The sequence below is a fragment of the Ornithinimicrobium panacihumi genome (assembly GCF_052073805.1).
GTDB classification, from domain to species: Bacteria; Actinomycetota; Actinomycetes; order Actinomycetales; family Dermatophilaceae; genus Ornithinicoccus; species Ornithinicoccus panacihumi.
Genome location: NZ_JBQGWG010000026.1, coordinates 1 through 47,339 on the forward strand (window position 1 = coordinate 1; position 47,339 = coordinate 47,339).

At 68.2% G+C, this 47,339-nt stretch carries 46 protein-coding genes, 1 tRNA gene, 1 pseudogene and 1 other annotated feature; of the genes and pseudogenes, 23 read left to right on the plus strand and 25 right to left on the minus strand.

Annotated features, from left to right (window positions below):
- Positions 1 to 54: 54 nt before the first annotated feature.
- A protein-coding gene (locus ACTMMA_RS16135) for an IS3 family transposase (protein ID WP_441189664.1) occupies positions 55 to 1,337 on the plus strand; the annotation gives its coding sequence in 2 pieces (ribosomal slippage) (positions 55 to 328 and positions 328 to 1,337; 1,284 coding nt in all).
- Positions 324 to 458, plus strand: a sequence feature (AL1L pseudoknot). (Overlaps the previous gene by 135 nt.)
- On the opposite strand, the gene ACTMMA_RS16140 is transcribed toward ACTMMA_RS16135, so the two are convergent.
- The 4 genes from ACTMMA_RS16140 to ACTMMA_RS16155 form a co-directional block, all read right to left on the minus strand.
- Entirely contained in the window at positions 1,312 to 5,727 is a 4,416-nt protein-coding gene (locus ACTMMA_RS16140) for a helicase-like domain-containing protein (RefSeq protein WP_441191139.1), read from the minus strand. The two genes, ACTMMA_RS16135 and ACTMMA_RS16140, sit on opposite strands and share 26 nt — an antisense overlap.
- A 50-nt stretch (positions 5,728 to 5,777) precedes the next feature.
- On the minus strand, positions 5,778 to 6,326 hold the full coding sequence (locus ACTMMA_RS16145; RefSeq protein ID WP_441191140.1) for a hypothetical protein: 549 nt from the start codon (positions 6,324 to 6,326) through the stop codon (positions 5,778 to 5,780).
- A gap of 188 nt (positions 6,327 to 6,514) precedes the next feature.
- Positions 6,515 to 8,305 carry a type IV secretory system conjugative DNA transfer family protein gene (locus ACTMMA_RS16150; RefSeq protein WP_441191141.1) on the minus strand — a complete coding sequence of 597 codons (1,791 nt, stop codon included), beginning with the start codon at positions 8,303 to 8,305 and terminating at the stop codon, positions 6,515 to 6,517.
- The gene (locus tag ACTMMA_RS16155; RefSeq protein ID WP_441191142.1) at positions 8,302 to 8,769 is read right to left on the minus strand and encodes a hypothetical protein; all 468 of its coding nucleotides are present in this window, start codon (positions 8,767 to 8,769) and stop codon (positions 8,302 to 8,304) included. Before ACTMMA_RS16155 ends, ACTMMA_RS16150 begins: the two co-directional genes overlap by 4 nt.
- A gap of 391 nt (positions 8,770 to 9,160) precedes the next feature.
- Here ACTMMA_RS16155 and trxB point away from each other — a divergent pair, with 391 nt between their 5' ends.
- The 7 genes from trxB to ACTMMA_RS16190 are packed head-to-tail and all read left to right on the plus strand — an operon-like array spanning position 9,161 to position 14,076.
- Positions 9,161 to 10,129, plus strand: a complete 969-nt coding sequence (gene trxB / locus ACTMMA_RS16160; protein WP_441191143.1) for a thioredoxin-disulfide reductase — start codon at positions 9,161 to 9,163, stop codon at positions 10,127 to 10,129.
- Complete coding sequence (gene trxA, locus ACTMMA_RS16165) at positions 10,126 to 10,452, plus strand: thioredoxin (RefSeq protein ID WP_441191144.1); 327 nt, start codon at positions 10,126 to 10,128, stop codon at positions 10,450 to 10,452. The genes trxB and trxA overlap by 4 nt, the downstream gene beginning before the upstream one ends.
- Positions 10,449 to 11,537 carry an ACR3 family arsenite efflux transporter gene (arsB, locus tag ACTMMA_RS16170; protein WP_441191145.1) on the plus strand — a complete coding sequence of 363 codons (1,089 nt, stop codon included), beginning with the start codon at positions 10,449 to 10,451 and terminating at the stop codon, positions 11,535 to 11,537. The genes trxA and arsB overlap by 4 nt, the downstream gene beginning before the upstream one ends.
- A complete protein-coding gene (locus ACTMMA_RS16175) occupies positions 11,534 to 12,541 on the plus strand; it encodes a metalloregulator ArsR/SmtB family transcription factor (RefSeq protein ID WP_441191146.1) in 1,008 nt (335 codons plus the stop codon). The genes arsB and ACTMMA_RS16175 overlap by 4 nt, the downstream gene beginning before the upstream one ends.
- A gap of 15 nt (positions 12,542 to 12,556) precedes the next feature.
- Positions 12,557 to 12,982, plus strand: coding sequence for an arsenate reductase ArsC (locus ACTMMA_RS16180; RefSeq protein WP_441191147.1), 426 nt, complete (start codon positions 12,557 to 12,559; stop codon positions 12,980 to 12,982).
- Positions 12,979 to 13,629: an FAD-dependent oxidoreductase gene (locus tag ACTMMA_RS16185; RefSeq protein ID WP_441191148.1), complete on the plus strand. Its 651-nt coding sequence runs from the start codon at positions 12,979 to 12,981 to the stop codon at positions 13,627 to 13,629. Before ACTMMA_RS16180 ends, ACTMMA_RS16185 begins: the two co-directional genes overlap by 4 nt.
- 24 nt (positions 13,630 to 13,653) lie before the next feature.
- Positions 13,654 to 14,076: a hypothetical protein gene (locus ACTMMA_RS16190; protein WP_441191149.1), complete on the plus strand. Its 423-nt coding sequence runs from the start codon at positions 13,654 to 13,656 to the stop codon at positions 14,074 to 14,076.
- Between the two features lie 14 nt (positions 14,077 to 14,090).
- Here the strand turns inward: ACTMMA_RS16190 and ACTMMA_RS16195 are convergent, their stop codons facing one another.
- Both ACTMMA_RS16195 and ACTMMA_RS16200 read right to left on the minus strand, forming a co-directional pair.
- A complete protein-coding gene (locus ACTMMA_RS16195) occupies positions 14,091 to 15,158 on the minus strand; it encodes a flavin-containing monooxygenase (protein WP_441191150.1) in 1,068 nt (355 codons plus the stop codon).
- Positions 15,155 to 16,465, minus strand: coding sequence for an NAD(P)-binding domain-containing protein (locus ACTMMA_RS16200; protein ID WP_441191151.1), 1,311 nt, complete (start codon positions 16,463 to 16,465; stop codon positions 15,155 to 15,157). Before ACTMMA_RS16200 ends, ACTMMA_RS16195 begins: the two co-directional genes overlap by 4 nt.
- A gap of 78 nt (positions 16,466 to 16,543) precedes the next feature.
- Here ACTMMA_RS16200 and ACTMMA_RS16205 point away from each other — a divergent pair, with 78 nt between their 5' ends.
- Positions 16,544 to 16,891 (plus strand): ArsR/SmtB family transcription factor, encoded by a 348-nt coding sequence (locus ACTMMA_RS16205; protein ID WP_441191152.1) that lies wholly within the window; start codon positions 16,544 to 16,546, stop codon positions 16,889 to 16,891.
- 123 nt (positions 16,892 to 17,014) lie between these two features.
- Here ACTMMA_RS16205 and ACTMMA_RS16210 read toward each other — a convergent pair whose 3' ends face one another.
- From ACTMMA_RS16210 to ACTMMA_RS16235, 6 genes are all read right to left on the minus strand, one after another.
- Positions 17,015 to 18,523, minus strand: a complete 1,509-nt coding sequence (locus ACTMMA_RS16210; RefSeq protein WP_441191153.1) for a putative type IV secretion/conjugal transfer ATPase — start codon at positions 18,521 to 18,523, stop codon at positions 17,015 to 17,017.
- A complete protein-coding gene (locus ACTMMA_RS16215) occupies positions 18,520 to 19,323 on the minus strand; it encodes a hypothetical protein (RefSeq protein ID WP_441191154.1) in 804 nt (267 codons plus the stop codon). The genes ACTMMA_RS16210 and ACTMMA_RS16215 overlap by 4 nt, the downstream gene beginning before the upstream one ends.
- 52 nt (positions 19,324 to 19,375) lie before the next feature.
- Complete coding sequence (locus ACTMMA_RS16220; RefSeq protein ID WP_441191155.1) at positions 19,376 to 20,848, minus strand: SCO6880 family protein; 1,473 nt, start codon at positions 20,846 to 20,848, stop codon at positions 19,376 to 19,378.
- Positions 20,849 to 20,854: 6 nt separating this feature from the next.
- Complete coding sequence (locus ACTMMA_RS16225) at positions 20,855 to 22,195, minus strand: conjugal transfer protein TrbL (RefSeq protein WP_441191156.1); 1,341 nt, start codon at positions 22,193 to 22,195, stop codon at positions 20,855 to 20,857.
- A 40-nt stretch (positions 22,196 to 22,235) separates the two neighbouring features.
- The gene (locus ACTMMA_RS16230) at positions 22,236 to 22,505 is read right to left on the minus strand and encodes a DUF6112 family protein (protein ID WP_441191157.1); all 270 of its coding nucleotides are present in this window, start codon (positions 22,503 to 22,505) and stop codon (positions 22,236 to 22,238) included.
- A gap of 110 nt (positions 22,506 to 22,615) precedes the next feature.
- Entirely contained in the window at positions 22,616 to 22,882 is a 267-nt protein-coding gene (locus ACTMMA_RS16235) for a DUF6112 family protein (RefSeq protein WP_441191179.1), read from the minus strand.
- 175 nt (positions 22,883 to 23,057) lie between these two features.
- Here ACTMMA_RS16235 and ACTMMA_RS16240 point away from each other — a divergent pair, with 175 nt between their 5' ends.
- Positions 23,058 to 23,408: a VOC family protein gene (locus ACTMMA_RS16240; protein ID WP_441191158.1), complete on the plus strand. Its 351-nt coding sequence runs from the start codon at positions 23,058 to 23,060 to the stop codon at positions 23,406 to 23,408.
- A 113-nt stretch (positions 23,409 to 23,521) separates the two neighbouring features.
- Here ACTMMA_RS16240 and ACTMMA_RS16245 read toward each other — a convergent pair whose 3' ends face one another.
- The 3 genes from ACTMMA_RS16245 to cmtR form a co-directional block, all read right to left on the minus strand.
- Positions 23,522 to 24,109 (minus strand): CueP family metal-binding protein, encoded by a 588-nt coding sequence (locus tag ACTMMA_RS16245; RefSeq protein WP_441191159.1) that lies wholly within the window; start codon positions 24,107 to 24,109, stop codon positions 23,522 to 23,524.
- A gap of 68 nt (positions 24,110 to 24,177) precedes the next feature.
- Positions 24,178 to 26,133 (minus strand): heavy metal translocating P-type ATPase, encoded by a 1,956-nt coding sequence (locus tag ACTMMA_RS16250; RefSeq protein ID WP_441191160.1) that lies wholly within the window; start codon positions 26,131 to 26,133, stop codon positions 24,178 to 24,180.
- On the minus strand, positions 26,130 to 26,495 hold the full coding sequence (cmtR, locus tag ACTMMA_RS16255) for a Cd(II)/Pb(II)-sensing metalloregulatory transcriptional regulator CmtR (RefSeq protein WP_441191161.1): 366 nt from the start codon (positions 26,493 to 26,495) through the stop codon (positions 26,130 to 26,132). The genes ACTMMA_RS16250 and cmtR overlap by 4 nt, the downstream gene beginning before the upstream one ends.
- Before the next feature lie 43 nt (positions 26,496 to 26,538).
- Between cmtR and ACTMMA_RS16260 the strand changes: the two genes are divergently transcribed.
- Complete coding sequence (locus ACTMMA_RS16260; protein ID WP_441191162.1) at positions 26,539 to 26,871, plus strand: thioredoxin family protein; 333 nt, start codon at positions 26,539 to 26,541, stop codon at positions 26,869 to 26,871.
- Positions 26,872 to 26,933: 62 nt separating this feature from the next.
- Here ACTMMA_RS16260 and ACTMMA_RS16265 read toward each other — a convergent pair.
- The 8 genes and pseudogenes from ACTMMA_RS16265 to ACTMMA_RS16300 form a co-directional block, all read right to left on the minus strand.
- A pseudogene (locus ACTMMA_RS16265) lies at positions 26,934 to 28,236 on the minus strand (M23 family metallopeptidase); the annotation flags it as partial.
- Between the two features lie 15 nt (positions 28,237 to 28,251).
- Positions 28,252 to 28,983, minus strand: coding sequence for a hypothetical protein (locus ACTMMA_RS16270; RefSeq protein ID WP_441191180.1), 732 nt, complete (start codon positions 28,981 to 28,983; stop codon positions 28,252 to 28,254).
- Positions 28,984 to 29,020: 37 nt separating this feature from the next.
- A complete protein-coding gene (locus tag ACTMMA_RS16275) occupies positions 29,021 to 30,001 on the minus strand; it encodes a ParB N-terminal domain-containing protein (RefSeq protein ID WP_441191163.1) in 981 nt (326 codons plus the stop codon).
- Complete coding sequence (locus tag ACTMMA_RS16280; protein ID WP_441191164.1) at positions 29,998 to 30,846, minus strand: hypothetical protein; 849 nt, start codon at positions 30,844 to 30,846, stop codon at positions 29,998 to 30,000. The genes ACTMMA_RS16275 and ACTMMA_RS16280 overlap by 4 nt, the downstream gene beginning before the upstream one ends.
- Before the next feature lie 91 nt (positions 30,847 to 30,937).
- Positions 30,938 to 31,399, minus strand: coding sequence for a hypothetical protein (locus ACTMMA_RS16285; RefSeq protein ID WP_441191165.1), 462 nt, complete (start codon positions 31,397 to 31,399; stop codon positions 30,938 to 30,940).
- Positions 31,396 to 32,073, minus strand: a complete 678-nt coding sequence (locus ACTMMA_RS16290) for a DUF2637 domain-containing protein (protein ID WP_441191166.1) — start codon at positions 32,071 to 32,073, stop codon at positions 31,396 to 31,398. The genes ACTMMA_RS16285 and ACTMMA_RS16290 overlap by 4 nt, the downstream gene beginning before the upstream one ends.
- A complete protein-coding gene (locus ACTMMA_RS16295; RefSeq protein ID WP_441191167.1) occupies positions 32,073 to 33,038 on the minus strand; it encodes a bifunctional DNA primase/polymerase in 966 nt (321 codons plus the stop codon). Before ACTMMA_RS16295 ends, ACTMMA_RS16290 begins: the two co-directional genes overlap by 1 nt.
- 232 nt (positions 33,039 to 33,270) lie before the next feature.
- Entirely contained in the window at positions 33,271 to 34,092 is an 822-nt protein-coding gene (locus tag ACTMMA_RS16300) for a helix-turn-helix transcriptional regulator (RefSeq protein WP_441191168.1), read from the minus strand.
- Between the two features lie 377 nt (positions 34,093 to 34,469).
- On the opposite strand from ACTMMA_RS16300, the gene ACTMMA_RS16305 reads away from it, so the two are divergent.
- The 12 genes from ACTMMA_RS16305 to ACTMMA_RS16360 all read left to right on the plus strand — a co-directional run bounded on the left by ACTMMA_RS16305 (position 34,470) and on the right by ACTMMA_RS16360 (position 44,979).
- Positions 34,470 to 34,679: a heavy-metal-associated domain-containing protein gene (locus ACTMMA_RS16305; protein WP_441191169.1), complete on the plus strand. Its 210-nt coding sequence runs from the start codon at positions 34,470 to 34,472 to the stop codon at positions 34,677 to 34,679.
- Entirely contained in the window at positions 34,679 to 35,623 is a 945-nt protein-coding gene (locus ACTMMA_RS16310; protein ID WP_441191170.1) for a DUF8832 domain-containing protein, read from the plus strand. The genes ACTMMA_RS16305 and ACTMMA_RS16310 overlap by 1 nt, the downstream gene beginning before the upstream one ends.
- Before the next feature lie 48 nt (positions 35,624 to 35,671).
- Complete coding sequence (locus tag ACTMMA_RS16315; RefSeq protein ID WP_441191171.1) at positions 35,672 to 37,942, plus strand: heavy metal translocating P-type ATPase; 2,271 nt, start codon at positions 35,672 to 35,674, stop codon at positions 37,940 to 37,942.
- Positions 37,943 to 37,991: 49 nt separating this feature from the next.
- Positions 37,992 to 38,264 (plus strand): YHS domain-containing protein, encoded by a 273-nt coding sequence (locus tag ACTMMA_RS16320; protein ID WP_441191172.1) that lies wholly within the window; start codon positions 37,992 to 37,994, stop codon positions 38,262 to 38,264.
- Positions 38,265 to 38,369: 105 nt separating this feature from the next.
- On the plus strand, positions 38,370 to 38,675 hold the full coding sequence (locus ACTMMA_RS16325; protein ID WP_441191181.1) for a metal-sensitive transcriptional regulator: 306 nt from the start codon (positions 38,370 to 38,372) through the stop codon (positions 38,673 to 38,675).
- A 39-nt stretch (positions 38,676 to 38,714) separates the two neighbouring features.
- Positions 38,715 to 39,863 carry an FAD-dependent oxidoreductase gene (locus ACTMMA_RS16330; protein WP_441191173.1) on the plus strand — a complete coding sequence of 383 codons (1,149 nt, stop codon included), beginning with the start codon at positions 38,715 to 38,717 and terminating at the stop codon, positions 39,861 to 39,863.
- A gap of 46 nt (positions 39,864 to 39,909) precedes the next feature.
- Entirely contained in the window at positions 39,910 to 42,132 is a 2,223-nt protein-coding gene (locus tag ACTMMA_RS16335) for a heavy metal translocating P-type ATPase (RefSeq protein ID WP_441191174.1), read from the plus strand.
- A gap of 8 nt (positions 42,133 to 42,140) precedes the next feature.
- Positions 42,141 to 42,449, plus strand: coding sequence for a metal-sensitive transcriptional regulator (locus ACTMMA_RS16340; RefSeq protein ID WP_441191175.1), 309 nt, complete (start codon positions 42,141 to 42,143; stop codon positions 42,447 to 42,449).
- 61 nt (positions 42,450 to 42,510) lie between these two features.
- A complete protein-coding gene (locus ACTMMA_RS16345) occupies positions 42,511 to 43,029 on the plus strand; it encodes a carboxymuconolactone decarboxylase family protein (protein WP_441191176.1) in 519 nt (172 codons plus the stop codon).
- A 6-nt stretch (positions 43,030 to 43,035) separates the two neighbouring features.
- A tRNA-Cys gene (locus ACTMMA_RS16350) sits at positions 43,036 to 43,109 on the plus strand.
- Positions 43,110 to 43,326: 217 nt separating this feature from the next.
- Positions 43,327 to 44,658, plus strand: coding sequence for an MFS transporter (locus tag ACTMMA_RS16355; RefSeq protein ID WP_441191177.1), 1,332 nt, complete (start codon positions 43,327 to 43,329; stop codon positions 44,656 to 44,658).
- Positions 44,659 to 44,772: 114 nt separating this feature from the next.
- On the plus strand, positions 44,773 to 44,979 hold the full coding sequence (locus ACTMMA_RS16360) for a hypothetical protein (protein ID WP_441191178.1): 207 nt from the start codon (positions 44,773 to 44,775) through the stop codon (positions 44,977 to 44,979).
- Between the two features lie 32 nt (positions 44,980 to 45,011).
- On the opposite strand, the gene istB is transcribed toward ACTMMA_RS16360, so the two are convergent.
- Both istB and ACTMMA_RS16370 read right to left on the minus strand, forming a co-directional pair.
- Positions 45,012 to 45,857, minus strand: a complete 846-nt coding sequence (gene istB, locus ACTMMA_RS16365) for an IS21-like element helper ATPase IstB (RefSeq protein WP_441188763.1) — start codon at positions 45,855 to 45,857, stop codon at positions 45,012 to 45,014.
- A complete protein-coding gene (locus ACTMMA_RS16370) occupies positions 45,854 to 47,203 on the minus strand; it encodes a Mu transposase domain-containing protein (protein ID WP_441188762.1) in 1,350 nt (449 codons plus the stop codon). The genes istB and ACTMMA_RS16370 overlap by 4 nt, the downstream gene beginning before the upstream one ends.
- Positions 47,204 to 47,339 lie beyond the last annotated feature (136 nt).

Sequence of the window (47,339 nt, forward strand, 5' to 3'; positions counted from 1 at the left end):
TGAAGCGCCCCAGGTTTGATGCCGCTTCCTTTCGAGTCCGGAAGGATGCATGTCATGCCGAAGAAGATCGATCCCGAGCTGAAGGCTCGGGCTGTGCGGTTGGTGCTGGAGCACCGCAACGAGTACCCGACGATGACCGCGGCCGTGCTGGCGGTCTCCCGGCAGGAAGGAGTGGGCAAGGAATCGTTGCGGCGGTGGGTCGCCCAGGCCGAGATCGATGCCGGCGACCGGCCAGGGACCACCACGGCCGAGCAGGCGGAGATCAAGAAGCTGAAGGCCGAGAACCGGCGGCTGCGTGAGGACGTGGCCATCCTGAAGGCGGCCACGAGTTTCTTCGTGGGGGAGCTCGACCCCCGGAACCGATGATCATGGCGTTCATCGACGCCCAGCGCGCCCAGGGGCACGCGGTCGAGTCGATCTGCCGGGTCCTGCGCGAGCAGGGCCTGCAGGTCGCCGCGCGCACCTACCGGGCCTGGAAGAACAACTCCCGCCAGCCCTCGGCCCGCACGCACACCGATGCTCTGGTGATGGACCTGGTGCGCGACCTGGCCTGGACCACCAACACCCGCACCGGCGCCCGTCAGCTAGCCCCGGAAGGGCTGTACGGGCGACGCAAGATGACCGCGCTGGTCCGCCGCAGCGGCCTGCCCGACGCCTCGGCCGGGGCGGTCGACCGGGCGATGCGCGCCCTGGGCCTGTCCGGCCTCCGCCGCGACAAGGGCATCCGGACCACGATCCCCACCAAGGACGGGCGGCGCGCTGGCGACCTGTTGGATCGCGACTTCACCGCCACCTGCCCGAACCAGACCTGGGTGATGGACTTCACCTACGTCCGGGCCTGGACCGGGTGGGTGTACGTCGCGTTCGTCCTGGACGTCTTCGCCCAGCGGATCGTGGCCTGGCACGCTGCCACGACCAAGGAGGTCGACCTGGTGATGACCCCGCTGCGGATGGCGATCTGGCAGCGTGACCACGACGGGCACCCCGTCGCACCCGGCCTGATCTGCCACGCGGACGCCGGGTCGCAGTACACCTCGCTGCGATTCACCGAGCACCTGGCCCTGGAAGGCCTGCGACCCTCCATCGGCTCGGTCGGTGATGCGTTCGACAACGCCTTGATGGAGAGCGCCATCGGCCTGTACAAGACCGAGTGCATCCGCACCACCGTCTTCTGCGACGGGCCCTACAAGACCATCGCGGACGTCGAGTACGCCACCGCTGCCTGGGTCGACTGGTACAACCAGCGACGCCTCCACGGCAGCCTTGGCATGATGTCCCCAGTGGAGTACGAGAACGCCCACTACGCGACCCTCAACCGAGAGCCGCAACCCGTATAGGAGCGGCACAGAACCTGGGGCGCTTCACGATGCGGAACTTGTCGCCGGAGGTATCGGTGACGCGCGGCAGCACCGCTTCGAGGGCTTCTATGTCGGCGGCGGCGCTTCGGGCGTGATCGCTGGCGCGGTCGCGGGCGTGGAAGAGCATCGACTCGTTGCGGTGATAGGCGCGTTCGAGGCGGCGCAGCCGTTGCACCTCGCTGTGCACGGTGGAGTGCTCCAGCAGCAGCGGGTTCCCCGACGAGATGGCCTTCGCTTCGGCGGCGGACAGCGCGGAGGAGTCGATCTCCTCGATCTCGCGCGAGTCGAGGTTGCCGCGCATGAGCTGCGCGATGAACGTGGCTTTGCGTTCGACGCCCTGCCACATGTAGGAGTCGAACGACCGCTCCGTGACGAAGCGGACGATCCCGACTTCCGCGTTCTGGTTGCCCTGCCGGAGAATCCTGCCCTCCCGCTGGGCGATGTCGCTGGGTCGCCACGGACAGTCCAAGTGATACAGGGCGACGGCGCGGGCTTGCACGTTGGTGCCGACCCCCATCTTCTGCGTGGAACCCATCAGCACCGCGACGTGCCCGGCACGCGCGGCAGCAAACAGCCTCGCTTTATCCACATCGGTGTTGGCTTCGTGCATGTACCGGATGGACTCCGGCGGCATCCCTCGCGCGACCAGCTGCGCCCGCAGTTCGTCGTAGGCGTTCCACTGGGTCGGGTTCGGGGTGCCGATGTCGGAGAACACCAATTGCAGCGCGCCCCGCACCGGCGACTCCTGCCCGGTGATCGGGTCGAGGTAGGTGTGGTCTTTCGTCTGCTCCCAGACCCGATAGATGCTGTCTGCGGCGAGATCGACCTTGGTCGGCCCGGACGGAGTGCGCGGCACGATCATGCGGATGTCGAGCGCGGCCTTGCGCCCATCGGTGGAGATGGTGAGCATGTTGTCTTCGTTCGGCGGCACCGCGCGGGCGGCGACCTTTTCGGCGCGTCTGCCGAGGGTTTCGATGAACTGCTCCAGCTCGACCGTGGGCTGGATGGCGACCGTGGCCGGTGCCCGCCGGCCGTCCTCGCGCTCGGCGATGGCGGGAGTGGGCAGCTGCAGATCCTCGGCGGTCTTCACATCGGCGAAGATCGACCAGAGTTTCAGCATCTCGGGCACGTTCTGGAACTTCGCGAACCGCGTCTTCATGCGGAACGTGTTGTTGCCGGTCGGGGCCATCTCCATCTGCGTGACCGTCTGCCCGAACGTCGCCGCCCACGCATCGAACGCGCCGATCCCGGCGGCTTCCAGCAAGTCCGGGCGCAGGTACTTCTGCATCACGAAGGCCTCGGTCACGCTGTTCGAGATCGGCGTAGCGGTCGCGCCGGTGACGACCCGTTCGCGGCCCTGGGAGCGCAAATATTCGAGCTTCATGTGCAGATCGGAGGCACGGTGCGAACCCTCGATCGCTGCGTCTTGGATGTTCGAGTCGGTGGCGAGGTTCTTGTACATGTGCATCTCGTCCACGACCACGTAGTCGATGCCGGTGTCCTCGAAGCACACCCCGACATCCCGGTCGGTGTCGATGCGGGCTTTGACCTTGTTCTCCAGCTGGAGCAGCTTGCGCTGGATGCGCTTGACGCTCATCGCGTTCTCGCCCGTCGCGGTGGCGAGCACGTCCCGCATGTCGTCGACCTGGGCTTGGATGTACGCCTGCTGCGTTTGCTCGCGCAGTGGGATCTTCTCGAACGCGCCCTGCGTCATGAGCACCCCGTCCCACTCGTTCGCCGACGCCCTGGCGACGAACAGGCGCCGCTTGTCGGCGGTGAGATCCTTGCTGGACGCGGCGAGAATCCTCGCCTGCGGATAGATTTGCAGCCACTCGCGGGAGAACTGTTCGAGCATGTGATTCGGGATCACCAGCACGGGCTTGTCGATCAGCCCCATGCGGCGCATCTCCATCACGCCCATGATCATTTCCGCCGTCTTGCCCGCCCCGACCTCGTGAAACAACCCGGCAGCAGGTTCGGCGATCATCCGGGCGACGGCGGAGCGCTGGTGCGGGCGCGGGGTGAAGTTCTCCGCCAGCCCCGGCAGGCTCAGGTACTCGCCCGCGTCGGTGTAGTCGCGCAAGACGATCGAGTTGAAGCGCCGGTTGTACTCGGCCACGAGCGTGCGGGCACGCTCCGGGTCTTCGAACACCCACTCGGCGAACCGCTCTTGCAGGGCGTCGGCTTTCTCCTGCGCGGCGGTGGTCTCCAACGGGTTGAGCACGCGACGCTTCTTGCCGTCTGCGTCCTCGATCTCGTCGTAGACGAGCAGGGTCTTCTGCTCCATGATCGCCTGGGCGATGTCCGGGGCGGGGCGACGCTCGGTGCCCCACTCGCTCGTGGCCAGCAGCCCGGCCCGGCCTCCCCGCACTTCCCACATGCCCGGCAGCGGGTTCTCCACGTTCACCTCGCGCGTGCGCAGCAGCTCGTTCAAGAACTGCGCGTGCACCTCGGCGCTGATCCACACCGCACCCATGCGGGCGCTGATCTCCTCCACGCCGAGCGCTTCAGGAACGACCTCGGTGAGCGCGTCCACGTTGACCTGAAACGCCGGGTCGTCTGCAGCGCGGGCGGCGGCCTGCTCCAGCTTCACGCGCACGTCGCCGGAGAGATACGCGGGCGCGTGGATGAGCTCGTCGGTGATCGGGTCCGTGAACACCAGCCCGGTCAGGGAAGCGCGCGCTTCGGTTTCGTCCATACCGAGCATGTCCGCGATCAGCGGCAGATCAATCCGGCCAGTGCGGTCGAGACTGACCGCGATCGCATCGGCCGGGGTGTCCACGCCCTGTGGTTCGGTGCGCGGGGAGACCACGCGGCGCGTCATGATCGCCGCCGGAGTCGCGGTCTGGTCGGTGTCGTCGAACTGCTCCAGGGCGAGCACGAGCGCCCCGAACGGGTCGCTTCTGAGCACCCGGATCGCGGTCGGCACCGTGCGGGCGTAGGTGTCCTCCCCGGCATCGTTGGTGCGTCCGGTGCGGCGCAGCGTGTACCGGTTCAGCGGCCCGTACCTGCCGACGTAGCGGCGATAGTCGCGGTACAGGCCCTCACGCGCGGCGTGGATCTCGTCGGTGTCATCGACGGTCGCGGCCTCCAATTCGAGCAGCCGGTGCGCACCGTCCCGCAACCCCAGCAGGGCGCGCAGCTCCGGCCCCGCCGACTTCGGCACGTCCAACGCTTCGACGGAGCCTTGGACCACAGTGGCGAACCCGGTGTCTGTGGCGAGGATGCTGCCGTCCCACTGCTGCGGCGCAGCAGGGACGCGGGCGGCCTGCCGCGCCTGATACTCCGCCGTGGGCGCAGTGAACGTCAGACCTCGGCGGCGGGCGGTGAACGTGACCTCATCGAGCACACCGGCAAGATCGGTGTCGAGCCGATCGAGGTCGCCGTCGACGGTGACGGCCTGCTTGCCGTACATGCCCTGCCGAATACTCAGGGTGCCGAGCACATGCTCGGGGTGATGGTCGAAGTAGGCGTTGATCTTCGAGGTCTGCCCGTCCAGGCTGATCGGGGTGACGGTCTCCCACAGGTCATCCGCCGGAGGCGTGTCGTTCTCGCGGCGGCGCAGGATGAGCAGATCGGTCACCACATCGGTGCCCGCCGTGCGCCGGTGCGCCCCGGCGGGGAGCCTCACCGCGCCCACGAGGTCGGCGAGCATCGCCATCTCGCGGCGCGCGCCGGGGTTCTGCGCATCCATCGTGTACTGCGACGTGAGCACAGCGACCATCCCACCAGGCCGCGTCAATCTCAACGACTTGAGGATGAAGTGGTTGTGCATCGACTGCCGCGTCGGGTTGTGCACCGGGTCGTGCAAGGTCACGTCCGAGAACGGCACGTTCCCGATCGCCGCATCAAACATGCCTTCGGGCAGTCGGGTGTCGGCGAAGGACTCGCCGCGCACCTCGGCGTGCGGGTACAGGGCGCGGCTGATCTGAGCGGTCACCGGGTCGAGTTCCACGCCGGTCATGCGCGCGGTCTCGGGGGCCAGGCCGAGGAACGTGCCCAGCCCTGAGCCGGGTTCGAGCACCCTACCGCCGTCGAAGCCGAGCGCGATCATGGCCCGCCACATCTGCCTGACGATCAGCGGGTCGGTGTAGTGCGCGTTGATCGTCGTGCGCGCGGCAGCATCCCACTCGTCCGGGGTCAGCAGGGCACGCAGTCGCTCACGCTCCGCGCTCCAGTCCTGCTTGGATTCGTCGAACACGTCCGGGATCGCGCCCCAGCTCGACCAGCGCGCGAGCGTCTGCTGCTCATCGCTGGTCGCCGGGCGCTCCTGCTCGGCGAGCAGCCGCGCGGTCTCGATCGCGGCGATGTTCGCCCGGAAGCGGGCTTTCGCACCCGACGGGGCGAGGTCGTCGTGCGTGGCGGGCACGAACCGCGCCCCCGGCGCAGCACCCTGCCGCCCCGCTGAGGTGTCTGTGGTTAGTGGACTTCGCGCAGGAAGCGGATCGTCGCCGCCTCCGCCAGCAGGCTCTGGTGCTCTTCCAGATACCGTCTCGGGATCTCCGCTTCGACCAGCCCCTCCAAGAACCAGACGGGCACGGCCCAGTCGTTCGCTTTCTGTTCCAGGTCGACCGTCGCGGGCATCAGATCGGGGGCGTCCTGCATCCGCTCGGCCCACATGATGAGGTTCTCGTCGTTCGGGGAGGTCTGATTCCACTCCTGCCGGGCCTCGTCCAGCGGCAGACTCGGGTCGCTGACCCAGGCGAGTTGCTGCATCACGACCTCCTCCGCGATCCGTAGCGCCGTCATCCGATGCGCCACGTCCTTGAGATAAGTCTCCCTCGAAGAGTGCATTCTCGCCACCATCAAAGGACGGTTCGTCTCGATCTGCCTGGCCAGTTCGGTGATCTGGCCCTGCGCCTGAAGGCCCAGCTCGGTGAAGAACCGGGTCGGGTCGTCGAGGCTCTGGTACCGCACGGGTGCGTGCGTCTTCCAGTGGTGCATTGCGCGTGCCCCGTACTTGTTCATGTGCTGCTCCCTCCACGCCGGGCGTGGTGTCAGCTGCGCCCGTGATCTGGTCGTCGGCGGTCTGCTCGTCCAGCCCCCACAGGTCGAACTCGAGCTGACCGGGAGGTGCTTTCCGGCTCCGGCGTCTGGCCATCAGCCATCACCTCCTCCACGCTCGGGCGATCGTCGCTCGGGTTGATAGGTGCGGCTCAGCTGCCATGCGTGCCTCGTTCCAGGAGCGCCTCGATCTCGGCGCGGTCGGTTTTCAGCCGGTCGCCGTCGTCGCGTGTCGGCCAGGCGCGCAGGTCGGTGATGATCGGCGGAGCCGAGCGCAGCATCATGACGGCGGTGCCGAACGGGAGGGTGCGGATGCGGTCGGGCGGCATGATCGGCACGCGCCGGATCGAACGCTGATTCGAGCGGGTGCCGTGATCCCCCAAGGTCACGCTGTCGGTGAACTCGTCGCGCTCCCCGATCAGCGCGGAGAGGTCTTGCAGATCGCGGGAGTTGGATGCGCCGCCGAGGATGATCTTGGTGATCGCCGCATCCCAGATCGCGTTCGCTTGGTTCTCGCTCCACCGGTCGCGCGCTTGAGCGAGCGATTGCAGCACCGGCATGGTCGTGATCCCGGTGCCGCCGCCCTCGGCCATGAGAGTCGGCAGGCTCGGGAGCGGGCTGAGGTTGGCGATCTCATCCAGCGCGAGCAGCATGGGCGGGTCGAGGCGTGCACCCGGTGAGCGTGCCGCGATGCGGCGGGCGGCTTCCACCAAGTCCTCGACGAACGCGGCCACGAGTGCGGCGCTGGCCCCTGCTCCGGCGCCGGTGGCGAGCAGGTAGAGGGTGCCGCGCGACAGGATGAACTTCTCCGGGTCGAAGTCCTCACCCTCACCGGGTGAGACCGCATCGAGCACGCGCGGGTCGGCCAGTGCGCTCAGCGACAGCGACACGCCCTGCCAGATCGAGTCGCGCGTCCTCGGGTCGGAGTCGATCATCGCCTCCAAGGACTCAGCCCAGCCGCCCGCCGCCAGCGGGCTGTTCGTCAAAATCGCCACCGCATCGGCGGCGGCGGTCGGGTCGAGCGTCCACCGGAACAACTCCGATGGTGGCCTGCGGTCGATCGCAGCCGCGTGCAGCAGAGCTTGTAGCGCGGAGCGGGTCTTGCCCTCCCAGAACCCGCCGCCCTCCACCCCGCCAGAGGACAGACCGGTCGCAGACGCCAAGCCGGTGGCGCGAATCATCGCCGTCAGCGGGTCTTCACAGCCCCTGATCGGTGACCAGCGCAACCCGGCGGGGATGCCCTCGGCCAGATGCTGCGGGTCGAACACGGCTGTCGGGCCGACCCGTTGCCTCGCGCGCAGGCTCGCGGTGAGGTTGTCCGGGCGAGTTGAGGTCACCACGACCGAGCCGGGCGCATCCAGAATCGAGGGGATGACGATATGGAGACCCTTGCCCGAGCGGGGCGGGCCGATCAGCAGAATCGAGTCCTCGACACTGGCCCACACGTCATGCCCGTGGGAAGTGCCGAGCCGGTAACCCACATCGGCAGGTGCCGGGCGTGACAGCGAGGGGCGCAAGTTCGCAGCCCGCCCGAGCAGCGCCTTGGTCGACGCGGCTCCGGCGACGTCGTGTTTCGTGGCGATTCCGACCAGCCGGTGCGGGTCTTGCGCACTCTTGCGCGACTGGCGGCGCAGCAGCGTCCAGACCCAGGTGATCGCCGCCGCCAGCATCCCCAGCAGCACAACCGCGACAATCCAGTACGCGACGACGTTCAGGCCCTCGGCCTCCAGCGCGGCCGCCGGGTCGCCGGGATTGAACAGCACGCCGACACCGGCGGCGGGGCCGGCTACGGGCTGGGCGGTGCCGGTGAGGAACGCCGCCACCGACCCGGCCCCGCGCAGCAGCAGCGCGAGCGCGAACACCCCGATCAGGCCGATCATGGCGGCGTTGGTCAGCTCGTCACCGAACGAGCCGGTCTGCCTGCCCGGTGCCGGAGCGCTCATGACAGGCTCCGCACGACAAACGTGCCCGAGACCCGGCCCACGAGCACAACCTCGTCGCCGGGGTCGAGATGGTCGTGGGCCAGGTCGATGAGCGCGCGGGCGGTTCCGGTCAGGGCGGCGTCGGTGTGCCGGATGATGCGGCACACCGCAATGTCCTCTCCGGGCACGAAGCCATCCCCGGTCACTTCCAGCAACCGGGGCGCATCCGCCGCCGGTTCGGGTTCCGGCAGCGCCACGACGGGAGGATGTTTGCGGGCGGTGGCGGTGATGATGTCGGTGAACGTCGAACCATCAGCCTCGGTGACCTCGACCCGTGCCGGGATCATCCGTTTGGCAGTGACCTGATCGACAATCCGCGTGAACGAGCTGCGCCGCCATGCGCCCTCGGCGACCGGCGAGGCGAGAGGTTCCCCATTGACGGTGACGCTCATCGTGCCGTCGTCGTGCACGGTCAGGCGGATCACCGGTATCGACACCGGCGCGGGAACAGGGGCATGGGCAGGGGCGTGTCTCATGCCCATCAGGTGCGCCCACCGCGCCTCGGACACGCCAATGTGTCACTAGCGGTCGATGTAGGTGAAACTTCCCGGTGTCGACGTGACCGCCAAGGCGCCTGCACACCGACTGCATCTTCTACGAAGCCGAACAGAGCAGCCGCGACATCTGACGCATCTGTGACCTCTTCAGCATCAAGCGTCGATGGAGCTCTGCGCTACACCGCCATCAACCAAGCGGGAATCGAGACCAAGTGGGTCGACCTGCCAATACTTGCTACGACGTGAAGAGCGGGTAAGTGCTCCGCGGTGCACGACGACTGCACTTGCACGCTGTTTCGATGGATGTATATATAGAGATATGTCGATGCAACAGGTGGTGATCGTCGGGTCTGGTCCGGCGGGGTATACGGCTGCGGTGTACGCGGCTCGGGCGGGGCTTGCCCCGGTGGTGATCGCGGGATCGGTGACGGCGGGTGGCTCGCTGATGACGACGACCGAGGTGGAGAACTTCCCCGGCTTTACGGACGGGGTGCAGGGTCCGGAGCTGATGGAGGCGATGCGTGCGCAGGCCGAGCGTTTCGGCGCCCGCATCCTCCTCGATGACGCGACACGCCTCGACCTCACCGGCCCCGTCAAGACGGTCGAGACGGGTTCGGGCGAGGTGTTCCAGGCGCGCAGCGTGATTCTGTCGACGGGGTCGGCGTACCGGAAGCTGGGGCTGCCCGAAGAGGAGGGACTGTCGGGGCACGGCCTGTCGTGGTGCGCGACCTGTGACGGGTTCTTCTTCCGCAACCAGGAGATCGCGGTCATCGGCGGCGGGGACTCGGCGATGGAGGAAGCCTTGTTCCTGACCCGGTTCGCGTCGAAGGTGACCGTCGTGCACCGGCGGGATGAGTTCCGGGCGTCGAAGATCATGGCCGAGCGTGTGCTCGCGGATCCGAAGATCGAGGTCGCCTGGAACAGTGAGGTCGCCGGCATCCTCGGCGAGCACCGTGTCGAGGGCCTTCGGCTGCGCGACACGATCACGGGGGCGGAGCGGATGCTGCCGGTGACGGGGGTGTTCGTCGCGATCGGGCACGATCCGCGTTCGGAGCTGCTGACCGGCCAGGTCGACCTCGACGACGACGGGTATGTGCAGGTCGTGCATCCGTCGACGGCGACGAACCTGCCCGGCGTGTTCGCTGCGGGGGATCTGGTGGATCGCCGCTACCGTCAGGCCATCACCGCCGCGGGGACGGGGTGCGCTGCAGCCCTCGACGCGCAGCACTTCCTCGCCGGGCTTCCTGACGAGGAACGTGAGTCTGAACTTCTGGAGGTGTCCGCATGAGCGCGACGATCACGGTGACCGATGCCACGTTCGAGGGCGAGGTGATCCAGTCCGATCTCCCGGTGGTGGTCGATATCTGGGCGTCCTGGTGCGGGCCGTGCAAGCAGATCGCCCCGATCATCGACGACCTCGCGGCCGAGTATGCGGGACGGGTGAAGATCGTCAAGCTCGACGCCGACGCCAACCCCGAAACCGTGACCGCGGCCGGGGTCACGTCGATCCCGACCTTGGGCTTTTACCGGGGCGGTGAGCGTGTGGATTTGCTCATCGGCGCGCATCCGCGTCCGGTGATCGCCGGCAAGATCGAGGAGCTGCTGGCATGACCGCCGAGACGATGACGAGAACCGCGCCCGCGCGCCTGTCCACCCTCGACAAGTGGCTGCCGGCCTGGATCGGCCTGGCCATGGTCGCCGGCCTCCTGTTCGGCCGCTTTATCCCTGCGGTCTCGGACGTGCTCGCCCGCCTGGAGGTCGGCGGGATCTCGGTGCCGATCGGTCTGGGCCTGCTGGTGATGATGTACCCGGTGCTCGCGAAGGTCCGCTACGACAAGGTCGCCGCCGTCACCGGCGATAAGAAGCTCCTCGTCTCCTCGCTGCTGCTGAACTGGATCGCCGGTCCCGCGGTCATGTTCGCCCTCGCCTGGGTGTTCCTGCCCGACCTTCCCGAGTATCGGACCGGGCTGATCATCGTCGGCCTGGCGCGCTGTATCGCGATGGTTGTGATCTGGAACGATCTCGCCTGCGGCGACCGGGAGGCGACCGCCGTGCTGGTGGCGATCAACTCGGTGTTCCAGGTGGTCATGTTCTCGGTGCTCGGCTGGTTCTACCTCACGATCCTTCCTGGGTGGCTCGGCCTCGACACTCAGGGGCTGGAAGTGTCGGTGTGGCAGATCGCGCTCAACGTGCTCGTGTTCCTCGGCGTGCCGCTGATCGCGGGATTCGCCTCCCGGTACCTCGGCGAGAAGCGCCGCGGACGTGACTGGTACGAGGAGAGGTTCCTCCCCGTGATCGGCCCGTGGGCGCTCTACGGCCTGCTGTTCACGATCGTCCTTCTCTTCGCCCTCCAGGGGGATGCGATTATCGCGAACCCGCTCGATGTCGCGCGGATCGCCCTGCCCCTGCTGGTCTACTTCGCGCTCATGTGGTTCGCGGGCCTCCTGCTCGGGAAGGGCATCGGCCTCGGCTATGCCCGCTCGACGACGCTGGCATTCACTGCGGCGGGCAACAACTTCGAACTCGCCATCGCGGTCGCCATCGGCACCTTCGGGGCCGCCTCCGGGCAGGCCCTCGCCGGTGTGGTCGGCCCGCTCATCGAGGTGCCCGTGCTCGTCGGCCTCGTATACGTGTCGCTGTGGGCCGCGAGGCGCTGGTTCCACACCGACCCCTACCGTTCGGAGGCGCGCTCATGACCGACACCCTCGTAGTTCCCGCGACCGGTGAGGAGGCGTGCGCGCCCGGTGCCGCACCGGCGATCGGCGCCGAGGTCGCACAGGCTCTCGCCGGCACGCTCAAGGCCCTCGCCGAGCCGCTGCGCCTGCGGATGCTCTCGGCGATCGCGACCGACCTGCGCGGCGAGTCCTGCGTGTGCGATCTCGCCGAACTCGCCGACGTCTCCCAGCCCACCGTCTCCCACCACCTGAAAGTCCTCAAGACCGTGGGGCTGCTGGATTCCGAGCGGCGCGGCACCTGGGTCTGGTACTCCATCCCCGCGGACCGGCGCGCGGCGGTGACCGCGCTGCTGGAGGCCTTCGCGCCCGCCGTGACCACCCCCACGCGGCCGGAACGACCGGCGGATGTCGGCGAGCTCGCCGAGATGGACGAGCACATCACCCACCTCGCCGCGGACCTCGCCGCACACACCCCGGGACTGCCGGCGGCGACGGTGACCGGGATCGTGCGCGACTCCTTCACCGCGCTCGCGCGGTCGGCGAAGATCACCCGCTACCTCGTGCCGTTGACGGAAAGGTTCGCCAAACAGCGCCTCGCCGATCTCACGAGAGACCGGGCGACCGCTGCGCCGCAGGTGCTGTTCGTGTGCGTCGCGAACGCCGGCCGCTCCCAGCTCGCCGCCGCCCTCACCCGCCACCTCTCGGGAGGTCGGATCGTGGCCCGCTCAGCCGGGTCGACCCCCGCCGCGGGCATCCACCCCCGCGTGCAGGACCTCATCACCGAGATCAACGGCTCCGACGCGGAGGCGGCGTTCCCGAAGCCGCTCACTGACGACGCGATCCGCGCCGCCGACGTGGTGATCACGATGGGCTGCGGCGACGTCTGCCCGATCATCCCTGGCATCCGCTACGAGGACTGGCCGGTCGCCGACCCCGCACTCGCCTCTCCGGACGGGGTGCTCGCGATCCGCGACGACATCGCCGCCCGCGTCCGCACTCTCATCGACTCCCTCCTCACCGACTGAAAGCAGAGACCTGCCATGACTGACCGCAAGCCCTCCGTGCTGTTCGTGTGCGTGCACAACGCCGGCCGCTCCCAGATGGCCGCCGGCTACCTCCGCCACTACGCCGCCGATCGCATCGAAGTCCGATCCGCAGGGTCGATGCCCGCCGAGCAGATCAACCCCGTCGCCGTCGCAGCGATGCGAGAAGACGGCATCGACATCACCGCAGAGCAGCCCAAGGTGCTCACCACCGAGGCCGTGCAAGCCTCCGACGTCGTGATCACCATGGGGTGCGGCGACGCCTGCCCGTTCTTCCCCGGCAAACGGTATGAGGACTGGAAGCTCGACGACCCCGCCGGGCAAGGCATCGACGCCGTCCGCCCCATCCGCGATGACATCAAGGCCCGCATCCAGGCTCTCGTGACCGAGCTGCTCGGCGAGGAGCAGGCGGCGTCTGCGTGATCGATGTCGTCGTCATCGGCGGCGGTCAGGCCGGGCTCGCCGCGGGCTACTACCTGCGGCGAACCGGTCTGGACTTCGTCATCCTCGACGCCCAGACCGGGCCGGGCGGAGCGTGGCGGCACGGATGGGAGTCCCTGCGGCTGTTCTCCCCGGCCCCGTACAGTCCGCTCCCGGGCTGGCCGATGCCGCCCCAACCAGGTGAAACGTTCCCGACCGCCGCGCACGTCGCCCAGTACCTCGCCGACTACGAAGCACGCTACGCGCTCCCCGGCCACCGGCCCGTCCGCGTCAACCAGGTCCGCCGGGATGTGGGAGTCTTCGTGGTGGGCACTGATCGGGGCGAATGGGTGGCGCGGGCGGTGATCAGCGCCACCGGCACCTGGCAGACCCCGCACGTTCCCGCCTATCCGGGGCAGGACGTGTTCACCGGAGTGCAGTTGCATACGGTGAACTATCGGACGCCGGAGCGCTTCGCCGGGCAGCGGGTCGTGATTGTCGGCGGCGGGAACTCCGCCGCGCAGATCCTCGCCGAAGTCTCCACAGTCGCAGACACCCTCTGGGTCACGCCGCGCCCGCCGCGGTTCATGCCCGACGACGTCGATGGGCGGGTGCTCTTCGACGTCGCCACCGCCCGCGCCGCCGCCTAGCGCGCCGGCGCCCACCATGGCGGGGTGGCCGGGCTCGGCGACATCGTGATGGTGCCCCCGGTGCGCGAAGCCCGCGACCGGGGCGCCCTCAACGCGGTCCCGATGTTCGACCGCCTCACCCCGACCGGTGTCGCCTGGAGCGACGGGCGAGAGTACGCGTGCGATGCGATCATCTGGTGCACCGGGTTCGCCCCGCACCTCGATCACCTCACCTCACTCGGCCTCACCCTCCAGGACGGTCATCCGGCCACCGTGGGCACCCGCTCGGTCGATCATCCCGGCGTGCATCTGCTCGGGTACGGCGACTGGACCGGGTTCGCATCGGCGACCCTCATCGGCGCCGGGCGCACCGCCAAACTCGCCGTCGCCGAACTCCGCACCTACCTCGCCACCGAAGAGGATCAGGGCGGCGCGGTTTCGCCTCGGCCTGCCGCACCGCGCCCGTAGCCGAGCCGCCTCCCTCACGCGGGCACGCGAGGCAGGCTTCCCGCACCCCGGCCGAGGTGGGTGAGGACGTGCGCGGCGTCGCGGTGGACTCCGCGCAGCGTGTTCGAGGAGAACGAGCGTTGGAACTCGACCCCGAGAAACCCCAGCCCCGCCTGCACGGTCGAGACCCCACGACGATGCTGCGGCATCCCGTGCTCGTCGACGGCGCCGAGCGGGTGCAGGTAGGGCAGGTGCGGGCGGTAGCCGGTCGCGAACACGACCGCATCGACCCGCTCCCGACGCCCGTCGGCCCAGACGATGCCGTCTTGGGTGAAGGCGGTGAACATCGGCCGATGATCGGGGCGTCCGGACGCGAGCGCTTCCCGGTAGGCGCCGGTGTCGAGCACGGGCGTGCCCGCCACCAGCCGGGAGAGGATTCCCCAGGGTGCCCGGTCGATGCGGGTGTGGGTCAGCCAGAAGTGCAGGTCGCGGCCGGCGAGTCTCTGCTGCGCGAACCGCACCCGGTCCCGCACCGCGAGCGAGGTGTGCGCGACCTGCGCCAGCTCGACAGCGACCTGGATCGCGGAGTTTCCCGCCCCGACCACGACGACACGCCGCCCCGCGAACCGGGCGGGCGAGCGATAGTCCGCCACGTGCAGTACCTCACCCGCATAGTCCTCCCGGCCCGGGAGCCGTGGCGTGAACGGGTTTGCGAAAGCACCGGTCGCAGCGATCAGGGCATCCCCGGCCACCGTCGACCCGTCCGCGAGCACCGCGACGAATCGGTCCTGTTCTCGGGTGACCGTGTCCACCCGGGCTCCGGTGCGGATCTCGGTGCCCAGCCAGGAGGCGTAGCCGCGCAAGAACTGCACCACCTCGTCACGATGCGGGTACTCGCCAGGAGGACCCGGGAACGGGTATCCGGGGAAGCCGGAGAACCGGCGGGGCGAGAACAGCCGCAGACTGTCGTAATAGGACGGCCACGACCCCACCGGCTCGTCTCCGGCTTCGAGCACCACCGGCTCCCAGCCGCGCTCGGCCCCGGCGCGGGCGGCGGCGAGCCCGGACTGCCCGCCGCCGACAATCAACAGCCGCCGGCTCACCCGCGCGACCCGAGCTGCACCAACTGCGGCCCACCGCAGCAACTGCCCGCAGCCGGCTCCTCGGGCGCATCGAACACGCCGCTGCCACCGCAGACCCCGGTATCCGGCAGCACCAGCTCGACCCGGGCAGCCGCCTCCCGGTCACCGGCGAGTTCCGCGACGATCGAGCGGACCTGCTCGTACCCGGTCATCGCGAGAAACGTCGGCGCCCGCCCGTACGACTTCGCCCCGACGATGAAGAACCCCGGCTCCGGATGCGACAGCTCCGCCGCCCCGGTCGCCCGCACCGAACCACACGAGTGAACATTCGGATCGACCTCGGCCGCGACCCGTACCGGAGCCTGGAGCCGGTAGTCCAGCTCGAGCCGCACTTCCGTGAGGAACGACAGATCCGGCCGGAACCCCGTCAGCACGACCACCCGATCAGCCGGATCGAGCACGCGCCCGTCCTCGGCAGCAACGACAGCCCGCCCACCCGTGGCGGTGATCGCGTCGGTGCGGAAACCGGTGACGAGCGTGACGAGGCCCGCGTCGACGGCCTGTTTCGCGCGCTGACCCAGCGCACCACGCTCCGCCAGCTCATCCGCCGCGCCGCCACCGAAGGTGTTGCCGACCGTGCCGCGCCGCAGCACCCACGACACCCGCGTCGCGGGATGCTCCCGCACGACCTTAGCGAGCTCGATGATCACCGTCGCCGCCGAATGCCCGCTCCCGACCACCACAACATGCCCACCTGCCAGCGCCGCGGCATCGGCCGTATCCGGGATGCGATGCGTCACCAGGCCCGCCTCGGCCGCGGCATCCTCGCCGAGCGCCGGCAGCCCGTTCGCGCCCGCCGGTGCCGGATGCGTCCACGTTCCCGACGCATCGATCACCGCGCGTGCCTCGACCCGCGTCTCACCGCCGTCCGCGGAGCGCAGCTGCACGACGAAGGGCTGCTCGGCCCGGCCCGCATTCACCGACAGATCACGGCCCTTCCGTGCCACCCCGACCACGCGCGCGCCATATCGCACACGCTCACCGAGCACATCGGCAAGCGGGGCGAGGTACCCGTCGATCCAGTCCCCACCCGTGGGATACCCCGCACCCGGGACCTCCCGGCCCACGGAGGCGAGCAGCCGCGACGCAGCAGCATCAACCAGCTCCGGCCACGGCGAGAACAAACGCACGTGCCGCCACTGCGCGACCGAGGCCGCCACGACCAGCCCCGCCTCAACCACCAGCGGCTCGATCCCACGCTCCAGCAGATGCGCCGCCGCAGCCAGCCCCTGCGGGCCCGCCCCGATCACGACCACAGGCAGATCCATCACAACCTCCACTCATCGACAAACATCAATGCGACCAGGCTCCACCACGTATCGACAAATGTCAATACGTGGTGGAGAATGGGTGCCATGACCACCACCACGCCCGCGACGTCCAGTGCTTGCTGCTTGCCCGGCGGCCAGCCCCTCGACGACGCCGAGGCCACCCAACTCGCGCGCGTCTTCAAAGCACTCGGGGATCCGGCACGGGTGAAGCTGTTCTCCCTGATCGTCGCCTCCGCGAACGGCGAGATGTGCGTGTGCGACCTCACCGAACCCGTCGGGCTCTCCCAACCCACCGTCTCGCACCACATGAAACTCCTCGTCGACGCCGGCCTCGTCACCCGAGAACAACGCGGACGCTGGGCCTACTACGCACCGGCCCCCGGCCCCCTTTTCACGGCTGTCCGCCACCTCATCGGACATTGAATCAGCTCGTTATCACTGAGATCGGGCAGCATCACGTCGAAAGCTCCGGAGTGTCGGCATCTTCCTCGAATATGCGGATGCACACCCCAGAAAACAGGGCATATATCCGCATGTTCCCACGGTTTACTGTTCGATGTTCTTGAACTTGCGGGGTTCCCCTGATGCCCGGAACCCAGTTTCGAAAAGTTCCATTTCGGCTGGGTGGAGTTGCGCCTGTACGACGAAGCTGCGTTCCTTAATGCGCCACAGGCCCTGCCCGACGCCGAGCGAGGGCAGCAGTTTCCGCTCGGTGGTCGTCAGGCCGAGGGTCTTGGCGGTGACGCCAAGCTGGTCGCTCTCTTGCCTGTAGATGACTCTCGTCTCAGCGTTGGCCAGCAACGAGTTCGCCAGCGAGCGCATCGCAGAACCCGCGTCGCCGACGTTCTCCAGGTCGGTCAGCTTGTGGAAGATCAAGGCGTTGGCGATGCCGTAGTGCCGGGCGAGCCGCCAGTGCGCGTCCATCCTCTTCAGCAAGGACGGGTGCGACATGAGACGCCACGCTTCGTCATAGATCACCCACCGTTGCCCTCCCGCCGGGTCGAGCAGCGCCGATTCCATCCATGCCGAGCAGCACGTCATGAGCGCGCTGATGAGCGTGCTGTTCTCGGTCACGCGGCTCAGGTCGAGGCTCATCATCGGCAGCGTCGGGTCGAACTGCACCGTCGAGGGGCCGTCGAACAATCCCGCGAGGTCACCGGCAACCAGCCGCCGCAGAGCGTGACCGACGATGCGGCCATCCTCGGTCAGTCTCCCGTCGCTGTCGTCGGAGGGGGCGAGGATACGGTTGACGACCATCGGCAGAATCGGCACCGCGTTCTCCCGCACGGTCGCGGTCAGCGCCGTGTCGATCGCGGTGTGCTCCAGCGGTGTGAGGGCACGGTTGAGGACGACCTCGGCCAGCGCGCCGATGAGGTCGCGGCGGCGCGCGGCCACGGTGCTCTCCCACTCGGCATCGGTGAAGTTGGAGGGCCGGTAGCCCTCGTCCAAGGGGTTGAGCCGGTTCGCCATGCCGTGCCCGAGCGCGATGGCGCGCCCGCCGACGGCCTCCGCGACGGCGGTATGTTCCCCTTTCGGGTCGCCCGGCACATACACGCGCCTGCCGAACGGCAGGCTGCGGGTGTAGAGCGACTTGGCGAGCGAGGACTTGCCCGAGCCGACGATTCCGGCCAGCACGACGTTCGGGGCGGTGATGACGCCGTTGGCGTACAGCACCCACGGGTCGTACACGAACGAGCCGCCGCTGTAGAGATCCTGACCGACGAACACTCCGCTACTGCCGAGGCCGCCCTCGGCGACGAACGGGTACGCGCCGGACAGGGTGGCGCTGGTGTCTTGGTGGCGGGGCAGGTGGAAGCGGCCCGGTGTGCGCAGCATCGACGGGCCGGGTTCGCCTGCGGCGGGCAGGTACTGGCGTGCGGCGCGCTCGGCCTTGTCCGCTTCGGCGCGGGCTTTGGCCTCGTCCATCCGCTGCTGCCGCTGCTCGCGTTGCAGTTGTTTCGCGGCCTGGCGTCGCTGCTTGCGGTAGCGTCGCCGCTCTTTCGCGGGGGCGACCAGCACCGAGGCGTGCAGTTTCTCATCGTCGCTGCGGCTCATCGCTCCAGCCCCCGGTTACGCACGATGTCCGTGATGCGGTCAGGGGTGAACCATGACCCGTCGCCGCGCACCCGGTTCCGGCGCTCATCGAGCGCGCGCCGCACGGCCTCGGCGTTCGCCGCGTCCTGGGCAGGCCCGGTGTTCTGCGGGCCGTCGCCTGCTGCTGTCGTGTCGTCGGGCGGTGGGGTGTAGGAGCGGTAGAGCGCGACGTGTACGAACGTCGGGCTGTAGGTCAGCGCGTACTCGCCCTCGGTGACCAGTCGGGTGTTCGCGCCCGTGGGAGGCACGTCGTAGACATGCTCATTCGCCTGCGCCGCGCTGGTGGTCTCGTCGCCGTAGTCGAAGCCGCGCAGATGCTCGATCGCCGCGCCGGTGCCGTCCCTGTCGATGAGATCAAGCACACGGTCGGCTTCTTCGCCTTGCAAGAAGACCACTGTCACCCATCGCAGCTGCGGAGGATGCCAGGCGATGCGGCCCAAGTGCCCGGATGCCTGATCGAGTGCGCTCTCGGCGGCGCTGACGTGCCCTGCCGCCTGCCGGATTGCGTCGGCAGCGGCCCAGGCGTCGGCAGCGCCGAGGTTGCGGTCGCCGTCGTCGTGAGCGGCGCGGCCCTGATAGGTGAGGCTGGCCCCGCCGAGCTGGATGAGCGACTGTTCGAGCGAGCGCGTCGCGCCGAGCAGTTCGCCGACGATGCCGTAGAGCTTGTCAGGGTCGTCGATGCGCATGGTCGCGTGCGCGAGACCTCGCAACGCTTGACGGGCTTCGTCAGCGTCGGCGGTCGGGTCGTTGAACGTGGGCATGTCGGGCCTCCAGATGTATCGGTGCGGATGGCTTCGAGGTGCGCCCGACGGCTCAGACTTTGCGGCACAGCGGCAGCGCGGCCGCGGTGAACGCTTGGGCTTGCTGGCCGACCAGCACGCGGGTCTCGCAGGAGGCTTGGATGGCGGCCTGCTCGATCGCGGCGACTGCCGCTTCCAGTTCCTCGAGCGAGTCGGCTGACACCGAGATCAGGCCGGTGTAGCGGAGCACTCCGTGTCCGGCGGTGAGGTCCGCCTCTTGCTGGAGCACGTCGTGGTATTCAGCGGTTTGCGAGGCGTCTTCGATCTGCCCGATGCGGGCGCGCTGGGCGGCGTCGCTGATGTACTCGGTCTTCTTGCGGCGGATGTCGCGCGCGGCCTGATCGGTGCGTAGCGGGGTACAGATCAGCGAGAACGCCCGATGGATGCCACTGGACAGCAGCACGGGTGAGAGGAACCCCGGATGCACCATCGAGCGCGGCCACTCCGAAATCCAGACGACGCAGTGATAGGCCGAGTCGCTGCGCAGATGCCCCCACGACTCGGTGACCGCGACCGGCCCGGCGGTGGCAAGGTCGTGTCCGAGCTCGCCGTGGCGTTCCAGCGTCGCGGCGATAGCCGGGTCATACGCTGAGCGCAGGATGACCGCGATCTGCCCGGTACTGAGCCACCCCGTACTCGTCAGATCTGCCGCGCGCAGCGCTGCCGACAGGGTACCCATCTCCTGCCGCAGTACGTTCGCCGCGCCCTTGATGCCGCCGCCGGCGGTGCGAATCTGGCGGGCGGCGGCGCGCATGTCCAGGCTCAGGCTGAGCGTGGTCGCGTGACGTTCCCCGGCAGGCCCGGCCCGGTCGATCAGCTCCTGATACGTCGTCGCCGCCCACGACCCGTCAGCGATGCCGTGCGCGGCCCACCACTCCGCCAGGCCCTGCCCGGAATCCGGCAAGGTGCGTTCCAGCACCTGCAGGGTGGCGATGCGTCCGGAGCGGCACACCGTCGCCAGCACCCGCCCCCACGCGGTCACGCGGCGCTCCTGCTCGCCGGGGTCGAGCAGCACGAACGCGGGATGGGTGATCTCGGTGACCACGGTGAGGGTTCCGGCGGTCGGGTCGTGCACCATCCCGGCCCCGGTCTCGGGGTCGGTGTACTCGCGCAGGCGCGCCATGTCGCCGGGCAGTGCGAGCGTCCCGGCCGGGCGCGGGGTGACGATCCTGCGCCGGTAGGCGAGTTGCCCCCCGGTCGTGCGCCACAGCCACCAGCAGGCCACCGGCAGCCACTCGACCAGAGGACGACCCGCCACGGGAATCCAGGTGATCGCGGCGGCGAGCACCCAGACGGGCGCGGTGATGAGGAACAGGACACCGCCACCGCCGTAGAATGCGGCCACGAGGCTCGTTCCGCCGACGCCGAGCGTCATCAGTTGCGACAGCGACAGGCCGAGCAAGATGCCGCGCCTGGTGAGTCGGGAGAACTTCACGGGCACCAGCTCGCCGCCGCCTGGCTCGTGGGCCGTTTCAGTGCTGGACATGACAGGTCACTCCTTCTCCGGGGTCGGCTTCGGCGGCGGCGGGGGACCGTCCGGCGGCTTCGGCAGTGGCTGCGATGGCGGCGGCGCGTGCGGGGTTGCGGGAGCCGCCCCCGGCTGCTCGGCACCGGATGCGGCGTGATCGGCTTGGTCAGCGAGCGCCTCGCCTGCTTTCGGGCCGGCGGTAGCGGCAGCTTTGACCACAGCGGCACCGGCCACGACTGCGGCGGCGACCGGCCCCGCCGCCGCCGCACCACCCCCGGCACCGCCACTAGCACCGCTCGCGCCGCTTCCAGCGCCTGCCGAGGACGGTGGCGTCGTCGGCTTCGCCTTCGGGCCGCCAACTGCACCGCTGGGTTTCTTGTCGCCGCCGGTGCTGCCATCGTCGAGTACCTTTTTCGGTTCGCTGCCCTGCGGCTTCCTCGGTGTCGGTACGGGCCGGTTGAGGGCGCTCTTGGCTTCCTGCTCGGTGCCCATCGAGTTGTAGAGGTCGAAGCCGATGAACGACAAGAACCGGTACGTCAAGTACGGTGCGAACCCCGCCAGCGCCATCAGCACGACCCCGGCGAGGGGGTCGGCGATGTTCGACAGGTCGGCGTCGATCGGGGCCGACACCTGAGTCACCGCGACCAGCAGAATCACGACGAGCACCAGCTTCGAGAGGATGAGAGCGACGACGAACATCGCCCATTTGGGGATCCAGCCGCGCGTGGCATCCCACGAGGCACCGGAGAACGCGAACGGAGCCAGCACGACGGCGACCAGCAGCAGCGCTTTGCGGATCAGCAGCGACAGCCACACGATCGCGGCGGCAGCGATCGCCAACGCTGCGAGGAAGATTGTCAGAATCGCCCCGACCCCCGGAGCGCCGACGTTCAGTGCGGTCAGGCCGGTGACGAGAATGACGATCTTGTCGCCCATCGTGGCGGTGGTTTCGCCTGCGGCTTGGATGATGCCGACCGCGAGTTGGTCGGTGATCTCCAGCAGCAGCGCCACCAGGGTGATGACGACGAACGAGCCGAGCACGCTCTTCGCAAGCCCGAGGGCCGCGCGGGAGAGGGCGGCCGGTTCTCGGCGAATCATGCCGGTGATTAGTTGCAGGCAGAAGAACAGCAACATGACGAACACGGCGATGCCGAAGATCAGGTTGTAGACGCCCACGTACTCGCCGCTGGTGACATCGACCATCGTGGTGGTGTCGAAGACCGTCCAGACGGCCTCGAAGAGCCACCCGGCAGCCTCGCCCATTGCGTTGGCAAGCCAGTCGAACGGAGCGCTGATCAGCGTCGCGGCGGCTTCACCGGCGACGTCGCAGACGCTGGAAATGATGGGGATATCGCACACGCCCATCACGAGCCTCCTAGTGATTCGGAGTAGTGGATGGGCGGGGTTAGACGGCTTGGCCGACACCCCAGAAGAAGTTGATCAAGGTCACGCTCGCGCCACAAACGACGGCGGCACCGCACGAGATCAAGACGCCGATCTTGCCTCTGCCTGCGAGATGCGGGTTGGAGGAGTTGGAGCCGTAGGCCCAGATGATCGCGCTGACGATCAGGGCCAGCACGCTGAGGATCAGGCCGACGGTCATGACTGCGCCGACGATGACGCGCAGCTGCTCGATGCCAGGCAAGCCGTCGGAGTTGGGGTCGATGTCGATCACGGCAGTTCTCCTTTGTGGAAGGCGCGGACGTTCTGCCGTCAGGTGCACTCCGATGCCACGCACACGAAAGCGCCCGCCCAAGTTGGGCGGGCGCTCAGCAGCAGTGCGGGTCAGAGTTGTTGACCGATGCCGATCAGCCAGTTCATCCACGCGACACCCGCCCCGGCGAGGATCGCGCCGCCGAGACAGACCAGCACCCCGACGCGGCCCTTGGTCGCGGCGGCGTAGTTGCCTGTGCCCGAAGAGACCGCCCAGATGATAGCCGAGACGATCAGCATCAGCACCGCGGTTATGAGCGCGAACATCAGCAGCGCCCCGACGACCTCCCGCAGATCACCGATGCCGGAAAGCCCCTCGAAGCTGGGAAATACGTCCATCACGCCGTTGCCGGCATGGTCGGACGATCGAAGCACCGGAATAGCCGGGATTCCGGGCTTCGACGAAGCCTGGTGAGTGATGCGAGCTTCATACCGTTCAGGTGCGTTGGGGGCGCCCGCCGTCGCGGGCTCCGCGCACAAGGGGTTCGCTGTAGTAACCGATAAGGTCAGTGGCATGTCCACCGATGCGCAGGTCTTCGCCGGGTTGCCCGTCCACGACCTCGCCGCAGCACTCGAGTGGTATGCGGCGTGCTTCGGGCGCCCGGCCGATGAGATCGTCGGGGACGAAGCGATGTGGCAGGTCAGCGCGAGCACTTGGCTGTTCGTCGCGCCCGACGACAAGCGAGCTGGTGGCGGCCTGATCACCCTCGGGGTCGACAGCATCGAACCGTTCCTGTCGCGCTGGCGCGGAGAAGGGCTTGAGCATGAGCCCGTCGAGACCTACGGCAACGGCGTGCGACACGTCACGATCATCGATCCGGACGGCAACAGCGTGTCCTTGGCAGAAGCCCCGACCCAGGCCTGAACACATCACCGACTGCGGTTAACCGCTGGGCACGATTCCGCTGAGCGCAGACGCGAACGGCCCGAGACAGGCGGTGCCGGCTCGGGCCGTGGAGATGTTCGCTATCGCACTGTTCAGGTGAGGTGGAGGGTGGTCAGGCAGGTCGGGTCGTCGGCCCGGGTCGAGATCATCTGGGTGGCGGTGCGCCCGTTCGCGGTGACGGTGAGGGTCGCGTCGATGTCGCGGGGCAGCCAGAGGCCGACGAACCCGTTGTCGTAGGTCGTGAGCGTGTCCTCCAGCACGGTCTCGCCGGTCGCGGTGTCGGTGACGGTGACCTGGACGTCGGTGTTACCGAGCTCGCCGAGGCAGGTGGTGAGGCTGTGGAAGTAGCACTCGTGGGTCTGCTCGGCGTAGGGGGCGACGGAGACGTAGAACTCGTCGGCCGGCATCGGCAGGGTCGTCTCGTTCTCCTGCTGGTCGGTTAGGACGAGCTGATCGGGCTGGATCGAGGCGATCAAGTCGTCCGGCCGGTCGGCAATGGGCAGGGCGTCGAGCCGTTCGATGATCTCCCGCGCATCGAGCCCGTTGAGGTTGTGCTCGGCCAGCAGCGACGTATCGGGGGTCGTTGACGGGGCGGTCGAGGAGGTGCCGGTGCAGCCGGCGAGGAGCAGCACGGAAGTCGCCGCGACTGCTCCCGCGGCGAGGCTCAACCGCTTCCGCATGGTGGTGGATCGTCGTGAGGCCGGGGCGTGGGTCATGCGTGTGTCCTTCTTCTGTCTTGTGGTGATGGTCATGCGTGCACCGGGACCGGGGATGCGGCCGGCGCGGGGGTGGTGGTGCGTCGGGTGCGGGCGGCGCGGAGGCCGTTGGCGATGACGACGACCTCGGCGACCTCGTGGACGAGGACGACCGCGGCCAGGCCCAGCACACCGGTGACAGCCAGGGGCAGGAGCACGGTGATGATCGCCAGGGACAGGACGATGTTCTGGTTCATGATGGCTCGGCCCCGGCGGGCGTGGTGGAGTGCTTGCGGGATGAGGCGCAGGTCGTGGCCGGTGAAGGCGACATCGGCGGACTCGATCGCGGCATCGGAGCCGGTGGCGCCCATCGCGATCCCGACCGTCGCCGATGCCAGGGCGGGGGCGTCGTTGATGCCGTCACCGATCATGCCCGTGGGCCGCTGCGTGACGGATGCGGCGACCTCGGCGGCCTTGTCCTCGGGGCGCAGCTCGGCGCGCACGTCGGTGATCCCGGCGATCTTCGCGAGGGCGTCCGCGGTGCGGGTGTTGTCGCCGGTGAGCATGACGACCTCGACGCCCTGCCCGCGCAGCGCGGCCACGGCCTCGGGAGCTTCGGGGCGCAGTTCGTCGCGGACCCCGATCGCCCCGACCGTGACACCGTCGCGGGCGACCATGACGCAGGTCTGCCCGTCGGCTTCCATCGCCGCCACCTGGTCCGCCAGTTCCCCGGGGGTGACCCAGCGCGGGCTGCCGACCGTGATCTTGTGGCCGTCCACCTGCCCGCTCACGCCGTGACCAGGTTGCTCGACCACCTCGGCCGCGATGGGAACGCCGGATGCGGCGGCGGTGATGGCGGTCGCGAGCGGGTGCGTGCTGTGCTGCTCCAGCGCCGCGGCCCAGCCCAGCACGTCCTCGCGCGAGACCCCCGGGGTCGTGGCGAGGTCGGTGACGGTGGGCTGATTGCGGGTGAGGGTGCCGGTCTTGTCCACCGCGATCCGGCGCAGCGAGCCCAGCCGTTCGAACGCGGCCCCGCTCTTGATGATCACCCCGAACCGGCTGGCCGCCCCGATCGCGGAGACCACCGTCACCGGCACCGCGATCGCCAACGCGCACGGAGACGCCGCGACGAGCACGACCAAGGCGCGGGTGATCCACGTCTCCGGGGCACCGAACACCGAGCCGAGGACGCCGACGAGAACGGCGAGGACGATCACCCCGGGCACCAGCGGCCGGGCGATGCGATCGGCGAGGCGGGCCCGCTGGCCCCGGTCCTGCTGGGCCTGCTCGACCAGCCCGACCAGAGTCGTCAGGGAGTTGTCGGTGCCGTCGGCGGTCGCGGTGACCTCCAGCACCCCGGAGGTGTTGATCGACCCGGCCGACACCCCATCCCCGGCAGCGACATCGACAGGGATCGACTCACCGGTGATCGCCGAGGTGTCCAGGCTGCTGCGCCCCGACGACACGGTCCCGTCGGTCGCGACACGCTCACCCGGACGCACCCGCAACACATCCCCGGCCTTCACCTCACGCGCGGGCACCTCCACCGGGCCACCGGCTTGGAGAACAGTGGCCGTCTCGGGGACGAGCTTGAGCAGGGCGCGCAACCCGGTTCGGGCGCGGTCCATCGCCTTGTCCTCCAGAGCCTCGGCGATGGAGTACAGGAACGCCAGCGCCGCGGCCTCTTCGACATAGCCGAGGATGACCGCGCCGATCGCGCTGATCGTCATCAGCAGCGCGATCCCGACCTTGCCCTTCGTGAACAGGCCCCGCAGCGCCCCGGGCACGAACGTGTACGCACCCAGCAGCAGACCCGCCCAGAACAGCACCAACGCCACGATCTCAGCGGTCGCGCTCTCCCCGGTGGTCCATTCGGTGATCAGCCCGGCGAGAAAGAACACCCCCGACGCGACCGGCACCAGAATCGCCGGATCACGCCACCACGGACGCTCGACCTCCTCGACGTCCTCAGTCGCCTCGGGTGCCTCGCAGCCGCACGCAGCACTCACGAAGGGTCTCCCGTCGCGGGGGCGCAGCAGCCGGGCACAGTGCACGCCGGATCGATGCACGGCACCTGCTCATCCACGGCGAGGGTCACATCCACCAGCGCGGTTAGCGCCGACGCCAAGTGCGGATCAGCGATCTCGTACCGAGTCTTGCGGCCCTCGGGCTCGGCGACCACGATCCCGCAGCCGCGCAGACAGGTGAGATGGTTCGACACGTTCGTGCGCGTCAACTCCAGCTCCCGCGCCAGCTCCGCCGGATACCCCGGCCCCGCCAGCAACGACAACAGAATCCTCGACCGCGTCGGATCGGCCATTGCCCGACCCAACCGGTTCATCACATCCACCCGCGAAGCAATAGTCAGCATGCACTGAACTATACAGCAGATGATGACGTATCATGAGAGTCGGGTGACGGTAGAGGCGAGGAGAAGGATCATGCGCGTAGACGTGCTCTACATCGAAGGATGCCCGAACCGCGACCCTGCGATCGCCGCGGTGCACGGCGCGCTCTCGGCACTCGGACTGGAAGCGACAGTGGTCCCGCAGATGGTCGACCCCGCCAACATCGCACAGACGCCCGGATTCGCGGGGTCGCCAACGGTGTTGATCGACGGCACCGACGCGATCCCCGACACCACGCCCACCGGTGAGCAAGCGTGCCGGGTCTACCGCTCCGGAACTGGAATGACCGGGCACCCGACCACCGAGCAGCTCATCACCGCCCTCGTCAACCGGTCGTGAACTCCAACGCGGGACGTTGCAGTTTCACTGCAACAGGGGATGCCAGCTGGCAAACAAGTTTTCTGCTCGTGCAAGTGCTGCATCGCGCGAGATGATCTGTCCGTTCGAGGTCGGGTCGTCAACGATCCGATTCGGGTCGTCACCATCGGACGGGGCCGGGTCACTGGCGGTTCCGGTGCTGCTGTCGCACCCGTCCGGAGGTTCGACCTCGGCTTCGGGGAGGTCGGCGGCGTCGTGCTGGTTCAGCCATGCGGCCGGGTCGATGTACTCCCCATCGGTGCCACCGTCGCGAACCTCGAAATGCAGATGAGGGCCCGTGGACATGCCGCTTGAGCCGACGTCGGCGATGTGCTGCCCGGCACGTATTTGGTCGCCCGCTGAGACGTGGATGCTGTGCTGCCAGCTGTGCGCGTAGGCGGTCGCCACCGTGCGCCCGCCGATGCGATGCTCAATGACGACCAGACCTCCGTAGCCGTCGGAAAACTCCGCAACAGTCACGGTGCCCGACGCCGCGGCCAGGACCGGAGTGCCGTCCGGGGCGGCGAAGTCCGCGCCCGTGTGGAAGCTCTGTTCGCCGGTGATCGGATGGACGCGTGACCCGAACGGGTCAGTGGCGACCCAGCTTCCCTCGGGCAACGGGAACACGACCCGAGCGGACTCTGCGACCTCGGACGCAACCGTGACCGGCTGCCCAGCAGCGGTGCTCGTGGCGGGGCCGCCGGAGCCGGTGAGTGTGGTGAGGATGGTGAGCGCGACCGGCTCGTAGTTGGTGTACCTGTCCGGGTAGGCCGAGACCTCGACGGCCTGTGCTGCCTCGCCCTTGCTCATCTGCTGCCAGCCGGGAATGTCGAGTAGTCCACGCGGCGACGGATAGTTGGGGCCGTCCGGCCCGCCATAGAACGCGCGAGCTTGATACGTGGAGTCCATGAGTTCGGCGACCGTTCCCCACCCGGACTGCGGGCGCATCTGGAACAAGCCCAACGAGTCGTGATCTGAGCCGTCGCCGTCGTTCGGATAGTCGGCGCTCTCGGGGTAGACGGAGGTGTTCGACAGCATCCGCAGGGTGGATTCGGTCAGTGCGGCCATGAGCGCGACCTGGATGCCGTCGCGCCCCACCCCGTCGATGCCGGAGCCAATCTCGATGATGGTGGCCGCGTGCGTGAGTTGTTGCCGGTTGAGCGTGATGGTCTCGCCGTTCGCGGTGGTCGCGGTCACCGAGTCGGGGACGTTCTTCACGGTGATGCCGGTGCCGCCGATGGTGCACTCGGCGTTCGCGGCAGGGTTCATCATCGCCCCGACCCCGACCAGCGCGACGAACGGGCCAAGCAGGAGCAGCAGTGCGAGCGCGATGACTGCTTTCTTCATCGTCAGGGCCTTCCGTCAGCGCAGCGGCTGGCCGAGCAGCGACAGACGCAGCAGATGACAGGACGGCACCGCATCCGGTGCGCCGGACTCGCGCTCGCTCCCGGCCGGCGGGTCGTCAGTTGGGTCGTCGGGTGGGCAGGCGAGGAAGATCGTGAACGCCACCGGGTGCTCAGACGTCGCGGGTTCGTCGTTCCAGATGCCGGTGCGGTGCCGGGTGCCCTCGATCGTGATGGCGGTCGCGCCGACCGGGAGTTGGCCGGGCCGGGCTTGTTCGACCGCTTGCGCCCACTGACTGGGCACGGAGGCATCGGTGATGGTCAGGTGCTGGCTCGTGCTGTACTGGCGCAGCTCGACCCAGGCGTCACGGCTGGGCAGGTAGGAGGCGATGTCCGACGCCAGGCCCGCCTGCTCGTTCCCGGTCGGGTCGCCCACCTCCAGCAGCACGGCGGTGTAGTCCAGCGGCAGGAATCCGCTGGTGGTATCCCAGGTGAATAGTGCGTGCGCAGCCTCGCGCGCGAACTCGTGAGGGTCGGTTGACGCGGCGATGGTGGGCAGGCGCGCAGCCTGCTGATCGGGGTCGACACGAACCGGCGCCGGGGACCGATCGGGTGACGGCTCGGCGTCGTTCGGGCCGGTGACCAGTCCGTAGACGCCGATCGCGGCCAGGACGAGGAATGCGACCCCGGCGCAGAGGAGGGAGATCAGTCGGCGGCGGGTGCGGGCGGGATCATCGGGAGTCGTTTCCATGACTCCCAGGTGCGCCGCCTCCCGCACAGGATGAGGATCAGAGCGCTCGGAGGTGCCTGCTCGGCGTATCGAGTGCTTGCCGAGCCGTGCGCAGCTCGTCGGCGAACGTACTTGTGCCGTCAGCAGTCGCCAGGAACGAGGCGATCTGTTCATCAGTGAGGTCGTTCGCCAGAACTTCGGCGTCGTAGTGCGTCCACCAGTCGGCAAGCTCTGTCCAGGTGGCGACGAACGCGCGCACCGGCCACCGCGCAGGCTCGCCCTCCCGTGTGGACGTGACCGGTGCGGGCTGCTTCTGCGCGGCCCGCGCCCGGGCCACGGCCTCCTGCGCGAGAGCCTCCAGGTCGGTGTGTTCCGTTGCGGATGCCACGAGAGCGGCGCGGATGCGTTCGAATGCGGGATGCACCGGGGCACCGGCGTCGATCCGCCCGAGTTCCTCGGCAGCGTCAGCGCGCACCGCGGCAGGCACGGCAGGATCGTCAGCGATCTGCCGCAGATAGTCGATCTTGTCGAGCGTCTTGTACGACGCGCCGCCGGGGATCATCGCGGCGGCTTGCTCACTGGCACGGCCCACCGGTTCTGACGGTGCGGGAAAATTTCCCGCACCGTCCTTCCCCGGCTGATTCTCCGCGCTGAACCGTGTTGCGGCCTGCCTGCGCGAAGCGTCCTCCGCCATGAGGATCTTCAGCTCGCGGTAGAGCGCCGCCGCCTCGACCGGGGTGAGGTCTTTATGGAGCAGATTGTCATCCTGCTCGGCCAACAGGTGCCCGAGCCTGCCCGAGACGCCCGACCGCACCCACACGCTGACCGTGCGCCAGCGAAGCTGCTTGATCGCCGCCAGCCGCCTGGCCCCGCACACCAGCACCCCGTCGATGGTGACCGTCAACGGTTGCAGGAGGCCGTCGCGGGCGATGGACTCGGCCAGCCCGCTTAGGTCGCCCAGGTCGGTGCGGTGACGATTGCCGACGATGATGGAATCGACCGCGCGGTCGAGTTCGATATGCCCGGTGTGCCTGCTCATGACCGGCCCCCGCGTGCCGGGGCCGCGAGCGAGATCATCAGCACGAGATCGTCGTCGCGCAACAATGCGTGCAGGCTCTCGCCGATCAGCAACCGGAGGAGGATGCCGCGCCCAGCAGCGGTCGCGGCGTAGGCCGGGCTGGGGTGCCCGAGCAACGCTTTCAGTAGCGCCGTCCACGCGGTGCTGTTCACGTCGAGCAGGGCGCGGGCGTGCTTGTCGCGGCGCAGCGCTTCATAGGCGCTCTGGCGGCTGCCCGCTCGGGCGAGCGCCTGGCAGATGTGCTCGACTCCGGCGCGGGCGACGTGCGGGGGCCAACCCAGCAGCGTGAACAGGGCGATCGCGTCTTCGACCGCTGAGCCTGTCGAGCAGCACGCCGTCGTGCTTGCCGGTTCGTCGTCGCTGATCGGGTCGGGGTCGGTGGTGTGGAACGCCTGGTGGTAGTCCGTCAGCGGGTTCTCTCGATCGGACAGCCGCTCGGCGTCGTGGAACGCGGAGACGTGCGGACGTCGCGCCTGGTGCACCGAACACAACAGGCCCTGCCCGCGTTCCTCGGCGATGCAAGTGATCCGCACCGCATGGGTGACCACGCCCCACGGGTCGTTCGCGGTGCGCGCGGCCTTGGTGCGCATCACCTCGAACGCAGCGCTGGCGGCCTCCCACGGGTCGAGGCCGTGCTTGCGGGCCAGCGCCCCGTACTTGTCGGCGGCGTAGGCCATGAGGTCGGCGACAACCGGGTCGCTCTGCCACGCCCCGGGGCCGCCCTCGTGCAGCCGGTTCAGCAGGGCACGCAAGCCCTCGCTGCGGGTGAAGTCTTCCGGTTCACGGAATGTCCTGCGGGTCGTCATGATGGCACCTCCTGGCGGCAAGGTGCACACAGCAGCACTCCGCGTCGGAGGTGGTCGGGAGTTCGATGTCGAGTCATCGCTACTCACCGCTTCACGACTTCCCGACCGCAGCCCGCGTCGGCGCGTGGTGCCGGGCACCGTACCCGAACGCCGACAGCGGCGAGAGTCGCCTCGCCCGGTCGCCGAGGGTCCGCAGCCCGGCCACGACTGGTTCGCGGGCCTTGCGCGACATCTCGACCTCCAGGTCGATGCCCCGCCCGGCCAGTGACGCGGTGTTGCGGGCGATCAGATCGGTGGGCCGCACCCACTCGACACCGCGCGCCCGGTGTGCCTCGAGCTTCTGCTCGACCTCCGCCGCTTTAGCTGCATCGGGGCTCGCGTCAGCCTGCACGGTCTCGGCCCTAGCGTCCTCGCGCTTGGTCACGTCGGCTGCGGCGACCGCCCCAGGTACCTGCCGAACCTCGCTCCGGCGCTCCGGAATCTCCGGCTCGCGTAACTCCTCGACGCGCCAGTCGTCGTACGCCCGTGTCTGCTCTTGCGGGTCGATGTTCATGATGTTGCCTCCATTCCTGTTGTGATTTCCGATTCGGCGACCGGCGGCGTGAACCAGCGCCCCACCGTCGAGGCGTGCACGCCGAGCTCGTCAGCGATCGCCTTGTTCGACCAGCCGGCCTCCCGCAGTTGAGCGGCCCGCTCACGCCGCCCCAGCACCGGTGCCACCTCGGGCTTGGCGTCTGGTTCTGCTTGGGCCTCAATCGCGGTGATGGGTTCGGGCGCGACGGACGGCTCAGGCGGTGTATGTGCCGTGTGCGGTGGTGCCGAGGTCGAGCGGGTGAGGACGACGGTGAGATGAGTGCTGGCGAGCAGCACCAGCGGCGGCACCGCCGCGACCGTCGCGGCAAGCACAGCAGGCACACTGGCATCAGCGGCGACGATGGCGTGCAGCGCGTTCGCAGCCACCGATACGAGCGCCCCGCAGATCAGCAGCGCCCACGGATACCAGGCACCGGAGCGGCCATCGAGCGCGACGACCGCGATGGTGGACACCACGATCAGCCCATCGACCAGCAGCGGCCAGATCCACGCCTGCTCCGGCGCGATACCCGACCGGGCCGCGAGGTCGGCAAGCGCCATGAACGACAACCAGAACGCGCCGATCCCGATCAACACCGTACCGGTCGCGGCAGTCGTCACCGCCCAACCCCATGCCGGTCGCCGCACGTCCATCACAGCCCCCAGCCGTTCATGGAGGCTGACGGCTCGCTGCGGGCAATTACCGCATCCGTCTGGCGTGCCAGGGCGCGGCGGCGCGGCCCATAGGTGCTGACGTGGCGAAAGGCCGAGCCGACTGTGCGAGTGATCTCTCGCTCACCCAGCCCGGACTGGCCTGCTGCTGGGCCGAGCGCATCGAGTGCTTCGCGGGGCGAGTGGCCGTGCTCGGCCATGCGGCACGCGGCCTTGAACAAGCCGAGGTTGCGTTCGCCCTCGGGCCTGCGCGCGACCTGCGAGGCGAGCCGGGCAACGTCCAGCGGCCAGCCACCCGGCGGCGCGGGCGCGGGCACATACTTCGGGCGCGGGTCGAGGAAGTCGCGTAGTCGCTGCGCTGCCAACGGTGCGGCCGTCTCATCGGCGACGGACTCGACCCGATAGGAGGTCAGTTGGCCGTCGATCAGGCGCTGCGAGGGCGGTGCGATGATGTAGCCGCCATCGCCCCGGAAGTCGATGCCCGCCCGGCCCACCTGCCACGACCGCTGCTCGTGCTCAGCATCCGCCGGGTAGTACAGATGTCTGCCGCCGGTCGGCGTGGTCACGATCGCCAACGGCTTCGGCAGCAGCCCGGCGCGAGCGGCGCGTTCGAACGCGGCGTACCCGTCGACCTTGTGCACGTCGACGTCCACGACAACCACGCCCGAAGCTGCACCGGTCGGGATAGCGAGGTTCGCGCGCGGCCACTGCCGCCACCACGTCTCTACCCGCCCGGCATCAGTGGTCGCCTCCTCGAAGCCATGTTCCGGGATAGGGCGCTTCCCGCCCGGCGCGCACGGGAACACCGGCACACCGAGACGGGCCAGCTCACGCGCAACGAGCGACCGCGGCACGTCACCGTCGAGCCGGGAGAAGATCGCAGCAACCAACGAGGCCTGGCGCGTGATCAGACCGTGCGCTACCGGAGCGTGGCGTACCTCAGCCATCGCCAGACCCCCTTCTGCCAGAGGCCACCCTCTGGCGGGGTGACCATACGACCGTGAGGTGCGTCGGGAGGGTCAAGAAGACGAGACGGACAAGGAGCTGAAACTGTGACCGTCAGGCTTCTCAAAGAACCCGACGAGTCCCTACCGGCCTACCAGCCCATCCACCTTTGAGACGCCGGGAGGCCGATGGTCCGAAAGAAGCAGCACATAGTTGGCAGATCCGGCACAGCGCTCAGACGGTTTGAGCGCCCATCGTGCGGTAGTAGCCAGGGGTGACTCCGACGTACTCCCGGAAGAGGCGGGTGGCGTGCGAGCGGGAGTGCCAGCCCACCCGCTGCATCGCGGCGGTGACCGTCAGATCAGTCTCCCGCAACAGCTTGGCGAGCTGTTCGGCGCGGATCATCGTCAGAAAGGTCAGCGGGGTCTTGCCATACGCCTCCACGAACAAGGCCGACAGCCGCGACGGCGATAAGTGCACCTCGGCAGCAAGATCGTCCAGCGTCCACCGACGTGCCGGCTGCTCCCGCAGCAAGCTGGCAGCCTGCCGGACTTCGACCCGCAAAGGCGCGAAGCGGCGATCCCTGGGGAGCGTGGGCCGGATATGTGCACGCTGTGAGGGTGAGATACGCACAGGTGAGACCTTGATGTGCGGTGCAATCACGTAGGCAATCTGAAACCACAGGGCCTGCATCCGCAGGTAGTGCCGAACGAAGTCCCCGTCGACGCTCAGCGCGACCAGCTCGTCCAGCCAGGGCATGAGCATCCCGGCGCGATCCTCACCCAGCCGGAGGATCTGCGCAGGCTCGGTGTAGATCGTGTCCGCGAATCCTTGGGCATCGAGCCGGTCGCAGACGAACCCGGCGTACTGCCAGCGAACCTGATCGAGCACATAGTCCGTGTCGAGATACAGCGTAGTCACGGTGATGTGGCCCTCTGGCTCGCTTCCGCACAGGACGTTCGCGCCGAGCATCACCACGTCACCGGGTTTGACTGGCTGCTGCCCGAACTCGCTGAACAGAAACGCCGAGCCGTCACGCACCACGATGAACTTCACGCAGTCATATGCGACTGGTCCGACAGGGCGGTGCACTGTTTGGGTGCGTGCTACCAGCGGTTCGAAGGCTGAAGGGGGCGGTCTTGTCACGAGCGCCCCGTTCTTAACCACATCTGTGAGCACGGGAGCGCATCCGCCTCCCATCCAGCCCTGTCAGCCACACGGGTTCTCATCACTTTCGCCTGAACGGCCCAAGCGGTCGCGTCACAGCAACGCTCGACCATGGCGTGAACCCCCACGGACCCGACGCTCGCTTGAGTGGCGCGTGTGACCAGCCTCGTACAGATCGTCGCCTCCTTGCGGGAATACCTCCGAGGGGTATACGGTTGGAACCTACAGATACCCCGTAGGGGTACCAGATGTTGAGAGGATAGCTGATGACCACCAACGAGTACCAGGTAACGGGCATGACGTGTGGACACTGTGAGATGTCGATTCGCGAGGAGGTCAGCGAGGTCGCTGGCGTCGAAGACATCCAGGTCAGCGCGCAGACGGGCAAGCTTGTCGTCAGCGGTCAAGGCGAGATCGACGATGCGCAGGTGCTCGCTGCGGTCGAGGAGGCCGGCTACTCGGCGGTGCGCGTCTGATGAATGCTGGATCACGACTCACGCTCTATGGCGCGGGACTGGTGGTGGCATTCGGTGGCGCGTTCGCGGCCGCCGGTGCCGTAGTCCCCGACAGTCTTGTTGCAGCATGGGCGGAAGGAAGCGAAATGAACACGCATGGCGACGGACACGGCAAGACTGATGCCGAGGCTGCCGGACACGTCGTGAATGGCGTCTCGATCGACGCGGGAGGCTACGTGCTGTCGCCGGTCGATGCCCCCGAGACAGCCGGCATTGACGGAGAACTGAGTTTCCGGATTCAGACCGCTTCAGGCGAGTCGGTGACGGAGTTCACCGAGGCCCATGAGAAGGATCTCCACCTGATCGTCGTCCGCACTGATGGCGCCGAGTTCCGGCACGTCCATCCCGAACTGGACGAGGCGACAGGCACGTGGTCGGTGCCGTGGCGGTGGGACGCCGCGGGCGCCTACCGGGTGTACGCGGACTTCACCCCCGCGGTCGAGGGCGCGGAAGGCATCACCCTCACCCGCTCGGTCGACGTCGCCGGCGATGTGGTGCCCGTCACGGCGGAGGTGCAGCGCACCGCCGAGGTGGACGGGTACACGGTCCGCATCGACGGAGACCTCCTCGCCGGGGCGACGAGCGAGCTCACCCTCTCGGTCGAACGCGACGGCGAGCCCGTCACCGCGCTCGAACCCTACCTTGGTGCGTTCGGTCACCTCGTGGCGCTGCGCGAGGGCGATCTGGCGTACCTGCATGTGCACGCCGGAGGCGATCAGCCCCAAGCAGGCGACACGGCCGGCCCGGAGATCGGGTTCGCGGCGGAGGCGCCCACGGCGGGCCGTTATCTCCTGTACTTCGACTTCCAGGTCGACGGGAAGGTGCACACTGCCGAGTTCGTCCTCGACGCCGCCCATGGCGACGGCGATGAGGACTCGCATTCGGACGGCGAAGGCGGCCACTGACCCACCGGCTGGCCATCGCACGCAGAGAGCTGAGAGAGAAGGAAGAGGATGAGCACATCGGCACCCACAGCCAGTGGACCGGGTATCGAGTTGGAGATCGGCGGGATGACCTGCGCCTCCTGCGCGAACCGGATCGAGAAGAAGCTGAACAAGCTCGACGGCGTGCAGGCGACGGTCAACTACGCCACCGAGAAGGCCAAGGTCACCGTGCCCGCGGGCTACGACCCGGCACTGCTGATCGCCGAGGTCGAGAAGACCGGCTACACGGCCGCGCTCCCGCAGCCGAAGAACGCCCCGACAGCCCAGCGCGCTGGTGAGGAGACGGACGCGCCCGACCCGGAGTTGACGTCCCTGCGCCACCGGCTGATCGGGTCGATCGTGCTCACGGTACCCGTGATCGCGATGGCGATGATCCCCGCACTGCAGTTCACCTACTGGCAGTGGGCGTCCCTGGCCCTGGCTGCACCGGTCATCATCTGGGCGGCGTGGCCGTTCCACAAGGCCGCGTGGACGAACCTCAAGCACGGCACCGCGACCATGGACACGCTCATCTCGATGGGCACCTCCGTCGCGCTGCTGTGGTCGTTGTACGCGCTCTTCTTCGGCACCGCCGGCACGCCGGGGATGACGCACCCGTTCGAGTTCACGATCGCCCCCTCCGACGGTGCGGCGAACATCTACCTCGAAGTCGGCGCGGGCGTGACGATGTTCATCCTCGCGGGCCGCTACTTCGAGAAGCGCTCCAAGCGCCAGGCCGGCGCCGCCCTGCGAGCGCTGCTCGAACTCGGCGCGAAGGAGGTCTCCGTGCTGCGGGACGGTGCCGAGGTGAAGATCCCCACCGATCAGCTGCTCGTCGGAGATGAGTTCATCGTTCGTCCCGGCGAGAAGATCGCCACGGACGGCGTCGTGGTCTCCGGCACCTCCGCCGTGGATGCGTCCATGCTCACGGGGGAGTCCGTGCCGGTGGAGGTCGGCGAGGGTGACTCAGTCACCGGCGCCACCGTAAACGCTGGCGGCAGGCTAGTCGTGCGAGCCACACGGGTCGGTTCGGACACGCAACTCGCGCAGATGGCGAAGCTCGTCGAGGACGCGCAGACCGGCAAGGCGGAGGTGCAGCGCCTCGCAGACCGCATCTCCGGCGTGTTCGTGCCGATCGTAATCGTGGTCGCGTTCATCACCCTCGGCGCGTGGTTGGGTGCGGGATTCCCCGTAGCCGCTGCCTTCACGGCGGCGGTGGCGGTGCTTGTGATCGCCTGCCCGTGCGCGCTGGGGCTGGCGACCCCGACCGCACTGCTGGTCGGCACCGGTCGTGGCGCACAGATGGGCATCCTCATCAAAGGCCCCGAGGTTCTGGAATCGACCCGCAAGGTCGACACCGTGGTCCTCGACAAGACCGGCACCGTCACCACCGGCAAGATGACCCTGGTCGACATCATCACCGAGCCCGGCGTGGACCGGGCAGAGCTGCTGCGCCTGGCCGGGGCACTCGAGGATGCGTCCGAGCACCCGATCGCGCAGGCGATCGCAAAGGGCGCCACGCAGGAGGTCGGCCAGCTGCCGACACCCGAGGACTTCGCGAACGTCGAAGGCAAAGGCGTGCAGGGCATCGTCGAGGGCACTCCTGTCGTCGTCGGCCGCGAATCGTTGCTGGCCGACTGGTCCCAGCGCCTCTCTCCCGAGGTCGCATCCGCCAAGGCGCGCGCCGAAGGCGAGGGCAAGACCGTCGTCGCCGTTGGCTGGGACGGGCAGGCTCGCGGCATCCTCGTCGTTGCTGACACCGTCAAGCCGACGAGCGCCGAAGCCATCGCCCAGCTCAAGCAGATCGGCCTGACCCCGGTGCTGCTCACCGGCGACAACGAGGCAGTCGCTCGCCAGATCGCCTCCGAGGTGGGCATTGATGAGGTGATCGCCGAGGTGCTCCCGAAGGACAAGGTCGACGTCGTCGCCCGGCTGCAGCGGGAAGGCAAGATCGTCGCGATGGTCGGCGATGGTGTCAACGACGCCCCCGCGCTCGCTCAGGCCGACCTGGGACTGGCGATGGGAACGGGCACCGACGTCGCGATCGAAGCGAGTGACATCACACTCGTGCGCGGTGACCTGCGCGCCGCCGTCGACGCGATCCGCCTCTCGCGGAAGACGCTGTCGACCATCAAGACCAATCTGTTCTGGGCATTCGCTTACAACACCGCCGCGATCCCGGTCGCAGCCCTCGGCATGCTCAACCCCATGCTCGCAGGCGCGGCGATGGCGTTCTCCAGCGTCTTCGTCGTCGGCAACAGCCTTCGCCTGCGCGGGTTCAAGAGCGTCACCACGCAGTGACGACCTGACCCACCACCTCCCACACCACAACGAAAGGCAACGACTCCTCATGACGAACGACACCCAGGCCACGTCCAGCTGCTGCAGCACCAGCGCACCGAACCCGGCCGCGTCCGGCAATGGCCGCGACAACCTCCTCGGTGGCGGCGCTGACGACATGACCACCTGCCCGGTCATGGTCGGCAGCCCCGTCAGCAAGAAGACCGCAGAAGCCGCGGGCCTGTTCCGAGACTACGAAGGTCAGCGCTACTACTTCTGCTGCGCAGGATGCGGGCCGGCGTTCGACTCGGATCCGGCCAAGTACGCCGCGAACATGGCGTAACCCACCAGCGTGCGGGGTGGCTCGTTCGAGAGACCGCGCCACCCCGCCACCTGATCGGAGCGAAGCATCATGACTGTCACAACCCCCGAGACCGACTTCTGCCACATGAGCGAGCGCGGCGAGAACTTTGTGCACGGCTACATCAGCGACAAGGCGAAGTACCGCAACCGACTACGCCGCCTCGAAGGGCAGGTACGCGGGATCAACCGCATGGTCGACGAGGATCGGTATTGCATCGATATCCTCACCCAGATCTCGGCGATCACCAACGCTCTCGAGACCGTCGCCGTCGGTCTGCTAAGCGATCACTTGCGGCACTGTGTCCTCGACGCTGCCGTCGCAGGGGGGCCATTCGCTGACCAGAAGATGACCGAAGCCACCGAGGCCATCGCTCGCCTCGTGCGGTCATAGAACCATCATCCGTCCCCACACCGCCCAGGAGTTCCCGACATGGCCACGCCCCAAATCCTTGTTCTTGGCGCTGGAGCCGCCGGCTCCGCCGCCGCACGCAGTCTCGCCGCCCGTGACGACGTCCGGGTGACGCTGGTGACGCAGACTCGTGAGACGCCGTATACGCGGATGCTGATCAAGGGTGTCGCGTTCGGACCGACCTCCCCAGAGCTCATCAAGCTCCCTCTGCCTGACATCGAGGTCATCGCCGACACCGTTGTCGGGGTCAAGCCCTCGGTGCAGGTGGTGCAGCTGGCTTCCGGCGTGCAACTCGCCTATGACGCCCTCATTGTCGCGACCGGAAGCAAGCCCCGCCCCCTCACCACGACGGTCATCCACCGCGAGACCTCCGCGAATCGAGGGCGGGTCGGCACGCTGCACTCCCTTGAGGATGCTCTGGGCATCCGTGAAGCGCTGACCAGCCTCGGCAGGCCTGCGCGTGTCGCGATCTACGGCGGCGGAATAATCGCAGCCGAAACGGTCTCTTCGCTCCATGCCGATGGGCACACGGCCATACTGATCTCTCGTAGCCAGATTCCCGGCATCGGTGCCTTCGGGGCACCCATGGCCGAACGCATCGCCAACGACCACGTCGCCACAGTTCAGACGCGGTTCGGTCACACCATCCAGCGCGTCGATGAAACCGCGTCCGGCGTCGCCATCACCCTCGATCACGGAAACCCCGTCTTGGCAGACTTCCTCCTGGTTGCACTGGGCACGATACCTTCCGGACCGGCGCCCTGGACGGACGGCGTCGACGTCGATGACCGCCTCCGCGCGCAGGTCACGCACGTCTACGCGGCCGGAGGAGTCGCGACGCACCGTGACGAAGCACTGGGTACCTGGCGTATCGACCACTGGGAGGACGCCGCAGCCCAGGGCGCGCACGCGGCGCAGGTGGTGCTCCACGACCTCGGTATCGAGGACGACCCCGGCGCCTACTTGCCGCGCAGCCCCTACCTGGCGATGGTCCATGGCCGGGTCATCTCCGGGGTCGGCTACACGGGCGGCACGGCTAGCCGCTTCGAGGACGGCGACGAGTTCGTGGTCCGGCACGAGAAGGGCGGGGTCGTGGTCGGCGTCAGTGGCGTCGATGCCGTGGGTACCGTCTATCAGTGGGGGCAACGCCTCCATACCGTATCGGTCTGAGGTCTGTCCGAAACTGGTACTACTTGCACAACGAGGAGCAGAGACCATGAGCGACCCGCACACACATCCGCGCCATCACGATCACTCCAGCGCAGGGAATGTACCCGGTTCCCACGCGCACCATGAGCACAGCGCGATGCAGCCCCGGTCGGAGGAGTCTGCCAACTCGCATCACGCGCAGGAGAGTCACCTGCACCACCAGGGCCATGATGCTCACACCACGGGCCACGCTCACGCGGCTCATGAGACGCACGGCGGCCATGGCGATCACAATGGGCATGTCGGGCATGGCGATCACGTAGGACAGTTCCGTCGTCTGTTCTGGATCAACCTCATCATCGCCGTTCCGGTGGTCGCATCATCGCCGATGTTCGCCATGCTCCTCGGCTATGAAGTCCCCGCGTGGGCACGATGGGTCGCGCCCGTTCTCGGTACTGTGATGTACCTCTGGGGCGGGCGGCCCTTCCTCACTGGAGCGTGGAGCGAGATCACCAGCCGCAAGCCCGGCATGATGCTGCTGATCGCTCTGGCGATCACCGTGGCATTCTTCGCGTCCTGGGCAGCCTCGCTGGGACTCGTGCATCACGAGCTCGAGTTCTGGTGGGAACTTGCGCTACTTGTGGTCATCATGCTGCTCGGTCATTGGATCGAGATGCGATCCCTCGCTCAGACCACCTCCGCACTCGACTCGCTGGCCGCGCTGCTGCCTGACGAAGCCGAGCGCATCGAAGGCGACCAGGTCGTCACCGTCGTTCCAGGTGAGTTGCGCGTCGGGGACATCGTCATTGTTCGCCCTGGCGGGAGCGTGCCAGCCGACGGTCGCATCGTCGACGGCCGCGCGGCGATGGACGAATCCATGATCACCGGGGAGTCGCGCACCGTCACCCGACTCGAGGGCGACCTGGTGACCGCCGGCACGGTCGCCACTGACTCGGGATTGCGCGTGGAGGTCACAGCCACCGGAGACGACACCACGCTTGCGGGAATCAACCGTCTGGTTGCCGAAGCGCAGAACTCGTCCTCACGCGCACAACGCATCGCCGACCGCGCCGCCGCGCTGCTGTTCTGGTTTGCCCTGGGGGCGGCGATCCTCACAGGCATCGTGTGGACGCTCGTCGGCGACCCCGACGCGGCTGTCGTGCGCAGCATTACCGTGCTCGTGATCGCCTGCCCGCACGCGCTCGGCCTCGCGATCCCGCTTGTGGTGTCCATCGCCACGGAGCGCGCTGCACGCGGTGGCGTGCTCATCAAGGATCGCCTCGCGCTGGAATCCATGCGCCACGTCGATGCTGTGCTCTTCGATAAGACCGGCACGCTCACCAAGGGCGAGCCCACCGTCACCGGAGTCGCACCAGCGGGTGGCCTCAACGCCGACGACGTACTTGCGCTTGCCGCTGCGGCCGAGGCCGACAGCGAGCACCCTCTCGCGAAAGCCATCGTCGCTTCCGCCAGGGATCGCGGTCTCATGATCGAGGCCGCGACCGGCTTCTCATCCTCGCCGGCGGTGGGAGTCACCGCGACCGTCTCCGGACACGAGATCAGGGTGGGCGGGCCGCGCATGCTCGAGGAGATTGGCCAGTCCGAGATCGGCGATGCCGAGGCGTGGCGGGCCGAGGGCGCGATCATCCTGCACGTGGTCCGCGACGGTCGGATGGTCGGCGGACTCCGCCTCGCCGACGAGGTCCGCCCAGAGTCCCGCGACGCCGTCGACGCGCTGCACCGGCTCGGCGTCGAGGTCGTCATGATCACCGGCGATGCCGAAGCGGTGGCCGAAGAGGTCGGCCGCGAACTCGGTATCGATCGAGTATTCGCCGGCGTCCGCCCCGAGGACAAGGCCGCCAAGGTGGCCGCGTTGCAGCATGAGGGCAAGAAAGTCGCGATGGTCGGCGACGGCGTGAACGACGCTCCCGCTCTCGCGCAGGCGGACGTCGGTATCGCCATCGGTGCCGGCACGGACGTTGCGATCGCCTCCGCCGGGGTCATCCTCGCCAGCTCCGACCCCAGGTCGGTGCTCTCCGTGATCGAACTCTCGCGCGCCGCGTACCGCAAGATGAAGCAGAACCTGTGGTGGGCGGCAGGCTACAACCTCCTCTCGGTGCCACTGGCCGCCGGTATCCTGGCCCCGATAGGATTCGTGCTCCCGATGTCCGTCGGCGCGATCCTGATGTCGCTGTCGACCATCGTGGTCGCGCTGAACGCGCAGCTGCTGCGTCGAATCGACCTCACCCCTGAAGCCAGCACCCGTTCCGTTCTGGAACACCAACAGTAAGGACCCCCATGTCATCGGAGAATGACGCCACCACTGGTCACGGCTACATCGACGACAAGAACCAGTACCTCCAGCGCATGAAACGCATCGAAGGTCAGGCACGCGGCATCGCGAAGATGATCGATGAGGAGAAGTACTGCATCGACATCCTCACTCAAGTCAGTGCGCTCACGCGTGCTCTCCAGGGTGTCGCCACCGGCCTGCTCGATGATCACCTCAAGCACTGCGTGCTCGACGCTGCGAGGCTCAGCGATGATGCAGGCAGGGCGAAGATCCAGGAAGCCACCGACGCGATTAACCGCCTGGTGCGATCCTGAAACGCAACTCCGCCTGCCGCTCCTAGGTTCTCGACCCATCCGCTCCGACGAAGGAGACGTCATGCCCCGATTCGCAACGCTCACCCCGGACACGGCCGTGGGGGCCTCTCGCGATCTTCTGAGCGAGCTTGTCCAGCGCCACGGCACCGTCGGCGACATGGTGGCGACGATGGCGCATTCTCCGGCCGTCCTCGGCGGGTACTTGCAGCTGAGCAAGGCCATGCGCCGCGCGAAGCTTGACCGGAGGATCAGCGAGCTCGTCTCGATCGCCGTGCAGTCTCAGCAAGGCTGCGGCATGTGCCTGCGTTCCCATATCGATGCCGCCCACAAATTGGGGCTGACCGAGGAGACTATCTCTCTCGCGCAGCAGGGCACCTCCGAGGATCCCTCGATCGCCGCGATGATCCAGCTGGGCGTACTGGTCTACCGTGAGCCTGCGTCGATCACCGACGCACGGATCGAGGAACTGCGCGGATTCGGATACAGCGACCGAGAGATCACTGATGTCGTCGGCGTGGTGGCGCTGAACATCCTCACGGGTGCCTTCAACCTGGTCGCCGGCCTCACCCCCGGTGACTGAGACCCGGGTGCCTTGGCCGAGAGGATAGGCAGCGGCCTGCAAAGCCGTCCACACGGGTTCGAATCCCGTAGGCACCTCCACCGACTCCCGGGACAGAAGGCTTTGGTCGCCGTGAGCTCCCTTCATGAGTCCCCTCCTGACTGTCGATGCTGACGCCAGAACGCACGCGGCGAGCCCATCGGCGCTCGTGCCCGAAGCGTTCGTAAACCTGTTTCAGAACCATCAATGTGGGAATACCCCCAGGGGGTACACGGTTGTGGCGTGTGACCTATTGATCTGAAGCTGCAGGAGCCCCCGATGAAACTCTTCGCAAACCGCGACTACCGGCATTTGTTCAGCGCCCAGGTGATCGCGCTGTTCGGTACGGGCCTGGCCACGGTCGCGCTCGGGCTCCTCGCCTACGACCTAGCCGGCTCCGATGCTGGGGCGGTGCTTGCGACCGCATTGACCATCAAGATGGTGATGTACGTCGTGATTGCTCCGATTGCCGGGGCATATGCCGACAGGCTGCCGAGGCGCATGTTCTTGACGCTCCTCGATCTAATCCGGGCTGCGGTCGTGCTCGCGTTGCCATTCGTCACGGAGATCTGGCAGATCTACGTCCTCATCGGAGTCCTGCAGGCCGCGTCGGCGGCATTCACTCCAACTTTCCAGGCCGTCATCCCCGACATCGTGACCGAGGAATCGCAGTACACCCGTGCACTGTCGGCATCCCAAGTCGCATACACGATGGAGAGCTTGCTCAGCCCAGTGCTCGCCGCGCTGGCTCTGCTGTTCATGACATTCAACTGGCTGTTCGTGGGCACTTCGATCGGATTCGTCGTTTCAGCCGCCCTCGTGCTCTCGGCGAGGATCCCGAACGCCGCCCCGAGCGGTCGCACCGGCGCGTGGGCTCGGGTTTCATCAGGGATCATCGCGTTCGCCCGAACGCCGACCCTTCGGGGCGTCATGGGGTTGAACCTCGTGGTCGCGGCGGCCGGGTCGATCGTGGTGGTCAATACCGTCAACTACGTGCGCGATCAGCTCGGGGGAACCCAGGCCGACGTCGCCTGGATGCTCGCCGCCTCTGGTGCGGGGACGCTGATCGTCGCGCTCATCCTGCCGCGCGTTCTTGCCCAGGTAGCCGACCGTGCGGTGATGATGGCCGGAGCCGCAGTACTGCTCCTGAGTGTCGCAGCGACCGTGGGCATGGCGATGGCTCAGTTGATCTCATCGCTCGCCACGGCTCTGATCTGGGCTCTCATCGGCGTAGGGATGGCGCTGATCGTCACGCCGACCGGGCGGGTAATCCGGGCTTCGACGCCGCGGGAGGGACTGCCCGCCGCGTTCGCGGCCCAGTTCTCCCTGTCGCACCTGGCCTGGCTTATCACCTACCCGATCGCCGGATGGATCGGCACCGCTGCCGGCTTCGCATTCGCATGGTCGGTGCTCGGAGTCCTCGCCGCAGCGGGGGCGAGTGCAGCCATAGCACTCTGGCCTCGAACTCGAGCCGCAGCGACCCCGGTCGCCGGCGCCCATGGCGGCCTACCGCGCGCTGATGACGCTGCCGAACAGGCACTGACCGAGCAGATCGAACACGCCGAGTGCGTGCTCGCCGCAGGCCAGTGCGCCTGCGCGCGCCCGATCTAAGCAACCTGCCCGCTCGAGGAAGAGCGTATTCTCAACAGTTGCTACCCTACCCCCCTAGGGTATAGATTGAGCCTGTCTTTATATCCCCGCAATCCCATACGAATGGAGCACGCAATGTCCTCGTCCCCTCCGACAAGCAATGCCCGGTGGTGGGGTCTGTTCCTCATCGCACTGGCCCAGTTCATGGTCATCATGGACGCCTCGATCATTGGCGTCGCCCTGCCTCGCATGCAGGAAGACCTCGGCTTCACCCCCCATGATCTGTCCTGGGTGTTCAACGCCTATGTGATCGTGACGAGGCTCGTCGAAGTTCCCCAGTGATGCTCACTGAATTTCCCCACCTTGGGCGGTGGTCAGTGTAGGGGTTGGCGGGTGGCGGCTCGCAGGGTGCCCTGGCGGGCGTGGTGGTCGCGCAGCCGGTAGGAGTCGCCTTCGAGGTTGAGCACGACGGAGCGGTGCAGGAGCCGGTCGAGCATGGCTGCGGCGACGGTGCTGTCGCCTAGGACCTCGCCCCAGGATGCGACGCCGCGGTTGGTGGTGAGCACGATGGACGTCTTGAGGTAGCGCTGGGAGACGACCTGGAACAGCGCGGAGGCGGCCTCGCCGGGCAGCGGCAGGTAGCCCAGCTCGTCGATGATGAGCAGGGTTGGGCCGGCGAAGAAGCGCATGGTGGTGGCCCAGCGTCCTTCGATCGCGGCGCGGTGGCACCGGGCGGCCAGATCGGCGGCGGTGGTGAAGTAGGTGCGGTACCCGGCCTCGGCCGCGGCCCGGCCCAGGCCGACGGCCAGGTGCGTCTTGCCGACGCCGGGCGGGCCGATGAGCAGCACGTTGGTCGCCGACTCCAGGTACCGGCAGGTGGCCAGTTCGTCGATGAGCTTGCGGTCGACGTTCGGGGCGGCGTCGAAGTCGAAGTCGGCCAGGGTGGCCGGGGTGGGCAGTGAGGCGAACCGGAGCCGGCCGGCGAGCTTGCGGGCCTCGGTCGCCTCAACCTCGCGGGCGAGCAGGTGCTCCAACGTCGCGGTCATCGACCACCCCTGCTCGGCGGCGGTTGCCAGGACGGTGGGCAGGTGCTCGGCGGCGGCGTGCAGCTTCAACGCGGCCAGGTGGGAGCGCAGCTGCTGGTAGGTCGACGCCTGGCTGGTGATCATCGGCGCCGGCAGCGCCTCGGTCGTCGTCGCGGTCGTGGGTGTGGTGTTCATCGGGTCAGGGTGTTCCTTCCTCGGGCTGCTTTGTCGTAGGCGGACAGGTCGATGACCACGTCCGCGGTGGTGGCGGGCTCGGGTTGGTGGCGGGCGCGCAGCGCCTGCGCGGCTGCCTGGGCTGCGGGGCCGGGTGGGATGCGTTCCTTGCGCCGGTGCGGCACAGAGGCGTCGTGCCCGGCGAGGACGCGCGCCTCGAGCGCGGTGACGTGGGCGTGCTCGCGGACCATGACGCCAGCACCGTCGGGGGCGAGCTCGTGCCGGGCGATCACCGTCCCGGAGGTGGTGGCGATGTCGATGCGCGTGCTGCCCAGGCGCCAGGTGACGGTCACCTGGGCACGGGCGAGCTCGGGGGCGACGGAGTAGAAGTTGCCGCGCCAGGCCACCAGCGCCTGCGCCGAGACGACCCTCTCCTCGGTGATCGACGCGGGGAACGGGACGGTCGGGACCGGGGCCAGCGGTTCCTTGGCGGCGAGGGTGAGCACGGAGGCCTTCCCGTCGGGGCCGCCGGGCCGCATGCGGGCATCGCCACGGGTGGTGCAGAACTTGTCCAACGACGCCTGCGCCTGCTCCACGGTGACCTCGTCGGCCAGGGTGCGCCACCAGCGTTGGGCGGCGGTGTGGTTGGCCTTCTCCACCACGCCCTTGCGGTTGCCGCGCCGCGGCGGGCAGATCTCCACACCGACGCCGTAGTGCTTGGCCACCGCGGCGAACGACGCGGACACACGCCCGGTGGCCGGGTGGCACACGGTGGCCATCCGGTCGAACCGCCACGAGCGCGTGAGCCCGCCGAGCGCTCTGGTCACGCGGTCGAGGGCGCCGATGAGGTGAGCCTGGTCCATCGAAGGGCACAGCACGCCGCGCCACCGGCCGGAGTGGGCCAGGGCACCGACGAGCAGGAACGCCTTGGTGCCCCAGCCCCAGTGCTCGGGCGGGTCCGGCAGCTCGACCCAGTCCCACTGGGTCTCCTCACCCGGTGGGTGCTCGATCACCGCCGCCGGGCGGCCCTTCGTGCCGGCGCACGGTTCGCAGTGCGGGCGCAGCCCGCGGGTGCGGACCTGCCGGGTGAAGGTGGAGTAGGCCTTGTCGTACCCCAGCTCGACGACCTCGTCGTACAGGGTCATCGCCCACAGGTGCGGGTCCTCGGCCAGCCGGGCGCGGACGTAGTCCACGAACGGCTCGAACGGGTCCTGCCCCGCCGGCTTGCGGACGCCCGCGGCCCGGTCTCCGCGCAGGTAGGCGCGGATGGTCTTACGGTCCCGACCCAGATGCCGGGCGATCGCTGAGATCGTCCAGCCCTGCCGGGCCAACGCGTGAACTTCGATGTCTTCCTCCCGTGACAGCATGGGACGAGGGGCTCCTTCGAGTAGGCGTGTGGTCAGAGACCGCCATCATCGAAGGAGCCCCGCCCGTCCCCGGATGGGGCCACAGGGTGGGGAATTTCAGTGAGCAGAACTGGGGAGATTCACCTGAGCGCCGTCA

Coding starts and splice junctions, on each gene's coding strand:
- ACTMMA_RS16145 (WP_441191140.1), bottom strand. CDS start 6,326: ATGAACAAGTACGGGGCACGCGCAATGCACCACTGGAAGACGCACGCA.
- ACTMMA_RS16150 (WP_441191141.1), bottom strand. CDS start 8,305: ATGAGCGCTCCGGCACCGGGCAGGCAGACCGGCTCGTTCGGTGACGAG.
- trxB (WP_441191143.1), top strand. CDS start 9,161: ATGTCGATGCAACAGGTGGTGATCGTCGGGTCTGGTCCGGCGGGGTAT.
- trxA (WP_441191144.1), top strand. CDS start 10,126: ATGAGCGCGACGATCACGGTGACCGATGCCACGTTCGAGGGCGAGGTG.
- arsB (WP_441191145.1), top strand. CDS start 10,449: ATGACCGCCGAGACGATGACGAGAACCGCGCCCGCGCGCCTGTCCACC.
- ACTMMA_RS16175 (WP_441191146.1), top strand. CDS start 11,534: ATGACCGACACCCTCGTAGTTCCCGCGACCGGTGAGGAGGCGTGCGCG.
- ACTMMA_RS16180 (WP_441191147.1), top strand. CDS start 12,557: ATGACTGACCGCAAGCCCTCCGTGCTGTTCGTGTGCGTGCACAACGCC.
- ACTMMA_RS16200 (WP_441191151.1), bottom strand. CDS start 16,465: ATGGATCTGCCTGTGGTCGTGATCGGGGCGGGCCCGCAGGGGCTGGCT.
- ACTMMA_RS16205 (WP_441191152.1), top strand. CDS start 16,544: ATGGGTGCCATGACCACCACCACGCCCGCGACGTCCAGTGCTTGCTGC.
- ACTMMA_RS16210 (WP_441191153.1), bottom strand. CDS start 18,523: ATGAGCCGCAGCGACGATGAGAAACTGCACGCCTCGGTGCTGGTCGCC.
- ACTMMA_RS16215 (WP_441191154.1), bottom strand. CDS start 19,323: ATGCCCACGTTCAACGACCCGACCGCCGACGCTGACGAAGCCCGTCAA.
- ACTMMA_RS16220 (WP_441191155.1), bottom strand. CDS start 20,848: ATGTCCAGCACTGAAACGGCCCACGAGCCAGGCGGCGGCGAGCTGGTG.
- ACTMMA_RS16225 (WP_441191156.1), bottom strand. CDS start 22,195: ATGGGCGTGTGCGATATCCCCATCATTTCCAGCGTCTGCGACGTCGCC.
- ACTMMA_RS16235 (WP_441191179.1), bottom strand. CDS start 22,882: ATGGACGTATTTCCCAGCTTCGAGGGGCTTTCCGGCATCGGTGATCTG.
- ACTMMA_RS16240 (WP_441191158.1), top strand. CDS start 23,058: ATGTCCACCGATGCGCAGGTCTTCGCCGGGTTGCCCGTCCACGACCTC.
- ACTMMA_RS16245 (WP_441191159.1), bottom strand. CDS start 24,109: ATGCGGAAGCGGTTGAGCCTCGCCGCGGGAGCAGTCGCGGCGACTTCC.
- cmtR (WP_441191161.1), bottom strand. CDS start 26,495: ATGCTGACTATTGCTTCGCGGGTGGATGTGATGAACCGGTTGGGTCGG.
- ACTMMA_RS16270 (WP_441191180.1), bottom strand. CDS start 28,983: ATGGAAACGACTCCCGATGATCCCGCCCGCACCCGCCGCCGACTGATC.
- ACTMMA_RS16275 (WP_441191163.1), bottom strand. CDS start 30,001: ATGAGCAGGCACACCGGGCATATCGAACTCGACCGCGCGGTCGATTCC.
- ACTMMA_RS16280 (WP_441191164.1), bottom strand. CDS start 30,846: ATGACGACCCGCAGGACATTCCGTGAACCGGAAGACTTCACCCGCAGC.
- ACTMMA_RS16285 (WP_441191165.1), bottom strand. CDS start 31,399: ATGAACATCGACCCGCAAGAGCAGACACGGGCGTACGACGACTGGCGC.
- ACTMMA_RS16290 (WP_441191166.1), bottom strand. CDS start 32,073: ATGGACGTGCGGCGACCGGCATGGGGTTGGGCGGTGACGACTGCCGCG.
- ACTMMA_RS16295 (WP_441191167.1), bottom strand. CDS start 33,038: ATGGCTGAGGTACGCCACGCTCCGGTAGCGCACGGTCTGATCACGCGC.
- ACTMMA_RS16305 (WP_441191169.1), top strand. CDS start 34,470: ATGACCACCAACGAGTACCAGGTAACGGGCATGACGTGTGGACACTGT.
- ACTMMA_RS16310 (WP_441191170.1), top strand. CDS start 34,679: ATGAATGCTGGATCACGACTCACGCTCTATGGCGCGGGACTGGTGGTG.
- ACTMMA_RS16315 (WP_441191171.1), top strand. CDS start 35,672: ATGAGCACATCGGCACCCACAGCCAGTGGACCGGGTATCGAGTTGGAG.
- ACTMMA_RS16320 (WP_441191172.1), top strand. CDS start 37,992: ATGACGAACGACACCCAGGCCACGTCCAGCTGCTGCAGCACCAGCGCA.
- ACTMMA_RS16325 (WP_441191181.1), top strand. CDS start 38,370: ATGAGCGAGCGCGGCGAGAACTTTGTGCACGGCTACATCAGCGACAAG.
- ACTMMA_RS16330 (WP_441191173.1), top strand. CDS start 38,715: ATGGCCACGCCCCAAATCCTTGTTCTTGGCGCTGGAGCCGCCGGCTCC.
- ACTMMA_RS16335 (WP_441191174.1), top strand. CDS start 39,910: ATGAGCGACCCGCACACACATCCGCGCCATCACGATCACTCCAGCGCA.
- ACTMMA_RS16340 (WP_441191175.1), top strand. CDS start 42,141: ATGTCATCGGAGAATGACGCCACCACTGGTCACGGCTACATCGACGAC.
- ACTMMA_RS16345 (WP_441191176.1), top strand. CDS start 42,511: ATGCCCCGATTCGCAACGCTCACCCCGGACACGGCCGTGGGGGCCTCT.
- ACTMMA_RS16355 (WP_441191177.1), top strand. CDS start 43,327: ATGAAACTCTTCGCAAACCGCGACTACCGGCATTTGTTCAGCGCCCAG.
- ACTMMA_RS16360 (WP_441191178.1), top strand. CDS start 44,773: ATGTCCTCGTCCCCTCCGACAAGCAATGCCCGGTGGTGGGGTCTGTTC.
- istB (WP_441188763.1), bottom strand. CDS start 45,857: ATGAACACCACACCCACGACCGCGACGACGACCGAGGCGCTGCCGGCG.
- ACTMMA_RS16370 (WP_441188762.1), bottom strand. CDS start 47,203: ATGCTGTCACGGGAGGAAGACATCGAAGTTCACGCGTTGGCCCGGCAG.